Annotated in this window: 44 protein-coding genes (1 of these 44 cut by a window edge); 22 read left to right on the forward strand and 22 right to left on the reverse strand. The window is 72.1% G+C overall.

What is annotated here, in order from left to right:
- Positions 1-529 precede the first annotated feature (529 nt).
- From ACIP2X_RS24875 to ACIP2X_RS24885, 3 genes are all read left to right on the forward strand, one after another.
- Entirely contained in the window at positions 530-1,807 is a 1,278-nt protein-coding gene (locus ACIP2X_RS24875) for a sensor histidine kinase (protein ID WP_401676575.1), read from the forward strand.
- Entirely contained in the window at positions 1,792-2,445 is a 654-nt protein-coding gene (locus ACIP2X_RS24880) for a LuxR C-terminal-related transcriptional regulator (protein WP_401676576.1), read from the forward strand. The genes ACIP2X_RS24875 and ACIP2X_RS24880 overlap by 16 nt, the downstream gene beginning before the upstream one ends.
- A gap of 203 nt (positions 2,446-2,648) precedes the next feature.
- Complete coding sequence (locus ACIP2X_RS24885; RefSeq protein ID WP_401676577.1) at positions 2,649-4,235, forward strand: DUF1996 domain-containing protein; 1,587 nt, start codon at positions 2,649-2,651, stop codon at positions 4,233-4,235.
- Positions 4,236-4,315: 80 nt separating this feature from the next.
- Here ACIP2X_RS24885 and ACIP2X_RS24890 read toward each other — a convergent pair whose 3' ends face one another.
- Positions 4,316-4,750, reverse strand: a complete 435-nt coding sequence (locus ACIP2X_RS24890; RefSeq protein WP_401676578.1) for a hypothetical protein — start codon at positions 4,748-4,750, stop codon at positions 4,316-4,318.
- 163 nt (positions 4,751-4,913) lie between these two features.
- Here ACIP2X_RS24890 and ACIP2X_RS24895 point away from each other — a divergent pair, with 163 nt between their 5' ends.
- From ACIP2X_RS24895 to ACIP2X_RS24910, 4 genes are all read left to right on the forward strand, one after another.
- On the forward strand, positions 4,914-6,833 hold the full coding sequence (locus tag ACIP2X_RS24895) for a hypothetical protein (protein ID WP_401676579.1): 1,920 nt from the start codon (positions 4,914-4,916) through the stop codon (positions 6,831-6,833).
- A gap of 69 nt (positions 6,834-6,902) precedes the next feature.
- Complete coding sequence (locus ACIP2X_RS24900; protein ID WP_401676580.1) at positions 6,903-7,817, forward strand: metal-dependent hydrolase; 915 nt, start codon at positions 6,903-6,905, stop codon at positions 7,815-7,817.
- A complete protein-coding gene (locus ACIP2X_RS24905; RefSeq protein WP_401676581.1) occupies positions 7,817-8,857 on the forward strand; it encodes a PDR/VanB family oxidoreductase in 1,041 nt (346 codons plus the stop codon). Before ACIP2X_RS24900 ends, ACIP2X_RS24905 begins: the two co-directional genes overlap by 1 nt.
- Before the next feature lie 68 nt (positions 8,858-8,925).
- Positions 8,926-9,633: a TetR/AcrR family transcriptional regulator gene (locus ACIP2X_RS24910; RefSeq protein WP_401676582.1), complete on the forward strand. Its 708-nt coding sequence runs from the start codon at positions 8,926-8,928 to the stop codon at positions 9,631-9,633.
- Here the strand turns inward: ACIP2X_RS24910 and ACIP2X_RS24915 are convergent.
- The 11 genes from ACIP2X_RS24915 to ACIP2X_RS24965 all read right to left on the reverse strand — a co-directional run bounded on the left by ACIP2X_RS24915 (position 9,630) and on the right by ACIP2X_RS24965 (position 25,525).
- Positions 9,630-9,989 carry a 5-carboxymethyl-2-hydroxymuconate Delta-isomerase gene (locus ACIP2X_RS24915; RefSeq protein ID WP_401676583.1) on the reverse strand — a complete coding sequence of 120 codons (360 nt, stop codon included), beginning with the start codon at positions 9,987-9,989 and terminating at the stop codon, positions 9,630-9,632. The two genes, ACIP2X_RS24910 and ACIP2X_RS24915, sit on opposite strands and share 4 nt — an antisense overlap.
- 43 nt (positions 9,990-10,032) lie before the next feature.
- Complete coding sequence (gene pulA / locus ACIP2X_RS24920) at positions 10,033-15,432, reverse strand: pullulanase-type alpha-1,6-glucosidase (protein WP_401676584.1); 5,400 nt, start codon at positions 15,430-15,432, stop codon at positions 10,033-10,035.
- A 140-nt stretch (positions 15,433-15,572) separates the two neighbouring features.
- Complete coding sequence (locus ACIP2X_RS24925; protein ID WP_401676585.1) at positions 15,573-16,166, reverse strand: GNAT family N-acetyltransferase; 594 nt, start codon at positions 16,164-16,166, stop codon at positions 15,573-15,575.
- 28 nt (positions 16,167-16,194) lie between these two features.
- Positions 16,195-17,349: an oxygenase MpaB family protein gene (locus tag ACIP2X_RS24930; RefSeq protein ID WP_401676586.1), complete on the reverse strand. Its 1,155-nt coding sequence runs from the start codon at positions 17,347-17,349 to the stop codon at positions 16,195-16,197.
- A gap of 17 nt (positions 17,350-17,366) precedes the next feature.
- Positions 17,367-18,422, reverse strand: coding sequence for a polyprenyl synthetase family protein (locus ACIP2X_RS24935; protein ID WP_401676587.1), 1,056 nt, complete (start codon positions 18,420-18,422; stop codon positions 17,367-17,369).
- Positions 18,412-18,645, reverse strand: coding sequence for a polyprenyl synthetase (locus ACIP2X_RS24940; protein WP_401676588.1), 234 nt, complete (start codon positions 18,643-18,645; stop codon positions 18,412-18,414). The genes ACIP2X_RS24935 and ACIP2X_RS24940 overlap by 11 nt, the downstream gene beginning before the upstream one ends.
- A gap of 249 nt (positions 18,646-18,894) precedes the next feature.
- A complete protein-coding gene (locus ACIP2X_RS24945; protein WP_401676589.1) occupies positions 18,895-20,280 on the reverse strand; it encodes an alpha-amylase family protein in 1,386 nt (461 codons plus the stop codon).
- A 152-nt stretch (positions 20,281-20,432) separates the two neighbouring features.
- Entirely contained in the window at positions 20,433-22,115 is a 1,683-nt protein-coding gene (locus tag ACIP2X_RS24950) for a glycoside hydrolase family 13 protein (RefSeq protein ID WP_401676590.1), read from the reverse strand.
- A gap of 158 nt (positions 22,116-22,273) precedes the next feature.
- A complete protein-coding gene (locus ACIP2X_RS24955) occupies positions 22,274-23,182 on the reverse strand; it encodes a sugar ABC transporter permease (protein WP_401676591.1) in 909 nt (302 codons plus the stop codon).
- Between the two features lie 13 nt (positions 23,183-23,195).
- On the reverse strand, positions 23,196-24,146 hold the full coding sequence (locus ACIP2X_RS24960) for a carbohydrate ABC transporter permease (protein WP_401676592.1): 951 nt from the start codon (positions 24,144-24,146) through the stop codon (positions 23,196-23,198).
- A 110-nt stretch (positions 24,147-24,256) separates the two neighbouring features.
- The gene (locus ACIP2X_RS24965; RefSeq protein WP_401676593.1) at positions 24,257-25,525 is read right to left on the reverse strand and encodes an extracellular solute-binding protein; all 1,269 of its coding nucleotides are present in this window, start codon (positions 25,523-25,525) and stop codon (positions 24,257-24,259) included.
- Between the two features lie 380 nt (positions 25,526-25,905).
- On the opposite strand from ACIP2X_RS24965, the gene ACIP2X_RS24970 reads away from it, so the two are divergent.
- On the forward strand, positions 25,906-26,940 hold the full coding sequence (locus ACIP2X_RS24970) for a LacI family DNA-binding transcriptional regulator (RefSeq protein WP_401676594.1): 1,035 nt from the start codon (positions 25,906-25,908) through the stop codon (positions 26,938-26,940).
- A gap of 131 nt (positions 26,941-27,071) precedes the next feature.
- A complete protein-coding gene (locus tag ACIP2X_RS24975; protein WP_401676595.1) occupies positions 27,072-27,923 on the forward strand; it encodes a phosphatase PAP2 family protein in 852 nt (283 codons plus the stop codon).
- A gap of 31 nt (positions 27,924-27,954) precedes the next feature.
- Here the strand turns inward: ACIP2X_RS24975 and ACIP2X_RS24980 are convergent, their stop codons facing one another.
- Entirely contained in the window at positions 27,955-30,948 is a 2,994-nt protein-coding gene (locus tag ACIP2X_RS24980; protein ID WP_401676596.1) for a bifunctional [glutamine synthetase] adenylyltransferase/[glutamine synthetase]-adenylyl-L-tyrosine phosphorylase, read from the reverse strand.
- Positions 30,949-31,301: 353 nt separating this feature from the next.
- On the opposite strand from ACIP2X_RS24980, the gene ACIP2X_RS24985 reads away from it, so the two are divergent.
- On the forward strand, positions 31,302-31,751 hold the full coding sequence (locus ACIP2X_RS24985; RefSeq protein WP_401676597.1) for a VOC family protein: 450 nt from the start codon (positions 31,302-31,304) through the stop codon (positions 31,749-31,751).
- 82 nt (positions 31,752-31,833) lie between these two features.
- Here ACIP2X_RS24985 and panB read toward each other — a convergent pair whose 3' ends face one another.
- Positions 31,834-32,709, reverse strand: a complete 876-nt coding sequence (panB, locus tag ACIP2X_RS24990) for a 3-methyl-2-oxobutanoate hydroxymethyltransferase (protein ID WP_401676598.1) — start codon at positions 32,707-32,709, stop codon at positions 31,834-31,836.
- A gap of 225 nt (positions 32,710-32,934) precedes the next feature.
- Between panB and ACIP2X_RS24995 the strand changes: the two genes are divergently transcribed.
- The 4 genes from ACIP2X_RS24995 (at position 32,935) to ACIP2X_RS25010 (ending at position 37,913) form a co-directional block, all read left to right on the forward strand.
- A complete protein-coding gene (locus ACIP2X_RS24995; RefSeq protein WP_401676599.1) occupies positions 32,935-34,539 on the forward strand; it encodes an MFS transporter in 1,605 nt (534 codons plus the stop codon).
- Positions 34,540-34,674: 135 nt separating this feature from the next.
- Positions 34,675-35,307 (forward strand): TetR/AcrR family transcriptional regulator, encoded by a 633-nt coding sequence (locus ACIP2X_RS25000; protein WP_401676600.1) that lies wholly within the window; start codon positions 34,675-34,677, stop codon positions 35,305-35,307.
- 184 nt (positions 35,308-35,491) lie between these two features.
- Complete coding sequence (locus ACIP2X_RS25005) at positions 35,492-36,544, forward strand: endonuclease/exonuclease/phosphatase family protein (protein WP_401676601.1); 1,053 nt, start codon at positions 35,492-35,494, stop codon at positions 36,542-36,544.
- A gap of 154 nt (positions 36,545-36,698) precedes the next feature.
- Positions 36,699-37,913, forward strand: coding sequence for an MFS transporter (locus tag ACIP2X_RS25010; RefSeq protein WP_401676602.1), 1,215 nt, complete (start codon positions 36,699-36,701; stop codon positions 37,911-37,913).
- A gap of 399 nt (positions 37,914-38,312) precedes the next feature.
- Here ACIP2X_RS25010 and ACIP2X_RS25015 read toward each other — a convergent pair whose 3' ends face one another.
- The 3 genes from ACIP2X_RS25015 to ACIP2X_RS25025 all read right to left on the reverse strand — a co-directional run bounded on the left by ACIP2X_RS25015 (position 38,313) and on the right by ACIP2X_RS25025 (position 41,478).
- Complete coding sequence (locus ACIP2X_RS25015; protein WP_401676603.1) at positions 38,313-40,067, reverse strand: NAD+ synthase; 1,755 nt, start codon at positions 40,065-40,067, stop codon at positions 38,313-38,315.
- Between the two features lie 99 nt (positions 40,068-40,166).
- The gene (locus ACIP2X_RS25020) at positions 40,167-40,793 is read right to left on the reverse strand and encodes a DUF305 domain-containing protein (protein WP_401676604.1); all 627 of its coding nucleotides are present in this window, start codon (positions 40,791-40,793) and stop codon (positions 40,167-40,169) included.
- 22 nt (positions 40,794-40,815) lie between these two features.
- Positions 40,816-41,478, reverse strand: a complete 663-nt coding sequence (locus tag ACIP2X_RS25025) for a DUF3105 domain-containing protein (protein ID WP_401676605.1) — start codon at positions 41,476-41,478, stop codon at positions 40,816-40,818.
- A gap of 300 nt (positions 41,479-41,778) precedes the next feature.
- On the opposite strand from ACIP2X_RS25025, the gene ACIP2X_RS25030 reads away from it, so the two are divergent.
- The 3 genes from ACIP2X_RS25030 to ACIP2X_RS25040 all read left to right on the forward strand — a co-directional run bounded on the left by ACIP2X_RS25030 (position 41,779) and on the right by ACIP2X_RS25040 (position 45,176).
- Positions 41,779-43,140: a glutamine synthetase family protein gene (locus ACIP2X_RS25030; RefSeq protein WP_401676606.1), complete on the forward strand. Its 1,362-nt coding sequence runs from the start codon at positions 41,779-41,781 to the stop codon at positions 43,138-43,140.
- A gap of 183 nt (positions 43,141-43,323) precedes the next feature.
- Positions 43,324-44,343, forward strand: coding sequence for an ATP-binding cassette domain-containing protein (locus ACIP2X_RS25035; protein WP_401676607.1), 1,020 nt, complete (start codon positions 43,324-43,326; stop codon positions 44,341-44,343).
- Positions 44,340-45,176 carry an ABC transporter permease gene (locus ACIP2X_RS25040; RefSeq protein WP_401676608.1) on the forward strand — a complete coding sequence of 279 codons (837 nt, stop codon included), beginning with the start codon at positions 44,340-44,342 and terminating at the stop codon, positions 45,174-45,176. Before ACIP2X_RS25035 ends, ACIP2X_RS25040 begins: the two co-directional genes overlap by 4 nt.
- A gap of 20 nt (positions 45,177-45,196) precedes the next feature.
- On the opposite strand, the gene ACIP2X_RS25045 is transcribed toward ACIP2X_RS25040, so the two are convergent.
- Positions 45,197-49,558, reverse strand: coding sequence for a BTAD domain-containing putative transcriptional regulator (locus ACIP2X_RS25045; RefSeq protein WP_401676609.1), 4,362 nt, complete (start codon positions 49,556-49,558; stop codon positions 45,197-45,199).
- A 164-nt stretch (positions 49,559-49,722) separates the two neighbouring features.
- Between ACIP2X_RS25045 and ACIP2X_RS25050 the strand changes: the two genes are divergently transcribed.
- Positions 49,723-50,523 (forward strand): site-2 protease family protein, encoded by an 801-nt coding sequence (locus ACIP2X_RS25050; RefSeq protein WP_401676610.1) that lies wholly within the window; start codon positions 49,723-49,725, stop codon positions 50,521-50,523.
- Here the strand turns inward: ACIP2X_RS25050 and ACIP2X_RS25055 are convergent.
- The 3 genes from ACIP2X_RS25055 to ACIP2X_RS25065 all read right to left on the reverse strand — a co-directional run bounded on the left by ACIP2X_RS25055 (position 50,513) and on the right by ACIP2X_RS25065 (position 52,637).
- Entirely contained in the window at positions 50,513-50,725 is a 213-nt protein-coding gene (locus ACIP2X_RS25055; protein ID WP_401676611.1) for a hypothetical protein, read from the reverse strand. The two genes, ACIP2X_RS25050 and ACIP2X_RS25055, sit on opposite strands and share 11 nt — an antisense overlap.
- A gap of 77 nt (positions 50,726-50,802) precedes the next feature.
- Complete coding sequence (gene npdG / locus ACIP2X_RS25060; protein WP_401676612.1) at positions 50,803-51,525, reverse strand: NADPH-dependent F420 reductase; 723 nt, start codon at positions 51,523-51,525, stop codon at positions 50,803-50,805.
- A gap of 38 nt (positions 51,526-51,563) precedes the next feature.
- Complete coding sequence (locus tag ACIP2X_RS25065; RefSeq protein WP_401676613.1) at positions 51,564-52,637, reverse strand: exo-alpha-sialidase; 1,074 nt, start codon at positions 52,635-52,637, stop codon at positions 51,564-51,566.
- Between the two features lie 187 nt (positions 52,638-52,824).
- Here ACIP2X_RS25065 and ACIP2X_RS25070 point away from each other — a divergent pair, with 187 nt between their 5' ends.
- Positions 52,825-53,427 (forward strand): hypothetical protein, encoded by a 603-nt coding sequence (locus ACIP2X_RS25070; RefSeq protein WP_401676614.1) that lies wholly within the window; start codon positions 52,825-52,827, stop codon positions 53,425-53,427.
- Between the two features lie 112 nt (positions 53,428-53,539).
- Positions 53,540-54,847 (forward strand): MFS transporter, encoded by a 1,308-nt coding sequence (locus ACIP2X_RS25075; RefSeq protein WP_401676615.1) that lies wholly within the window; start codon positions 53,540-53,542, stop codon positions 54,845-54,847.
- Here the strand turns inward: ACIP2X_RS25075 and ACIP2X_RS25080 are convergent, their stop codons facing one another.
- Positions 54,848-55,081, reverse strand: a complete 234-nt coding sequence (locus ACIP2X_RS25080; RefSeq protein ID WP_401676616.1) for a hypothetical protein — start codon at positions 55,079-55,081, stop codon at positions 54,848-54,850.
- 59 nt (positions 55,082-55,140) lie between these two features.
- On the opposite strand from ACIP2X_RS25080, the gene map reads away from it, so the two are divergent.
- Together map and ACIP2X_RS25090 are read left to right on the forward strand one after the other, a co-directional pair.
- Positions 55,141-55,998: a type I methionyl aminopeptidase gene (map, locus tag ACIP2X_RS25085; RefSeq protein WP_401676617.1), complete on the forward strand. Its 858-nt coding sequence runs from the start codon at positions 55,141-55,143 to the stop codon at positions 55,996-55,998.
- A 169-nt stretch (positions 55,999-56,167) separates the two neighbouring features.
- Positions 56,168-56,764, forward strand: the 5' portion of a protein-coding gene (locus ACIP2X_RS25090; protein WP_401676618.1) for a heme oxygenase (biliverdin-producing). The gene runs 51 nt beyond the window's last position; the window shows 597 of its 648 coding nt (coding positions 1-597); the start codon lies at positions 56,168-56,170; the stop codon falls past the right edge of the window.

Below are 56,764 nucleotides of genomic sequence, written 5' to 3' on the forward strand. Positions count from 1 at the left end.
GGCGGCAGGCCGCGCAGGGGCATCCGCAGGCGCTCGGGCGGGTGGGACGGCGCCGAGCCACGGGCCACGTGGCGCCGGCGCGAAAGTGTGAGGGCGGCGCCGCGACAGAGGGGCTGCGGGTGCTCGGGCGGGGTGGGACGGCGCCCGGGGTACGGCGAGGCGGCAGGCCGCGCAGGGGCATCCGCAGGCGCTCGGGCGGGTGGGACGGCGCCGAGCCACGGGCCACGTGGCGCCGGCGCGAAAGTGTGAGGGCAGCGCCGCGACAGAGGGGTTGCGGGTGTCGGGCGGGGTGGGGCGGCGGCGGGCCGCGCAGGCAGGGGCGAAGGCTCCGCGCGTGCGGCGCGGCGGGGACGGGTCCGCGCTCGCTACGAGCAACCAGGTGGGGTGCGTAGCGACTGCCGGGCCGCGCAGGCGCTCGGGGGATGCGGAGATGTGGGGCGGGTGGGGGCGTGGGGTGTAGGTGGGTACACCCCCGGGGTGGGGGGCTCGGGCCAGTGACCGCTGGGAGCCGCTCCTCCAGACTGGCGTCATGACGATCGAGACCAGCGACATCCGCGGCGGCGGCAAGGCGACAGGGCGGGGCGGCACGGTCGTGCGGGCCGCGGTGCGCGGGCTGGCGCTGGCCCTCGTGGCCCTGCCGGGCGCGGTGCTCTGCCTCACCCTCTCCCTCGTGTCCATCGCGCTGATACCGATCGGCGTCGGCATCGTCACGACGCCGTGGGTCCTCACCGGCGTCCGGGCGTTCGCGAACTGGCGGCGGGTGCTGGCGGCCGAGTGGGGCGGCGTGCGCATCCCCCCGGCGTACCGGCCGCTGCCGAAGGACGCCAACCCGTGGGCGCGCACCTTCGGGATGCTGGGCGATCCGGCGACCTGGCGGGACCTGCGGTGGTTGCCGGTGGACATGACGGCGGGGTTCGTGACCGCCCTGCTGCCGGCGGTGCTGCTGCTCTATCCGCTGGAGGGCTTCGCCCTGGCGATCGGGCTGTGGCGGGTCTTCCCGGACGACTACTGGTACGGGTTCGTGCCGGTGACCGGCCAGGCCTCCGCGTTCGGCGCCGCGGCCCTCGGCGCCGTCCTGCTGCTGTTCGGGCATCACTTCACTCCCCGTCTGCTGGCCGCGCACTTCGCGCTCACCCGGGCCGTGCTCGGCTCCCCGCAGGGGGAACTGGCCGAGCGGGTGCGGGTGCTGACCGCAACCCGGCAGGTCGCGGTGGACACCTCGGCCGCCGAGCTGCGCCGTATCGAACGGGACCTGCACGACGGCGCGCAGGCCCGGCTGGTCGCCATGGGCATGGACCTGGGCACCGTGGAGATGCTGCTGGACAAGGACCCGGCGAAGGCGAGGGAACTGCTGGCCCAGGCCCGCCGGTCCTCCGCGGACGCCCTGGCGGAGCTGCGCGACCTGGTGCGCGGCATCCATCCCCCGGTGCTGGCCGAACGCGGACTCGGTGACGCGGTGCGGGCGCTGGCGCTGCGGCTGCCGGTCGCCAGCGAGGTGACGGTGGACCTGGACGGGCGGGCGCAGCCGCCGGTGGAGTCGGCGGCGTACTTCGCGGTGAGCGAGGTGCTCACCAACGCCGTCAAGCACGCCGACGCCGACCGGATCTGGCTCGACGTGCACCACGCCGACGGGATGCTGCGGATCGCGGTGACCGACAACGGCAGGGGCGGTGCCGCGATCGGGGCGGGTTCGGGACTGTCCGGGGTGGAGCAGCGGCTCGGTACATTCGACGGCGTCCTGGCCGTCAGCTCTCCGGAGGGCGGCCCCACCATGGTCACCCTGGAGATCCCGTGCGCGTTGTCCTAGCCGAAGACCTGTTCCTGCTGCGCGACGGGCTGGTCCGGCTGCTCGAGGCCTACGACTTCGAGATCGCGGCGGCCGTGGAGAGCGGGCCCGAGCTGGACCGGGCGCTGGCCGAGCTGAAGCCGGACGTGGCCGTGGTGGACGTACGGCTGCCGCCCACGCACACCGACGAGGGCCTGCAGTGCGCGCTGCGGGCCCGCCGGGCCAGGCCCGGGCTGCCGGTGCTGGTGCTCTCGCAGCACGTGGAGCAGCTGTACGCCCGCGAGTTGCTCGCCGACGGCAGCGGCGGGGTGGGCTATCTGCTGAAGGACCGGGTCTTCGACGCGGACCAGTTCGTGGACGCCGTACGACGGGTCGCCGCGGGCGGTACGGCGATGGACCCGCAGGTCATCCAGCAGTTGCTGGCCCGGCGGGCGGCCGACGACCGGCCGCTGGCCCGGCTGACGCCGCGCGAGCGGGAGGTGCTGGAGCTGATGGCGCAGGGCCGGTCCAACGCGGCGATCGCGGCCCATCTCGTGGTGACGGAGCGGGCGATCGCCAAGCACACCTCCAACATCTTCGCCAAACTGGGCCTGGAGGTGTCGGACGACGACAACCGCCGCGTGCTGGCGGTCCTCGCGTATCTCGACCACGGCCACTGACAGCGGAAGCACCTGTTCACCGGCCGTGGACACCCTGCAACTCCCGGTGTTCCAGAGGCTGTTGGTTTCACCGAGTCCTCACGAACTTCTCAACGATTTCCGGGACGGCTGAACACCCGTGGGACGCGCCGCGTATCTGAGGGAGCCGCTTCACTCCTGTCGGGCGCCTCGATGCTGCCCCGCAAGGAAGTCAGAGGAGTTCCATGGGACGCAACACACGCAAACGCCGTACGCCGCTGGCCACCAAGGCCATTGCCGCATCGGCGGCCCTAGCGCTCGGTGGGGGCGGGCTTGTCTGGGCCAATTTCTACGCCTCGGCGGACGAGGACAACGGCTGGTCGAACCGGACGACGGCGACCGCGGGCCAGGTGGCCACGATCGACTGCCCGGACGTCGGCCAGCAGATCTCCGAGGTGCCGGACCAGGCCCGTGGGGAGGTGGACGGCGAACTGGCGACGCTCGACCAGCAGATCACCGAGGCCTACCAGCGGCTCGCGGCCACGCGCGACGCGCAGGTGAGGGACGCGAGCTTCGTCCAGAACACCATCCTCGGCCCGCTCAAGGACCGGCGGCAGGTGATCATCGACCGCATCCAGCTGGAGATCAACCGGGCCGGCGGCAGCGCCCCCGAGCAGCTGGACGGCCTGTCCCCCTGCACCGGGAAGCCCGCCGAGACCACCGACGGCGAGCAGGACCAGAACGGCGACGGCCAGCAGGACGGCGACCAGAACGGCGACGGGCAGCAGGACGACGGCCAGCAGGGCGACGGGCAGCAGGACGGCGGCCAGCAGGACGGCGGGGACCAGAACCAGGGCGGCGACGGCCAGGAGGGCGACGGCGAGCAGGGCAACGGCGGCCAGGCCGGCAACGGCCCGGTGGCCGCGGACTTCCAGGACATCACCACCGTCCAGCCGAACACCCGCAACCTCCCCAACGGGCTCGCCGCGAACGGCAGGAGCGGTTCGCGGGGCAGCTTCACCACGAAGTGCGGCACCAACTCGAACGACAACCACAACACGGACAACGTGATCGTGGCGCCGGGCGTCACCAACGGCGCCCACCACCTGCACGACTACGTCGGCAACCAGAACAACGACGCGTTCGCGAGCGACGAGGACCTGGCTGCGGCCGACACCACCTGCCAGAACCAGGGCGACAGGTCGTCGTACTTCTGGCCGGTGCTGCGTCTGCAGGACGGTTCGCAGGACTTCGACCAGAACAACGCGGGCGGCGGCACCGAGGGCAACGTGGGCAAGATCCTGGAGCCCAAGGTCGCCCAGCTCAAGTTCGTCGGCAACAGGACAGGCCGGGTCGTCGCGATGCCGCGGGCCCTGCGCATCATCACCGGTGACGCCAAGGCCTTCGTCAACGGTCTCGCGAACGCCAACACCGCCTGGACCTGCACCGGGTTCGAGGACCGCCAGCTGACGGACAAGTACCCGCTGTGCCCCGACGGCAGCGACGTGGTGCGCCTGTCCAAGTTCCAGAGCTGCTGGGACGGCCAAAACATCGACAGCGCCAACCACCGCACGCACGTGGCGTTCGTCCAGGCCAACGGCGCCTGCCCGAACGGCTTCCAGGCGATCCCCCAGCTCCAGGTCCGACTGGTCTACGAGGTCCCGACCCCGACCGTCGAGAACGGGGTGGTGCAGAACCCCTTCGCGGTGGACACCTTCCCGGAGCAGCTGCACAAGCCGATCACCGACCACAACGACTTCATCAACTTCTTCTCGCAGCGGACGATGAACAAGATGGTCAACTGCATCAACAGTGGCCGCAAGTGCCAGTGACGCGCGGGTAGCACCAGTAGCACCAAGGGAGAACCGGCGGCGGGAATGTCCCGCCGCCGGTTCTTCGTGTGTGCGTCAGGTCAGTGACCGGTGTGCGTGGCCCCACCGGACTTCTCGTGCACGGAGTGGTCGGTGCCCTCCTCGATGTCTCCGCCGAGCGTGGACTGCAGCGCACGCACCACGGGGGTGTCGCCCACGGCGACCCACTTGCGGCCGACCAGGTAGTGACCGCCGTAGTCCTTGGCACCGTTGATCCACTCCCGCTGCCCCCGGTCCGTGGCGAAGGTCGCGAGGACGAACTTGCCGTCGGTGTTCTTGCAGATGGCCTGCCGGATCTCGTCCGCGTCGGTCTGCATGTTCGGCTCGCACCGCACCTCGGCGGCGAGATGCTCCAGGCTGCCGGTCGCCGTCTGCGGTACGGCCGCCTGGTCGCCGCCGCCGTCGGAGCCGCACCCCGCCAGTGCCAGCACGGCCACGGCGCCGCCCAGGGCGAGCATCGGTCGGGTCAGCCTCATCTGTTCCTCCGGTCGGTCGTGGAGCGGACGCGCCTGCGCCTCAGTTCGATACGGCTGCGGCGCGCGCCGTGCTCAATGCGCCCGCCCCGGCTGTTCGTCAACGCGCATCGCCCACTCACCCGTGTGGCGGTGACCAACGGTCGATTCGCTCGTTCTGCTGAACGTGCAGTCACAGGATGTCGCCCCTCGCCCCACGCCTTCCGCTTCCGACCCGGTCGTCGACGTCGAGCAGGCCGAGGCCGCTCTCGTCGAGCACTATCCGCGGCTGGTCCGTCTCGCCTACCTGGTGCTGCCGCCCGCCCTGGGCCGCAACCGGCGGGTGCTGACCTCGCACGCCCTCACCCAGCGCGCGCTGCCCCGCGGCCGCGCCGCGGCGTCGGTCATCCCGGCCCAGTCCACCGGTCGCGACGGCGATCCGGGCTATGCCTTCGTCCGGCTCCAGGTGCTGCGCACGGCACTGGAGGCGGGCCTGCCGCTGCGGCGCAAGGCGTGGCCCAAGCGGGCCCAGCTGCCGCCGCTGCTCCCCCAGGTGTGGGGCCTGCGGCTGTTCCCGCGCTCGGGCGGCGCCGACGAACTCGCGCTGGACCAGCACCTGTCCGCGCTCTCCGCGCCCGCCCGTGCCGCCTACGTGCTGCGCGGCCTGGAGCGGCTGCCCGACAGCGACGTCCACCACGTCCTGCGCACCGCGGGTGTGGACGACCCGGACGCCGCGCTCCAGGAGGCCGACGGCGTCCCCGTCCAGTACACGCTGCTCGACTCCCCCGAGTTCGATCCCTGCTCGCTCCAGGCCCGGCCCACCGATCTGATGCGCCGCCGCCAGCATCTGAAGGCCGCGCTCGCCGCCGCGGCGGCGGCCGCCGTGTGCGGGGCGCTGCTCGCACTGCCCGGCGACGGCTGGGGCCCGGACGGTGCGGCGGCCCCGCCGTACGCACAGAACCCGGCGGCGCAGGCCGCCCTGGAGCCCGACCGGCTGCTGAAGGTCTCCCCCGTCGCCTGGCGGTCCGCGAGCCGCACCGACTTCTCCGTCTGGCCCGCCCGGGGCGACCTCACCACCGACCGCACGCTGCTGCGCCGCGCCCTCGCCGTCTGGGCGCGCCCCGGTGAGACGGTCCAGGTCTCGGCGACCCCCGGCACCCCGTCCGGCGGACCGGCCGGCCCGCCGCAACTGCTGTACGCCGGACAGGTCGACAACGCCCGCGTGGTGATCTTCTACGACGGCCTGCGCATCGCCCGCTACGCCGAGCCGAAGGACGGCACGGCGGGCGCCGCCCTCGACTTCGCCCGTGCCGACGGCGCGAGCCGGGTGGAGTCGAGCGCGGTGGTGCTGAACCGGACCGACGGCAACGTCCGCTATCTGACGGCCCCGTGGGTCGCGAAGGCGGCCGAGCGCGACCTGATGAAGCCGGCCTCCGGTGCGATGGACCTCGCCGTCACGGAGGGCGTCACCGCGCCGCTGGCCAGCCCCGCCACCCAGTCCGGCACCTGCACCTCCTGGAACGTCCTCCAGGTCACCGACGACTCCGGCACGCGGCTGCTGACCGACCTCGGCGAACTGGTACCGGCCCGCCTCACCAACGGCCGTCCGGGCTCGCCGCACGACGCGGCGGGGGCCGAGGCGCTGCGCAGCTGGGCCCCGCTCGGCTGTTCGCTGGGCGGTCTGCGCGGGCAGGGGGTGCGGTCGGTGAACGCCTGGCAGTACGCCGAGCAGCCGCTGCCCGACGCGAGCGGCACGGCGGCGTGGGTGTGCACCCGCGGCGAGACCTGGCGCGGCGGCGGTGAGCGGGTGCTGGCGCAGTTCCACACGCCAGGCGGCACGTACGCGGCGGTCGCCGCCAAGGCGGAGGACGTCGCGGCGTGCGGGGCCCGCGATCCGCAGGTGCTGGCCGGGGTGCTGTGGAAGTCCGCGGCGGGTTCCTGGTACCTGCTGGCGGCGGGCAGCCGGGACACCGCGTCGATCAGCGCCACGGGCGGGGTGCGCCAGACCGCGCAGGGCAAGTTCCTTGCCGCGAAGGCGAAGCAGGGTGCCGAGGCGGAGCTGAAGGCGACCCTGACGGACGGGCGGACGGTCAGCGGCCTGCGCTAGCTGACACGGGTGTCAACAAGTCGCCGCAGAAGGGTTCCGCGGCGACTTACCCATCAGTACATTGACGCCATGTCCAACACCGAGGCGCGTACGCCCCGCCCCGTGGAGTCCGAGCGGATCCCGCTCAAGGCGCGGAAGGTGTCGTTCTCCTGGGAGGACACGCCGCTGCACTGGGTGCCGGGTGATCCGTTCACCACGCACACCATCAACGTGCTGCATCTGCTGCTGCCGGCCGGTGAGCGGTGGTTCGTCCACGTGTACCGGCAGGTGCTGCCGTACATACGCGACGACCGCCTGCGCGAGGACGTCATCGGGTTCATCGGGCAGGAGGCGATGCACTCCCAGGCCCATGACGAGGTGCTGCCGCACCTGAAGGGGCAGGGGCTCGACCCGACGCCGTACACCGCCCAGGTCGACTGGCTCTTCGAGAAGCTGCTCGGGGACCGCACGCTGCCGCCGGGGCGGGCGCGCCGGTGGTGGCTGATGGAGCGGGTCGCGCTGATCGCGGCGATCGAGCACTACACCGCCTTCCTCGGCGACTGGGTGCTGAACGCCGAGGAACTGGACCGGCGCGGCGCGGACCCGACCATGCTGGACCTGCTGCGCTGGCACGGCGCCGAGGAGGTCGAGCACCGGTCCGTCGCCTTCGACCTCTTCCTGCACGTCGACGGCGGCTACGCGCGCCGCGTGCGCACCTGGGCGACCGCCTTCTCCGCGCTGGTCTTCCTGTGGCAGCGCGGGACGCGCTTCTTCATGGAGAACGACCCGACGCTGCTCGACGGGAAGGCCTCGGTCAAGGACTTCCATGTGCGGGGCAGGCGGGGGTTGCTGCCGACGGCCGGGGACATGGCGCGCTCCGTCCCGCGCTATCTGAGCCGGCAGTACCACCCGTCGCAGGAGGGTTCCACCGAGCAGGCGGTCGCCTACCTCGCCTCCTCGCCCGCCGCCCGCGCCGCTCTCGCGGCCGGGAAGGAGGGCGCGTGATGCCGGGGCTGCGTACCGTGGCGGTCGTCGCGGGGACCGCGTTGCTGGCCCGGCGGGCGCTGCGGCGCCGTATCCGGACCTCGCCGCTGTGGCCGATGCCCGCCCTTCAGGAGCCGGTCTCCGGGCGGCCGCGGTCGCGGGCGCTGCGGCTCCTGGTCACCTCGCGGGAGACGATCGCCGAGGGCGTCGTGCAACTGCGGCTCGAAGGGCACGACTTGCCCCGCTGGGAGCCGGGGGCGCATCTGGACCTGGTGCTGCCGTCGGGGCTGGTGCGCCAGTACTCGCTGTGCGGGGATCCGGAGGACACCTCGTCGTACACCGTCGCCACCCGGCTGGTGCCCGGGGGGCGGGGCGGTTCGCGGGAGGTGCACGAGCAGGTGCGTCAGGGCATGGAGGTCGAGGTGCGCGGACCTCGCAACCGCTTCCCGCTGGTCGCCGCCGGCGCCTATGTCTTCGTCGCCGGGGGCATCGGGATCACGCCGGTCCTGCCGATGCTGCGGGCGCTGCCGCCGGGGGCGGAGTGGCGGTTGCTGTACGGCGGGCGGTCGCGCGCGTCGATGCCCTTCCTGGAGGAGGTCGAGAAGCTGGGCCCGGAGCGGGTGACCGTGGTGGCCGAGGACGAGGCGGGACTGCCCGACCTCGACGCCCTGTTCGCCGGTGTGCCCGAGGACGCCGCCGTGTACTGCTGCGGGCCCCAGGGGCTGATGGCCGCGGTCGAGGAACGGGTTCCCGGCGTCCGGCTGGAGCGGTTCGCGCCCGGGGCGCGGGCCGCCGGGAACGGTGCCTTCGAGGTCGAACTGAGGCGCAGCGGCCGGACGCTGACCGTGCCGGCCGGCAGCAGTGTGCTCGCCGCCGTGCGGGCCGAACTGCCGGACACCCTGTACTCCTGCGAGCAGGGTTTCTGCGGGACCTGCCGGCAGCGGGTGCTTCAGGGCGAGGTCGACCACCGGGACGAGTTGCTGACCGACGGGGAGCGGGGCGACTCGATGCTGATCTGTGTGTCGCGGGCACGAAGTGAGAGACTTGTGTTGGATATGTGAACGGTTCGGCAGGGCACCTGGATCAGTCCTGCCCGTTCGAGGCTGGATCCGATCGGTAAGGTGTCCGTATGTCTACCGGGGTTCGCCGCAGGATGGGTGTCGAGGAGCGGCGGCAGCAGTTGATCGGCGTCGCCCTCGAACTGTTCAGCCGCCGCTCTCCCGACGAGGTCTCCATCGACGAGATAGCGTCCGCCGCGGGCATCTCGCGCCCGCTGGTCTACCACTACTTCCCCGGAAAACTCAGCCTGTACGAGGCCGCGTTGCAGCGGGCGGCGGACGATCTGGCGGGGCGGTTCGTCGAACCGCACGAGGGTCCCCTCGGCGCCCGGCTGCGGCGGGTGATGCACCGCTTCTTCGACTTCGTGGACGACCACGGCCCCGGTTTCTCGGCGTTGATGCGCGGGGGCCCGGCGGTCGGCTCGTCGCGGACCAACGCGCTCGTCGACGCGGTACGGCAGGCGGCGTACGAGCAGATCATGTCGCACCTCGGTGTCACGGACCCGCCCGCGCGGCTGGAACTGGTCGTCCGCTCCTGGATCTCGCTGGCCGAGTCCACGGCCCTGATCTGGCTGGACGGCCGGCGCATCCCGCGCGAGGAACTGGAGTCCCAGCTCGTCAACGACTTCGCCGCGCTGGCCGCGGTGAGCGCGACCTACGACGAGGAGACGGCCAGCCTGATCCGCCAGGTGCTCAAGGACGAGCCGGCGGACGGCCCCTTCACCGACCTGGCGACCCGCCTGATCGCCCTGGCGTCCCAGGCACCGGACGCCGCCTAGGGCCTGTCGAAGGTGCGGTACGAGGGGGCGAGGTCGCGGACCTCGGCGGAGGCGTGGAGGGTGCGGCCCGGGCTCTGCCGCACATGCCGGCGCAGGAGGTCCAGCACGGTCTCGGTCAGCCGCGCCTTGGTGTCGTCGTCACGGCCGGCCAGCAGGCCGACCGTGACGTGCACGACCGCGTGCCCCTCGCTCTCGTCCCCGACCACGGTGTCCGCGGCCGGGCGGAACTGTGTCTTGCACGCCGGGAGCCTCGCCGCGGCGATCTCCACGACCGCGGTGTGCAGGGCGCGCGCGAAGGCGGGCCGGTCGAAGTCGTCCGCCAGGGTGGCGGAGTGGTCGACGGTGATCTGCGGCATGGGTGCTCCTGTTCTGGGTGGGACAGGAGCACCCTAGAGCCTGTCAGTGCGATCGGGTGAACACGGCGACCGTGCGGGCCGGTACGGCGAACGTGCCGCCGCCGGCCTCGTACGACGCCCCCTTGACCACCGCGTCGGCGCCCTTCGCCTGCACGGGGTGCAGCCGGTAGCCGCGCCCGGCGAGTTCGGCGACCCGCTGCTCCTGACGCTCGGGCGTCGCGTTGAACACGACGACCAGGTCGCCGAGGCGCATGGTGATCACGCCGGGTGTCTCACCGGTGCCGGACAGCGGGAAGGAGAGCTGCTCCTGCACCTGCCCGGCCGTGTCCAGGGAGAAGGCCCCCTCCGTCGTACGGATCCTCAGCAGGTCCCGGTACGCCGCCGAGGCCCCCTCGATCTGGGCGCACCCGACGCCGACCGAGCCCAGCAGCGGCTTCGCGTACGGCCACTTCGGCCCGTTGTCGGCGGCCGGCGGCAGCCCGCGCCCGAAGCCGTTGCCGTCGGCGCAGTTCCAGTGGATGGCGTTGAACCAGTCGCCGCTGTCGTAGGAGTTGCGGTCCAGCGACTTGGAGCGCAGCAGATCGGTGCCGGCCTGGGAGAGGGACGGGCCCTGCGACAGGGTGGCCGTGGCCATGGCGAGGACCTGCATCCGGGCACGGTCGGCGGCCCCGGTGCCGGCCGGCAGCTTGAAGGTCAGGGCGTCGAACAGGGATTCGTTGTCGTGGGCGTCCGCGTAGGCGAGGGCGTCGCCTGGAGCCGCCGCGTATCCGGCAGGCTGGCCGTTGTAGTCGACCTCGGAGCCCTTTACCTGCCTGCCGCCGGTGTCCGTGAAGCGGTACTCGGCGAGGTTTCCGGTGAGCCCCACCTTGATGAGGTCCTGGTAGTGCAGGAGGCGGGCCTTCTGCTCGGCCGTCGTGCCGCCCGCCGGCGAGCCGTTGGGCTCCGTCCAGAGGCCCGACGCGAAGCCCTGGACGCCGGGGTCCTCGTCGAAGGGGCCGCCGCCGCGGACGGCGTCACGGGCCCGGTCGGAGAAGGTGGCGATCCCGGTGCCGGCCATGTTCTTCTGCGTGGCCTGCTCGAAACGGGCGTCGTCGGCGATCTCGCCGAAGTTCCAGCCCTCGCCGTAGAGGATGATCTTCCTTCCGTCGACGCCGTCCTTCCGCAGGGTCAGCGCGTCGAGGGCCTTGCGGACGGCGAGGATGTTGGCCTTCGGGTGGTGGCCCATGAGGTCGAAGCGGAAGCCGTCCACCTTGTACTGCTTGGCCCAGGTGACGATCGAGTCGACGACGAGCTTGCCCATCATGGCGTTCTCGGGGGCGGTGTTGGCGCAGCAGGTGCTGTTCGCGACCGAGCCGTCCGCGAGGAGCCGCTGGTAGTAGCCGGGCACGATCCGGTCCAGGACCGAGGTGCGGGCCTGGCCACTGGCCGCCGTGTGGTTGTAGACGACGTCCATGACGACCCGCAGTCCGTCGTCGTTGAGGGCCTTGACCATCTTCCGGAACTCGACGGTACGGGCCGTGCCGTCCGGGTCGGTGGCGTAGGAGCCCTCAGGGACCGTGTAGTGGAAGGGGTCGTAGCCCCAGTTGTAGGCGTCCTTCGCGGCGACCGCCGCGACGCACTCCTGCTGCCGCTCGGAGTCCGCCGGGAACGAGGCGAGGTCGCAGCCGACGGTCGCCTGGTCCGCCTTCCTCTCGGGGATGGTGGCGATGTCGAAGGCGGGCAGGAGGTGGACGTAGGAGGTGCCGGACTCGGCCAGGCGGCGCAGGTGCTTGCTGCCGTCGCTCGACCTGTCGGCGAAGGCGAGATAGGTGCCGGGGTGCCGGGCCGTCCTGTCCTCGACGGAGAAGTCGCGGATGTGCAGCTCCTGGATCTGCGCGTCCTTCAGCGGCACGCCCGCGGGCTTGCGCAGCGACGTCCAGCCGTCGGGGGTCAGGGAGCGGTCGCCGAGGTCGACGAGCAGGCTGCGCTCGGAGTCGGCGGTGAGGGCCAGCGAGTAGGGGTCGGTGACCCTGTTCGTGACGATCTCGCGGACGCTGGGGGCCCAGACCTTCACGACGTAGCGGTAGGGCTTGTTCCTCCAGGACGCGGGGCCGGTGACGGACCAGACGCCGGTGGCGGCGTCGCGCCGCATCGGCTTGAGGGAGCCGTCCAGTTCGAGGGAGACGCTCTGGGCGGTGGGCGCCCAGACGGCCAGCGTGGGCCGGCCCTGGTGGAACGTCGGGCCGAGCGTCGCCTTCGTCGCGTCGAACAGGTCGTCGAGCACGCCGGCGATCTGGACGCCGGTGGCCGAGAGCACAGCGCCGTTGGCGGCACGCTGCGAGGCGACGAGCCGGCCGCGCAGGGCCTCACGGACCCGGTCGCGGTCCCGTGGGTCGACGGACCACGCCGTGTGGTCCTTCAGGTGGGGGAACTTCGCCTTCTGGGCGTCGGTGAGGGCGGTCCTGGACAGCCGGAGCCACTGCGCGTCGCCGGTGAGCGTGCCGTTCTCCACCTCGATCGCACCGTCGCGCGAGGCGAGCAGCTGGGTGGAGGCGGCCGCCTCGGAGCCGTTCCAGACGACGGTGTCCCGGTCGATCCAGATCGCCTTGGACGTCGTCAGGTCGAGCGCGGCGGCGCTGCCCGCCGGCTGCGGCAGCAGGTACTTCTCCTGGCCGCTCAAGAGCCACACCTCGTGGCCGTCGGACTTGAGGTCCAGCGCCTGGTCGGTGGGAAGGTCCTTCTCGTCGCCCTTGTGGAGGATGTAGCTGAGGCTGGTGGCACCCTCGGTGAGCGGTACCTCGAAGACCGCGCCATAGGAGTCAGTCTTCACCGGCATCAGGGGCTTCGACCAGTCGGTGGGCTGTGCGGCGCCCGTCCAGACGTGCAGCCCCCAGCCGTCGTAGGCGCCGTCGGCGCGGTGGTAGTGGAGCACGGCCTTGGACGTGTCCTCGGCCGGGTACTCCGGACGTTCCGTGCGGACGGTCTCCTCGCCCTGCTCGATCCAGACCTCGCCGGTCTTCGTCAGGTCGATCGTGCGGTCGGCGGCGACGTCCTTGTCGCCGTCCTCGTCGATGACGAGGAAGCCGAGGTGGGAGGCGCCGGGCTTGAGCTTGACGTAGGCGAAGGCGCCGTAGGCGTCGCGGCCGGTGAAGGGGTGGCTGTCCGGCCAGGTGGTCGACTCGCCGTCGGCGAGGTCGCCCCAGGCGTACAGGCCCCAGTCGGCGTAGTTCCCGTCGGGGCGGTGGTAGTGGACGATCGCGTGGTCGCGCGAGGTGGCGGTGGGGGGAGGCTCGGTGGCCGGGGTTCCGGTGGTGCTGTCCGCCGTGGCGCTCGCCGTGCGGCCCCTGGAGTCGACGACGACCGCCTTGTAGCGCAGGGCGGTGCCGGGCGCGACGTCCTTGCCTATGGTCTGGGTGACCTTGTAGGGGGCGTGGTCGGCGGAGCCGAGGGTGCGCCATGTGCCGTCGCCGGTCCGGGCGGCGAAGACGACGCGGTTGCGGGCGCCGCCGTCGACGTCCGCGGTGATCTCGACGGTGCCGGTGGCGCCGGGGGCCGGGGCGGCGAGGGTGATCGACGGCTCGGCGGCGGGGGCGGCGGGCGCGCCGGTCGCCTGGAGCACGACGGCCGCGCGGGCCGGCACGGTGACGGTGAGCTTCCCGTCGGCGGCGCTCTTCACGGAGGTCCTGGTGCCGTGGAGGGCGCGGAAGGTGGTGGCCGGGGTGTCGGTCGGGAAGGTGGCCGTCCTCGCCCCGTCGGCGTTGTTGAAGGCGACGACGTACTCCGTGCCGCGCTTGGCGTCCGTGCGGGAGACGGCGTAGACGCCGGGGCCGTCGGCCGCGTAGCGCTCGGTCTGGACGCCGTCGGCGAGGGCGGGATGGTCCTTGCGCAGTTTCGCGAGTGCGCTGATCTGCCGGTAGAGCGGTGCTCCGGTGTCGTAGGCGTCGTCGGCGTGCGTCCGGTCCGTGCCGAGCTGGTCGTCGTCGAGGTAGTCGGCGGTGGTGGAGGCGAACATGGTCTGGCGGGCGTCCTTGTCGCCGCCCGCGCCGGTGAAGCCCTGCTCGTCGCCGTAGTAGATCACCGGGTTGCCGCGGCTGAGGAACATCAGCTCGTTGGCGAGCCCGGCCTTCTGGACCAGCTCGGCGTCGGTCGCGTCCGGGTCGTCCTGTCTCAGGAACGTGCCGATGCGGCCCATGTCGTGGTTGCCGAGGAAGGTGACCTGCTCGTACGCGTTGGCCCTGCCGGACGTGTACTTGTAGTCGTCGGCGAAGACCGAGGCGAGCCGCTCGGCGCTGCCGCCCTGGGAGGCGTAGGCGCGGGCCGCGTCCTGGAAGGGGAAGTCGAGCGTGGAGTCGAGGCGGCCCTGGGTGACGTACGGCGAGGTCACCGACGTGTCGGCCGAGTAGACCTCGCCGAACATGAAGAAGTCGTCGCGTCCCCGCTGGGCGGCGTAGGAGTCGAGGGCGGTGGCCCACTGGGTCCAGAACTCCATGTCGACGTGCTTCACGGTGTCGATGCGGAAGCCGTCGATGTCGAAGTCGCGCACCCAGCGCCGGTAGATCCTCTCCATGCCCTCGACGACCTCGGGACGCTCGGTCCACAGGTCGTCCAGGCCCACGAAGTCGCCGTAGGTCGCGGACTCGCCGGCCCAGGTGGAGTCGCCGCGGTTGTGGTACATCGTCGGGTCGTTGAGCCAGGAGGGGACCTTGACGTTCCGCTTGGCCTCGGGGACGACGGGGGTGCGCGGGAAGGAGTCCCGGTCCACGGCCGGGAAGTCCCTTTTCCCGTCGGCGTGTTCGGCGTCGTCGAAGGGCTCGCCGTCCTCGGTGAGGTACGGGAAGGCGCCCTTGGAGAGGTAGTCGTAGGACTTCTGCTCGTTGTCGACGACGTCGGCGGTGTGGTTGGTGATGACGTCGAAGAAGACCTTCATGCCCTTGGCGTGGGCCTTGTCGATGAGGGTTTCGAGGTCCTCGTTGCTGCCGAAGTGCGGGTCGACCTGGGTGAAGTCGGTGATCCAGTAGCCGTGGTACCCGGCGGAGGCGTTCGCGCCCTCGCCCTGCACCGGCTGGTTCTTGAAGATCGGGGCGAGCCAGATGGCGGTGGTGCCGAGGCCCTTGATGTAGTCGAGCCTGCGGGTCAGTCCCTTGAGGTCGCCGCCCTGGTAGAAGCCCTTGTCGGTGGGGTCGTAGCCGGTCGCGAGGCGTGAACCGGTCAGTCCGCCGCGGTCGTTGCCCTTGTCCCCGTTGGCGAAACGGTCCGGCAGCACGAAGTAGAACTGCTCGCGGGTGAGGTCGTGCCGGGCGGGCTCGGCGGCGAGCCTCGCGTCCGACGGCGGTGGGGGCGGGGCGGCCGCCCGCGCGGCGAGGGGCTGGACGAGCGCGGCGGCGAGCGCGGCCACGGTGACGGCCGCGACCCGTCCGGCATGGGCGGTACGGCGCCTGCGGGGCGCCGGCCAACTCGATGTCACGAGGGTGAACTCCTTGCGATTGCGGCTCTCTTGGGTCCGACCCCTGCGCCGCGGCTCGGCATCGTCGCCGGGCGCCCGGCGCGACCGTACCGCCCACGAAAGGGTTGCAGCAAGAGTGTTGAAACGCTTAGCAAGAGGTTTCAGGGAGCCGTTGGGTCCGGCCGGCGCAGGTCCAGGCGCATGAGGACGCGGGGATGACCGGCCAGGACCGAGGTGGTGTCGGCGGCGTGGGTGAACCCGGCGCGGGCGAAGTTCGCCCGCAGGCCCGCGTACGCCATCGTCAGGTCGACCCGGGCGTCGCCGTTGTCGAGGGGGTAGGCCTCGACCGCCGGTGCGCCGTGGGCGCGGGCGAAGTCGACCGCGCCGGCCAGGAGGGCGTGCGTGATGCCCTGTCCGCGGTGGCCGGGGCGGACGCGGACGCACCACAGCGACCAGACCGGCAGGTCGTCCACGTGCGGGATCTTGCGGTTGCGGGCGAAGGACGTGTCCGCGCGGGGCGCGACGGCGGCCCAGCCGACCGGCTCGTCACCGTCGTACGCGAGCACGCCGGGCGGAAGGTCCGCACGGCACAGGCCGGCGACGTACTCGCCCCGCGCCGGTCCCCGCAGCTCTCTGTTGAGCCGGGAGGGGATGCGGTAGCTCAGGCACCAGCAGACGTCGGCGCCGGGCGACCTGGGGCCGAGCACGGCGGCGACGTCCTCGAAGACCGAGGCCGGGCGAACGTCGATGGCCATGACGTCACGATGTCATGGCCCCCCGCCGTCACGCGGGGGCCGGCGGGGTCCAGCGGTGGGTGCGGGGCACGGTGCCGGAGACCCCGTAGTCCTTCTTGAGCTGTTCGGGGATGGCGTAGTGCATGACCCGTCCGCGGGTGAGGGAGGACAGCTCCAGGACGGTGGTGAGATGGCCGAGGCGGTCCAGCGCCCAGGCGCCGAGCGGCGAGCGGTCCTCGATCGTCTCCAGGACGCCCAGCAGATGCGGCACGGCCCGCACGACGGTGTCCCACGGGGTGCGCGGCACCTGGAGCCAGTCGGCGCAGGTGTCGCCGACGAGGTGGCGGATCAGGGCGGAGACGACCGGGTCGAAGAGGGTGCCGGGCACGACCTCCTCGTAGAGGTCGATCAACTGCCGGGTCAGATGCGCGCCCTCCGCGGAGGGGCCCATGTGGCGGACCATGTACAGATCGAGGAACCGGCGGGCGTCCTCCAGGGTCCCCGGTACGGCGTCCTGGTCGACGCCGAGCATGGCACCGACCACACGCCAGGCGTAGTAGTAGGCCTCCGCCCCCTCCACCGACATGTGGATGCCGAGGCGGTGCAGGCTGTCCAGCACCAGCAGGGAGAAGAACATCTGCCCGCCGATCATGTCCTCCTGGCAGATCGGCGTGCCGAGCGCGCCGACGTCCCACCGGTCCTCGCGCACCAGGTGGTGGCGGATGGCGGCGTGCAGGAGACGGACCTTCTGCGCGGCGGGGATGAAGCGGCTGCCGGCCTCGAAGGCGCCGGGCTGCATCAGGTGAACGGTGAACTGGCCGGTCTCCGCCATCCGTTTGGACGGGTACTGGAGGCCGTGCGTGGCCGACAGCAGCCGCGCCACGTGCGGGACGACGTAGCAGGCGGGCATCGAGGCGAAGGACAGCGCGGTGGAGATGTGGACGTTGTTGTCGAGGAAGAACAGCCGGGCCTTCTCCATCTCCCCCCAGTCGACCCAGGAAGGCGGGGCACTCGTGGCCCGCAGGTAGTCCCGGGCGACGGTCGGCAGCCCGTCCGGCAGCGGGGCGCCGGCCGTGGAGACGAAGCGCATCAGGGTGTTGAACGTGCCCACCTCCCCGCGCTCGAAGAGCGTGGCGACGGTGGCGTCGGCCAGTTCGTCGCCGGCCCCCCGCAGGGCGTCCATCGATTCCTCGGTGCGGTTCATGGCGGACCTCCTGGGGTTCAGAACGGACGGACGGCGGCCGAGTGGGCCAGCTCGGTCAGGGCGGCGGCGGCGTGCGGTGGGACGTCCAGCGCGTCGAGGGCGCCGAGGGCCTCCTCGACCCGCGCGGCGATCATGCTCTCGACCCGGTCGGGGGCCTTCAGCCGGCGCATCACCTCACGCACGGCACGCAGACCGTCCTCGTCCAGGTCGCGCCGGCCCAGCAGGGTGCGCAGCCGTTCCCGGTCGGCGTCGTCGGCGAGACGCCAGGTCTCCGCGAGCAGCGCGGTGGGCCGGTGGCCGCGTACGTCGTCGGCGTCCGCCTTGCCGGTCCGTGCCGGGTCGCCGAACAGGCCCAGCAGGTCGTCCCGCAGCTGGAACGCCTCGCCCAGCGGCAGGCCGTAGGCGGAGCAGCCCTCGCGCAGCCGCCCGCCCGCACCGCCGAGCGTGCCGCCGATCAGCAGGGGCTGTTCGACGGTGTACTTGGCGGTCTTGTACCGGATCACCTTCAGGGACGCCGCGGTGTCCGGTTCGGCCCCGGTCCGCAGGATCTCCAGGCACTCCCCCGCGATCAGCTCCCTCGCCAGCACCGACCACAGCGGCCGGGCCCGCGCGAGGTACGCGGCGGGCAGGCCGCTGGTGGTGAACAGCTGGCCGGCCAGGCCCATCAGCAGATCCCCGACCAGCATCGCGAGCGACCTGGCCGCGGCGACGGCGCGGGGACGGCGGCGCACCGCGGCGCGCAGCGCGATGTGCGCGGTGGGCCGGCCGTGCCGCAGCGGGCTGTCGTCGATGAGGTCGTCGTGGACGACGGCGGCGGCGTGCACCAGTTCCATGGAGGCCGCCGCCCGCACCAGCGCGTCGCTGTCCGGCTGACCCGCCGCGCGCCAGCCCCAGTAGCAGAACGCCGCCCGCAGCCGCTTGCCGTCGGCGACCACCGCCTCCAACTGGTCGGCCACGGGGCCGAGGGCCGGATCGATCTCCGCGAACCGCCCGGCCTCCTGCGCGACGAACCGGTGCAGCACGCCGTCCACGCGGGCCTTGAACGCGGCCGGGTCCCACCGGTCAGACGTCATCGGCGGCCCGTCGCCGCAGTGCCCGCTGGGCCAGGATCTCCAGATGGGCCGGCGGTACCGCCGCGTAGCGGTCCAGCGCCAGGCGGCCGCGCGCCATGAGGTCGTCGCCGGCCTCGGTCGCGAGGTCGGCGGTGTCCGAGCGGCGCAGCAGGCCCCGTACGGTGCCGAAGGCGGCCCCCACCGTGCTCACCGCCAGATCGGCCAGCCCGGCCGCCACCAGCACGGCCCGCCGGTCGAGCCCCTCGAACGGTCCCGAGTCCTGTCGTGCCGAATCGTGTCGTACCGAATCGTGTCGTGCCGAATCCTGTCGTGCCGAATCCTGTCGTGCCGAGTCCCAGGTCATGCCTCTCCCCACCGGCAGGTACGGGCGGCGCCGGTCACGCGCCGCCCGTTTCAGCATCGCGGCCCGCCGGCCGGCGGGGAGAGGCACTTCACGACCTGGCTAAGGGCCGTTCGTCTGTGCGCATCGCGCTCAGCAACTCGACTTGCCCGCGTAAACCGCCAGCGCCGTGTTGCTCCCGAGGGTCGCGGTCAATTGGCCGGAACCGTTCACGGTCACCGTCGTGTTGTTCTGGACGTTGCAGTACGTCCCCGCCGCCAGCGACGTCTGGTACGTGCGGGTCAGCGAACCGGACTCGTGGTTGATCGCCACGAAACCCCTGCTGCCCCGGCCGAAGGCGATGGCGTCGCCGCCGTTGTCCCACCAGTTCGTCACGGACTGGCCCCGCGTGGCGTTGCGGAAGGCGACCATGCGCTGGATCTCCGGCCAGGCGTGCTGGCACTTCCAGCCGTTCTGCCAGCAGGCGTCGACCCGCCCGCCGTTCGGCGGTCCGGCGTCGTGGTCGGTGAACTCGTACCCGGAGTTGATGTCGGGCGCGCCGTAGGGCCAGGCCAGCATGAAGACGTTCGCGAGGGTGTAGTTGGCGTTGTCCTTGTAGCTGAGCGTGGAGCCGTTGCGCTCGGTGTCGTGGTTGTCGACGAAGACACCGGAGACGCCGCTGCTCATGTAGCCCCAGCCCTCGCCGTAGTTCCTCAGGTAGGCGAGGTTCTCGTTGTTGAAGACGCGCTTGAGGTCGTAGGCGTAGCGGAACTCCTGGACGTCGCCGTTGCCGGTGTACTCCGTGGGCTGGACCGCCTCGCCGCTGCCGAAGATGACCTCCTGCTTCCAGTGGACGGACGGATTGCTCAGCCGGGACTTGATGGCGGCCAGGTCGGCGCTCGGCATGTGCTTGGCGGCGTCGATACGGAAGCCGTCGACACCGAGGGAGAGCAGGTCGTTCAGGTAGCGGGCGAGCGCGGAGCGGACGTACTCCTCGCCCGTGTCCAGGTCGGCGAGGCCGACCAGTTCGCAGTGCTGGACGTTCCAGCGGTCCTGGTAGTTGGAGATCTGCCCGGTGCAGTCGTCGAAGTCGAAGGACGAGTACAGGCCGGGGTAGTTGTACTTGGTGTACGACGAGCCACCGGTGCCGGTGCCGTTGCCCGCCGCCATGTGGTTGACGACCGCGTCGACGACCACCTTGACGCCCGCCGCGTGGCAGGTGTTGACCATGTTCTGGAAGGCCGCGCGGTCGCCCAGCCGTCCGGCGATCTTGTAGCTGACCGGCTGGTACGAGGTCCACCACTGGGCGCCCTGTATGTGCTCGGCGGGCGGGGAGACCTGCACGTAGCCGTAGCCGGCGGGGCCGAGGGTGCTGGTGCACTCGCGGGCGACCGAGGCGAAGTTCCACTCGAACAGGACGGCGGTGACGTCCTTGGTGCCGGGCGGGGAGGCCTGCGCTTCAGTCGGGTGCATGACAAGGGTGGAGGCGGTGGCGGCGGCTGCGAGGGCGGCCGCCCAGGGAAGGGTTCTGCGTGCCATGTGGGGTTCCTTCACCGTTGAAGGCTCTTGCTGAAAACTTTCAACCATCTTGCGGTGACGGAGATGTTAAAGGCCCGCCGCCCGAAAGGGCAGCGGGCCGAACCAAGTGGGATGAAAAATCTTGCGAGGCGGTTTTCAGCCGCCCGCCGGCCTCAGGAGGACGTCGTCCACCACACCGTGGTGTCCGCCGGCACCTTCACCTCGCCCTGCGCCTCGTCCACCTCGCCGCTGGCCAGCAGCAGCCGGCCGTACGCCGGAGTCGTCACCGACTCCCCACCGGTGTTGGCGACGCACACGAACTCCCCGCGCCGGAAGGCGAGCACGCCCTCGGGCGCCTTGAGCCACTCCACCGCCTCCCCCGCGCCGAGGTCGGCCTGCGCACGGCGCGCGGCGAGCGCGGTCCGGTACAGCTCCAGCGTCGAACCGGCCACCCCCTCCTGCGCCGCCACGCTCAGCTCGCCCCACTCGCGCGGCTGCGGCAGCCAGCTGCCCCCGCTGCCGAAGCCGTACGACGAACCGGTGCGCGTCCACGGGATCGGGACCCGGCAGCCGTCGCGGAACCCGTCCTGCCCCGCGCCGCGGAAGTACGCCGGGTCCTGGCGCACCTCGTCCGGCAGGTCCACGACGTCCGGGAGACCGAGCTCCTCGCCCTGGTAGATGTACGCCGAGCCGGGCAGCGCGAGCATCAGCAGCGTGGCCGCCCGGGCCCGCCGCAGCCCCAGGTCGCGGTCGCCCGCCCGGCGGATCTGGGTGCCGAGGCCGGGCGGGTTGGCGAAGCGGGTGGCGTGCCGGGTGACGTCGTGGTTGGACAGCACCCAGGTGGCCGGGGCGCCGACGGGGCGCATCGCCTCCAGGGTGCGGTCGATGACCTGACGCAGTTCCGCGGCGTCCCAGTCCGTGCTGAGGTACTGGAAGTTGAAGGCCTGGTGCAGCTCGTCGGGGCGGACGTAGTGCGCGGTGCGCTCGACGGTCGGCGTCCAGGCCTCGGCGACGAAGATCCGCTCTCCGGCGTACTCGTCGAGGACCAGGCGCCACTGGCGGTAGATCTCGTGCACCCCGTCCTGGTCGAAGAACGGCATGACATCGTTGCCCAGCAGTTTCAGCTGGTCGTGGTCGCCGAGGTCGGGCAGGCCGTCCGCCTTGACCAGGCCGTGCGCCACGTCGATGCGGAAGCCGTCCACGCCCATGTCGAGCCAGAAGCGCAGGATGGAGCGGAACTCGTCGCCGACCGCCGGGTGGTCCCAGTTGAAGTCGGGCTGCTCGGGCGCGAACAGGTGCAGGTACCACTCGCCGGGTGTGCCGTCCGGCTCGGTCAGCCGCGTCCAGGCCGGACCGCCGAAGATGGACTCCCAGTCGTTGGGCGGCAGTTCGCCGTTCTTCCCCTTGCCGGGGCGGAAGTGGTAGCGCTCGCGCAGCGGGGAGCCGGGGCCCTCCGAGACGGCGCGCCGGAACCACTCGTGCTGGTCGGAGGAGTGGTTGGGCACCAGGTCGACGATGATGCGCAGGCCCAGCTCGTGCGCGTCGCGGATCAGCGCGTCGGCGTCCAGGAGGTTGCCGAACATGGGATCGACGGCGCGGTAGTCGGCGACGTCGTATCCGGCGTCGGCCTGCGGGGAGGCGTAGAAGGGACTCAGCCATACGGCGTCCACGCCGAGGTCGCGCAGATACGGGAGGCGGGAGCGTACGCCTTCCAGGTCACCCATGCCGTCGCCGTTGCTGTCGGCGAAGCTGCGCGGATAGACCTGGTAGATCACCGCGTCCCGCCACCAGTCGCGGCGCTTGGCGACGGTGGCGACGGCGGAGTTCGGTGCCGGGTCGGCAGTGTGCTGGCTCATGGCGTCCTTGATGTGTAACCGACGTGAGGTCATGGAGGCGTGGGTGGGGCGGGGGGCCGGGAGGGTGACGAGGCGGCCGCGGTGCCGGCGGGGTCGGAGGGGCACCGCGGCCGCCACCCGCGCCGTGCAGGGCGCGGGGGTCTCGGGTGACGGGCGCGTCAGCCCTTCGTGCCACCGGCGGTGAGACCGGTCACCAGGTTCTTCTGCACGAGGTAGAAGAACGCCGAGACCGGTATCGCGACCAGTACGGCGGTGGCGGCCATCAGGTTGCGCTGGGCGTCGTGCTCGCTGACGAAGCTCTGCAGACCGACCGCGAACGTGTACTTCTCGTCGTCCAGCAGGAACGTGGTGGCGAAGGCGACCTCGCCGAACGCGGTGATGAAGCTGTAGAACGCGGCCACCGCGAGGCCCGGCCGGGCGAGCGGCAGGATCAGCCGCAGGAAGGTGCCGAACGGGGACAGCCCGTCGACCCGTCCCGCCTCGTCGATCTCGAAGGGGATGGTGTCGAAGTACCCCTTGAGCAGCCAGGCGCAGTACGGCACGGCGGTCGAGCAGTAGACGAGGATCAGGCCGAGGTAGGTGTCGATGAGCTGGAGCTCCGACAGGATCTGGTACATCGGCACGATCAGCACGGCGATCGGGAACATCTGGGTGACCAGCAGCACCCACATGAACTTCCGGTAGCCGGGGAAGCGCATCCGGGACACCGCGTAGCCGGTGGTGGCGGCGATGATCACGCCGATGCACGTGGTGCCCAGCGAGACGACCAGCGAGCTCTTCAGCCAGTCGAAGAAGTTCGTCTCCGTCAGCACGAAGGAGTAGTTGTCGAAGGTCATCTTCCCCCAGATGCGCCCGGGGTGCAGATAGTCGTCCTTGTCCGGGCCGAGGGAGAGATAGACCAGCCAGGCGATCGGGAACAGCGCGATCAGGCTGGCGAGGGTCAGGATGCCGTGCGAGGCAAGGGTCCCGAGGAGGCCGAGCTCGCCGCGTCGGCGCGTCGGGCGCGCCGGGGCGGGAGCGGGTGCCTGGTCCGCGTCGGCGGAGGTGTGGACGGTCGTGGTGCTCATGGGGACTCCTGCCTCAGATCGCGAGCTGCTGGTCGTTGCGGTTCAGCCAGCGGCGGTAGACGGAGGTGAAGACGATCAGGATGGCCAGCAGCAGGATGCCGTAGGCGGCGGACTGTGCGAAGTCGCGTGGCTGCTGTCCGAAGCCCAGGTAGTACGCCCAGGTGACGAGGATCTGGGCATCCGGCGCAGTGGTGCCGAACAACAGGAAGATCACCGCGAACTGGTTGAAGGTCCAGATCACACCGAGCAGCACGACGGTGGAGCTGACCGAGCGCAGGCCCGGCAGGGTGACGTAGCGGAAGCGCTGCCAGGCGCTCGCGCCGTCCATCTCCGCGGCCTCGTAGAGCGTGGTGTCGATGGACTGCAGGCCGCCGAGGAGCGAGACCATCATGAACGGCACACCGCACCAGGTGTTCACCATGATCGCGGCGAACCGCTGCCAGAAGGTGTCCTCCAGCCACAGCGGGGCCGGCAGGTGCAGGAATTCCAGCGCGGAGTTGATGATGCCGCCGTCGGCGAGCATGAAGCGCCAGCCGAAGACGGTGACGAAGGTGGGCACGGCCCAGGGCAGGACCATGATCAGCCGGTAGAAGGTGCGGCCGCGCAGCTTCTGGTTGAGCAGCAGGGCGAGGCCCAGGCCGATCGAGAAGTGCAGCCCGACGCAGGTCGCCGTCCAGACGATCGTCCAGATGAAGTGCGACCAGAAGCGGTCGTAGGCGGTCTCACCCCACAGGATGTCCGCGTAGTTGTCGAAGCCGATGAACTTGTAGGTGGCCTCGATCTCGTTGACGCCGATCGTGCGCGCCGTGTTGAGGCTGTTGGCGTCCGTGAGCGTCAGGTAGAGACCGTACGCCAGCGGATACAGCACCAGGACGCCGAGCACGACGACCACGGGGGCGATCATCGCGTAGGCGTACCAGTGCTTCTGGTAGCTGCGCCTCAGGCGCTGGACGGCGACTGTCATGGTTCGACAACCTTCGTATGGGTCTGCGGATCAAGGGGCATGACGCACAGGCCGGTGGCCGCCGGGTCCGTCCCCCCCTGGGGCAGGCGGACCCGGCGGCCACGCGGTCGTCACTTGGCGAAGTCCGGCACCAGCTTGGCGATCGCGGTCTCGGCGTTGCTCAGCCCCTCGTCCAGGGACTCCTTGCCGCCGGCGACCTTGGGCAGCTCCGTGTCCAGCGGGCCCCACAGCGAGCTGTACTCGGGCAGCGCCGGGCGCGGCTGGGCGGCGGCGAGGACGCCCTGGTAGCCGGCGATGCCCGGGTCGGCCTTGACCTCGGCGGTGTAGGCGTCGTCGCGGGTGGGCAGCGTGGAGTTCTTCAGGGCGATGGTCTCCTGCGCCTTCGCCGAGGTCATGAAGTTGACGAACTTCAGCGCGGCCTTCTGGTGGGCCTCGTCGGAGCCGGCGTACACGGAGAGGTTGTGGCCGCCGGTCGGGGCGCCCGCCTTGCCGGTGGAGCCGGCCGGGACGGTGGCGATGCCCAGGTTCTGCTTGTCCTTGAACGCGGAGCCCTTGTAGAAGTTCGTGATCTCCCAGGGGCCCTGGATGATCGCGGCGACCTTGCCGTTGACGAACGCGTCCTGGATGTGGGCGTAGGCGTCGGCGGTGGTGTCGGCCTTGTGCAGGCCCTTGCCCTCGAAGAGGCCCAGCCAGGTCTCGTACGCCTTCTGCGCCTCGGGCGACTTGACCGTGATCTTCTTGGCCTCGGCGTCGACGGTGTCGGTGCCCTCGCCGTAGAGGAAGGACTGGGCGTAGTAGGCCTGGGTCGAGCCCCAGTAGCCGTCCACTCCGGTCTTCGTCTTGATGGTGGCGGCGGCCTTCTTCAGGTCGTCCCAGGTCTTGGGGGCCTCGACGCCGGCCTCGGCGAAGAGCTCCTTGTTGTAGACCAGCGCGAGCGTGTCCGTGGTGAAGGGCACGCCGTAGGTCTTGCCCTCGAACTTGGCCTGCTCGATCAGGCTGGACTGGAACTTGTCCTGCTCGGCGAGGGCGTCCGTGCCGTCCAGCGGCAGGAAGTAGCCCTTCTTGGCGAAGGCGGGCGTCCAGCCGACCTCGGAGCGCAGGATGTCCGGGGCGCCCTTGGAGCCGGCGGCCGTGTCGAACTTGTTCTGCGCCTGGTCGAAGGGCACGTTGACGTACTTGACCTTGATGTCCTTGTTGGCGGCCTCGAACTCCTTGACCAAGGCCTGGTACGTCGGTGCCTCGTTGGTGGCGTTGGAGGTGTCCCACCAGGTGATGGTGACCGGGCCGTCGGCCGAGTCGCCGCTGTCGTCTCCGCCGCAGGCCGTCGCCGCGAGGGCGAGGGACGCCACCAGCGCGGTGGCCGCTATGCCACGCCGCATGAGTTCTCCTTGAGGGTGAAAGCCCGTGTTACCAGGGGTGGTCCCGTCCACCGCCCCTGTCGACTTACCGACTGCGCCGTTGCCGCCGCCGGGCGACCGTGAACGTAACAGCGATGTAAGCGTTGCGAAAGACCTTGCAGAAAAAAAGTGCAAGGCATCACTGAAGTTATCCGCGCGTGACCTGCGGTCGACCGCCGTGAGACCGTTGTTCTACGGGGTTGAGCGGGCACGGACCGTGTTGTGCAAGACTCTGCAAGCTCTTGCCATCCGTTTCACGAAGGGACGCCATGCCGCAGCAACCGCCAGCGCGCCGGTCAACCGCCCGTACCCGGCGTCCGATTGGTGTGCAAGGCGACATACGGCCGGTACAGTCCAGTGCCGTGACCACACGGCTTGCCGACATCGCTGCTCAGGCGGGGGTGAGCGAAGCGACGGTCAGCCGCGTCCTCAACGGGAAGCCCGGCGTCGCCTCGACCACCCGCCAGTCCGTGCTGGCCGCACTCGACGTGCTCGGCTACGAGCGCCCGGTACGGCTGCGCCAGCGCAGCGCGGGTCTGGTCGGCCTGATCACCCCGGAGCTGGAGAACCCGATATTCCCGGCCCTGGCGCAGGTCATCGGTCAGGCGCTGACCCGGCAGGGCTACACCCCGGTGCTGGCCACCCAGACCCCCGGCGGCTCCACCGAGGACGAGCTGACCGAGATGCTGGTCGACCGCGGTGTGGCCGGCATCATCTACGTCTCGGGCCTGCACGCCGACACCACCGCCGACATGCAGCGCTACGAGCAGCTGCGCGCGCAGGGCGTGCCCTTCGTCCTGGTGGACGGCTTCTCCCCGAAGGTGCAGGCGCCCTTCATCTCCCCCGACGACCGGGCGGCGATGACCCTGGCGGTCACCCACCTCGTCTCCCTCGGCCACACCCGGATAGGCCTGGCCCTCGGCCCGAAACGGTTCGTCCCCGTGCAGCGCAAGATCGAGGGCTTCGTCCGGGCGATGCAGGACCAGCTCGGACTGAGCCCGCAGACCGTCGAGACGGAGCTCGTCCAGCACTCGCTGTACACCCTGGAGGGCGGCCAGGCCGCCGCCACCGCGCTCATCGCCCGCGACTGCACGGCGGTGGTGTGCGCCAGCGACATGATGGCCCTCGGGGCCATACGCGCGGCCCGCCAGCAGGGCCTGGAGGTCCCGACGGACGTCTCGGTCGTGGGCTTCGACGACTCCCCGCTGATCGCCTTCACCGACCCGCCGCTCACCACCGTCCGCAAGCCGGTGCCGGCCATGGGCCAGGCGGCGGTGCGTACGTTGCTGGAGGAGATCGGCGGGACGCCCGCGCCGCACAGCGAGTTCGTGTTCATGCCGGAGCTGGTGGTGCGCGGTTCCACCGCTTCGGCCCCTGGGGAACGGAATCGTCCCTAGGTCGGAGAACCCTCCGCCGCGTCCGGTACGCGGGGACGAGAAGGACGCCTCCCGCAGCCGTAGAACGTGCGTGCTGAACCCCACCAGGGGATGATCGGACGGGCATGGCTTTTCTGGCAGACTCTGTGCCCATGGGTGAGACGACCGTGACGACACCGGAAGGCCGCGAAGAGGCCGTTCCGCACCCCGTCGCGGACGACACGGGGGCGGGTTTCCTGCGCCGGCTGCGGACTCCGCGCCGGCCTCGGCTGTGGTTCGAGATCCTGTTGATCGCGGTGAGTTACTGGACCTACTCCCTGATCCGCAACGCGGTTCCGGAGCAGAAGGCCGAGGCGCTGCGCAACGCGGACTGGATCTGGAAGGCCGAGCAGCAGCTGGGCGTCGCCGTCGAGCAGTCGGTCAACCACGCCGTGAACTCGGTGACTTGGCTGATCGTCGGCATGAACTACTACTACGCGACACTGCACTTCGTCGTCACCCTGGGTGTCCTCGTGTGGCTCTACCGTGGCCATCCCGGGCGTTACGCGGCGACCCGGATGGTGCTCTTCGCCACCACCGGTGTGGCGCTGGTCGGTTACTACCTGTATCCGCTCGCCCCGCCCCGGCTGATGAACGGCGGCCACTTCATCGACACGGTCATGATCCATCAGACGTGGGGGTCCATGGCCTCCGGCGACCTGAAGAGCATGTCCAACCAGTACGCCGCGATGCCGTCCATGCACATCGGCTGGTCCCTGTGGTGCGGCCTGACGATCTTCGCGCTGGCGACCGTGCCCTGGGTCCGGGTCCTCGGTCTGCTCTACCCCACGCTCACCCTGGTCGTCATCGTCGCGACCGCCAACCACTTCTGGCTGGACGCGGTCGGCGGCATGCTCTGCCTCACCTTCGGCTACGGCGTGGCACGCGCGTGGTACGGCAAGCTGCCGCACGCGCTGCCCCGGGTGGCCGCGCAGAGCAGGCTTCTGGTCCCGAGGCAGGCGTAGGGCGCGCGGCCGACGGCCCCGCGTCCGGCCCCTACCCCTCGTAGAACAGCGAGTCCACGACGGTCCTGGCCCGTCGGGCCGTTCGCCGGTACGCGTCGAGCATGTCGCCCACGTGGCCCGGCCCGTAGCCCAGGTAGCGCCCCACCGCCGCCAGCTCCCGCGTGTGCGACGGGAAGGTGTCCCCGGCGCGGCCGCGCACCAGCATCACGGCGTTGCGCACCCGCGTCGCGAGCACCCACGCCTCGTCCAGGGTCGCGGCGTCCTCCGCGGAGATCAGCCCGGCCTCCCGCGCCGCGCGCAGCGCCTCACGGGTGCGGGTGGTGCGCAGTCCCGGCACCTCGTAACCGTGCCGCAACTGCATCAGCTGCACGGTCCACTCCACGTCGGACAGCCCGCCCGGACCGATCTTGGTGTGCAGCTTGGGGTCGGCGCCCCGGGGCAGCCGCTCGGACTCCATACGTGCCTTCAGCCGGCGGATCTCGCGTACGGCCTCGTCCCCGAGCCCCTGCTCCGGGTAGCGCAGCGGATCGATCAGCGAGACGAAGCGGCGGCCCAGGTCCTCGTCGCCGGCCACCGGTTCGGCGCGGAGCAGCGCCTGCGACTCCCAGACCAGGGACCAGCGGCGGTAGTAGGCCTCGTACGACTTCAGGGTGCGCACCAGCGGTCCGGACTTGCCCTCCGGGCGCAGGTCGGCGTCGATCAGCAGCGGCGGGTCGGTGCTCGGCCGCTGGAGCAGCCGGCGCATCTCGGAGACGACCCGGTTCGCGGCGTCGGACGCCTCGCGCTCGTCGGCGCCCTCCTGGGGCTCGTGCACGAACAGCACGTCCGCGTCGGAGCCGTAGCCCAGCTCGTGCCCGCCGAACCGGCCCATTCCGATCATGGTGAAGCGGGTCGGCAGGGTGTCGCCCCAGCCGTCGCGCACCACCGCCCGCAAGGTGCCCGCCAGGGTCGCCGCCGTCAGGTCGGACACGGCCCCGCCGACCAGGTCCACCAGCGCGCCCTGGTCGGCGCCGACGGGGTGGGCCTCGGTGCCGTAGGAGCCGACGATGTCCGTGGCGGCCGTGCGGAACAGCTCCCGGCGGCGTACGCCACGCGCCGCCGCGACCGCCTGCTCGGCGCCGTCGGCGCGGCCGACCGCCGCGAGGACCTCCTGCTCCAGATGGGCGCGGGGGCGGGGTTCGAGTCCTCCCCCGTCGCCGTCGCCCAGCAGGGCCACGGCCTCCGGGGCGCGCATCAGCAGGTCGGGGGCGAGCCGCCCGGCGGACAGCACACGGGCGAGGTTCTCGGCGGCCGCGCCCTCGTCGCGCAGCAGCCGCAGGTACCAGGGGGTCTTGCCCAACGCGTCGGAGACGTTGCGGAAGTTGAGCAGCCCGGCGTCGGGGTCGGCGGAGTCCGCGAACCAGCCGAGGAGGACCGGCAGCAGGGTCCGCTGGATCGCCGCCTTGCGGCTGACGCCGGAGGCGAGCGCCTCCAGATGCCGCAGCGCCGCGGCGGGGTCGGCGTACCCGAGCGCGACGAGTCGTTCACGTGCCGCCTCGGCACTCAACCGGGTTTCCCCAGGGGCGAGTTGGGCGACAGCGTCGAGCAGCGGCCGGTAGAAGAGCTTCTCGTGCAGCCGGCGGACGACGGCGGCGTGCCGCTTCCACTCGCGGTTCAGCTCGGCCACCGGATCGGCGCGCAGGCCCAGGGAGCGGCCGAGGCGCCGCTGGTCGGCCTCGGCCTCGGGGACGAGGTGGGTGCGGCGCAGCCGGAAGAGCTGGATGCGGTGCTCCATGGAGCGCAGGAACCGGTACGCCTCCTCCAGCTGGGTGGCGTCGGCGCGCCCGACGTACCCGCCCGCGGCCAGCGACCGCAGCGCCTCGAGGGTGGAACCGCTGTGCAGCGAGGCGTCCGCCCGCCCGTGCACCAACTGAAGGAGCTGCACGGCGAACTCGACGTCGCGCAGGCCGCCCGGGCCGAGCTTCAGTTCGCGGTCGACCTCGGCGACCGGGATGTTCTCCACCACCCGGCGCCGCATCTTCTGCACGTCGGCGACGAAGTTCTCCCGCTCGGCGGCGTGCCACACGAGGGGGCCGAGGGCGGCGACGTACTCCTCGCCGAGGGCGAGGTCGCCGGCGACCGGCCGGGCCTTGAGCAGGGCCTGGAACTCCCAGGTCTTGGCCCAGCGCTGGTAGTAGGCGACGTGGCTGCTGAGCGTGCGCACCAGCGGACCGTTTCTGCCCTCGGGGCGGAGGTTGGCGTCGACGGGCCAGATGGAGCCCTCGACGGTGGTCTCCGAGCAGATCCGCATCATGTGCGAGGCGAGCCGGGTGGCGGCCTGGAGCGCCTTGCCCTCGTCGGCGCCCTCGACGCCCTCCGCGACGAAGATGACGTCCACGTCCGAGACGTAGTTCAGCTCGTGGCCGCCGCACTTGCCCATCGCGATCACCGCGAGCCGGCACATCCCGGCGTCGCCGGGCGCGTCGGCGCAGGCCAGGGCGAGGGCGCGGCGCAGGGTCGCGGTGGCGAGGTCGGCGAGCTCGGCCGCGGTCTCCTCGATGTCGATGGTGCCGCACACGTCGCGGGCGGCGATGGAGAGCAGGCAGCGCCGGTAGGCGACGCGCAGCGCCACCGGGTCGGCCGCCTCGGCGAGCCCGCGCTCGAACTCCGCGACGCCTCGGTGCAGGTCCCGCGGCTCGTAGGTGACCAGCGCCTGCCAGTCACCGACGTGCCGGGCCAGGTGCTCGGCGAGGGCGGCGGAGGCGCCGAGGACCCCGAGGAGCCGGTCGCGCAACGGCTTGGAGGCGGTGAGGGTGTCGAGGAGTTCACGGCGCGCGGTGGGGTCGGGCTGCGCCTCCAGCAGCCGCACCATGCCGTCCAGCGCGAGGTCGGGGTCGGCGGTGGCGCCCAGCGCCTCCAGCAGCACCGGATCGTCGCGGACGGCGCCGAGCCCGGCCTCCTCCAGCAGGCGCTCGGCACCCGACGGGTCGGTGAAGCCGTGCCGCAGCAGCCGCGTGAAGGTACTGCTTCTGCGCCCCGGCGTCATCCTTCGCCCTCCCGTCCGGATCAGCGTGGTACGAGCCGAGCCTAACCGGCCCGCCGGTGACAGGCGCCGACGAGACCGACGGACGACCCGGGAGCTGTTCGGGATCTCGGCGGTCCGTCCGGACGGGCGTGCGCGTGTGCTGGTGGCCGGGGGCGAGGCCGTGCGGGTGACGGACGAGGGGCGGCTGCGCGAACTCGCGGCGGCCCGGGAGGCCACGTACGGCGCGCTCCGGCACTTCGAGGTGCGCGACGGCTGCCTTTTTGTCTTTTCGGTGGCGCCGCGTACGGATTTCGGCTTCGGTGAGGGTGAGCCGTTCAGCCAGACGCGTTGGCGATCGACCTGGAGGAGCACAGATGGACTTCACACTCGAAGTGATCCCGCTGCCGGTGAGCGACATCGACCGGGCCCGGGACTTCTACCGGGACAAGGTCGGCTTCCATGTCGACATCGACCAGGAGGTCATGCCGGGCATGCGGATCGTCCAGCTCACCCCTCCCGGATCCGGCTGCTCGATCGCCCTGGGCGAGAGCATCTGGGACATGACGCAGGCCGAGACGAAGCCCGAACCCGGCTCCTACCAGGGCCTGCAGCTCTGTGTCGCCGACATCAAGGCGGCCCGCGCGGAACTGGTCGAGCGGGGCCTCGAGGTCTCCGAGCCCGTCCAGTACGCCCCCGACGACGGCGCCACGTTCATGTACTTCAAGGACCCCGACGGCAACGGCTGGTCGGTCCAGGAGTACCGCAGGCGCGCCACGGCCCCGCTGCACCAGGTCCTGCGCGACGCGGCGAGCGGTCAGGGCTGACGCGGCGCCGGCCGCGCGGCCGCAAAGACGGCAGCCCGCCGACGGGGGATGATCGGCGGGCTGCCCTCGGTGCGGCGGTGGCTCAGTGGACGGAGTGCTCCTCCAGCGGGAACGACCCGCCGACGACGTCCTCGGCGAACGCCTTCGCCGCGTTCCCCATCACCGCGCGCAGGTCGGCGTACTGCTTCACGAACTTCGGCACCCGCCCGGCGGTCAGGCCCAGCATGTCGGTCCACACCAGCACCTGGGCGTCGGTCTCCGCGCCCGCGCCGATCCCGACCGTCGGGATCTGCAGCGTGCGCGTCACCTCGGCGGCCAGCTCCGCCGGCACCAGCTCCAGCACCACCGCGAACGCCCCCGCGTCCTGCACGGCCTTGGCGTCCCGCAGCAGTTGCTGCGCCGCTTCCTCGCCGCGCCCCTGCACCCGGTAGCCCATGGCGTTGACGGACTGCGGGGTGAGGCCGATGTGGGCCATGACCGGGATGCCGGAGTCGACCAGCAGGCGGATCTGCTCGTGCGAGCGCTCACCGCCCTCCAGCTTCACGGCCTGCACGCCGGCCTCCTTCACCAGCCGGGTGGCCGAGCGCAGCGCCTGCACCGGACCCTCCTGGTAGGAACCGAACGGCAGGTCGCCGACGATCAGGGGGCGGGTGGTGCCCCGGACGACCGCGGCGGAGAGCATGGTCATCTCGTCGAGGGTGACGGGCACGGTGGTCTCGTACCCGAGGTGGCAGTTGCCCGCCGAGTCACCGACGAGGATCACCGGGATGCCGGCCTCGTCGAAGACGGACGCGGTCATCGCGTCGTAGGCGGTGAGCATGGGCCACTTCTCGCCGCGCTCCTTGGCGAGGGCGATGTCACGAACCGTGATGCGGCGGGTGCCCTTCCCTCCGTACAGCGCCTTGCTGCCGTCGGAGGACTTCTGCGGTGCGCTCTGGGCAGCCGAGAGCTGCGTCATGGCAACGGCTCCTTACGTCATCTCGAGGCGCCCTGACGGCGTCCCCGGACCGGTTCCATGGTGGCACCTCGTGCCAGGGAGGGCTAGGGGGGCTTCGTCACGCGGGGTGTCACGCGCGGCCGGCACGCGGGCCGGCCGGTTCGGGACGTAAGGATCGCGCCAGAGGGAGGTAAAGACTTTACGATACGGTACCGTCTCGTATCGTAATTCCCTAGGCTCGCGGACATGACTGCTTCCGCCGTTCCCGGCACCCGCGTCCCGGAAGCGGTGCACCGGCGCCGCTGGGCCATACTCGGCGTGCTCATGCTGAGCCTGCTGATCGTGGTGCTCGACAACTCGATCCTCAACGTCGCCGTCAAGACGATCTCGACCCCCGCGCCGACCGGACTGGGCGCCACCCAGAGCGAGCTGGAGTGGGCGATCAACGCCTACACCCTCGTCTTCGCGGGCCTGCTGTTCAGCGCCGGACTGCTCGGCGACCGGCTGGGCCGCAAGAAGATCCTGCTCGGCGGGCTCGTGATGTTCGGCATCGGCTCCGCGCTCGCCGCCTTCTCCGGCTCGCCCGGGGAACTCATCGCCTTCCGCGCGGTGATGGGCTTCGGTGCCGCCTTCGTCATGCCGGCCACCCTCGCCGTCCTCATGAACGTCTTCGAACGGGACGAGCAGCCGAAGGCGATCGGCATCTGGGCGGGCGGCGTCGGCCTCGCCATCGCCATCGGCCCGATCACCGGCGGCATCCTGCTCGACCACTTCTGGTGGGGCTCGGTCTTCCTGGTCAACGTGCCGATCGTGATCCTCGCCGTCGGCCTGATGCTGTGGCTCGTCCCCGACTCCCGGGACCCCAGCCCCGGCCGGATCGATCCCGTCGGCGTGACCCTGTCCGTCGTCGGCCTGGTCCTGCTGGTCTACGGCATCATCAAGGGCGGCCAGCTGGCCGACTTCACGGACCCGCTGGTGCTGGCGGCCATCGTGTCGGGGCTCGCCGCGCTGACCGCGTTCGTGCTCTTCGAGAAGCGCAGCGACCACCCCTCCATCGACATCGGCTACTTCCGCAACAAGGTGTTCTCGGCCGCGATCGCCGTCATCGCGCTGGTCTTCTTCGCGCTGATGGGCGTGACGTTCTTCGCCGTCTTCTACACCCAGAGCGTGCGCGGCTACTCGCCGCTGGAGACCGGCCTGCTGATGCTGCCCCTGGCCGCCGCCCAGATGATCTTCGCCCCGCGGGCCCGGCTGGTCGTCGACCGCTTCGGCAACAGGGCGACGACCACCGGCGGCATGCTGGTCATCGCGGCGATGCTCGGCGCGTTCGCCACGCTGGACGAGAACACGCCCATCTGGATCCTGGAGGTCGTCTTCTTCCTCATGGGGGCCGGCATGGCGCACATCATGACCCCGACCAGCGTCGTCATCATGCAGGCCCTGCCCCGCGAGAAGGCCGGCTCCGCCTCCGCCCTCAGCAACACCTTCCGCCAGGTCGGCGGCGCCCTCGGCATCGCGGTCCTCGGCTCGGTCCTCTCCACCGCCTACCGCACCTCGATCGACCAGCACCTGGCCGCCCTGCCCCCGGCGGCACGCCACACGGCGGGCGAGTCGATCGAGGCGACCCTGGCGGCCGCCTCCCACCTGGGCCCCCGGGGCGCCTCCCTGATCACCCCCGCCCACCAGGCCTTCCTCGACGCCATGCACGTCACGGCGCTGTGCGGGGCGGGAGTGGCGCTGGTGGGCGCGGCGGTGGTGGCCGCGTTCCTGCCGGGCAGGACCCCCGGCGCGCCGAAGGACACCCCCCGGGTTCCCCAGCAGGCCCGCGCGGGGGCGGACGGGACGGCCTGACCCCGTCGTCGTCGTGATCCCGTGTGCCCCCGTCGCCCCGCGCAACGCCCCGGCACCAGCGGCGACGCCGGACGGCGTCCGGCGCCGCCGCGGACCCGGGACAATCAGCGCAACGCACGGAAAGGACGCCGCCCAGTGAACTCCCTCGCCGCAAGCCACCCCTCGCCCGAGGTCCCCGTCCGGGGCCGTCCCCGCAGCGAGGCCGTGGAACGCGCCATCATCGACGGCACGATGAGACTCCTGGAGGAGGGCGTCCCGCTGGCCGAGCTGTCCATCGAGCGCATCGCGCGGACCGCGGGCGTCGGCAAGGCGACCATCTACCGCCGCTGGCGCGGCAAGGAGGAACTCCTCGTCGACGTCGTCCGCTCCGTCGAGCCCGCCGATCCCGAACTGCCCGGCACCTCCCTGCGCGACGACCTCGTCGTGCTCCTCGAAGCGCTGCGGCGGCGCGGCCTGGCCAACCGCACCTCGGCGATCCTGCACAACGCGCACGCGCAGATGAAGACCAGCCCCCGCATCTGGAACGCGTACCACAACGCCGTCATCGCCCCCCGCCGCCGACTCGGCCTCGAAGTGCTGCGGCGCGGACAGCAGGAGGGCGAACTCCGCGCCGACATCGACCTGGAGCTCGCCCACGACATCGTCCTCGGCCCCATGCTGGTGCGCTCGTTGCTGCACCCCGACGCCGAACTCCCCGAAGGCCTCGCGGAACAGCTGGTCGACACCCTGCTCGAAGGACTACGGCCCGTCAGCTCCCCCACCGGGTGACCCGAATGTGCGCGTTTCGTCACAGAGGCCGCGCACGGCCCCCGAAAACGGAACCCGGGGCGCGGACTTGTTCGTCCTAAGTGCCCGTACGGCCGTCATGTGACGGCAGGATCGGAGCCGGACATCCCCTAGGGTCTTGTGCACGGGGGACGACGGTGTGCACGGCAGGTAGCGAGGCGACGGTATGGCGCAGCAGGCGTACGTGACGGAGACGACGAGCGGCGACTCGGAACCCGAACGCCCGGGCACTCGGCTTCGGCGCGTGGCGGACCGTGTGACCGGCGGCTGGCGCGGCGACCCCGGCATCTGGCGACGCGGTCTCGTCGTGGCCGGGGTCGCGGTGCTCCTCGCCGGTGTGATGGTGGGCCACGCGTACATCCCGAACAGCGTGGGCAACCTCGGCAGTCTCACGGAGACGTTCCTGCCCTGGATCGGCCTGTTCGTGCCGGTGCTGCTCCTGCTGGCGCTGGTCCGCAGGTCGGTCGTCGCGCTGATCGCGGTACTGGTCCCGGCGACCGTCTGGCTCAACCTCTTCGGCGGGCTGCTCACCGACAAGGCCGGCACCGGCGGCGACCTCACCGTCGCCACCCACAACGTCAACGCCGACAACGCCGATCCCTCCGGCACCGCCCGCGACGTCGCCGCGTCCGGCGCGGACGTGGTGGCGCTGGAGGAGCTGACCGCCTCGGCCGTGCCGACGTACGAGGCGGCGATGGCGTCGACGTACCGGTACCACTCGGTGCAGGGCACGGTCGGGCTGTGGAGCAAGTACCCGCTGGCCGACGTCAGGCCCGTGGACATCAAGCTCGGCTGGATCCGCGCCATGCGGGCCACGGTGTCCGCGCCCGGCGGGCAGCTCGCCGTCTACGTCGCCCACCTGCCCTCGGTGCGGGTGAAGCTGGAGGCCGGGTTCACGGCCCGGCAGCGCGACACCAGTGTCGACGCGCTCGGCGAGGCCATCTCCCACGAGCGGGTGAGCCGGGTGGTGCTGCTCGGCGACCTCAACGGCACGATGAACGACCGCGCGCTCAACGCCGTGACCGCCCAGATGCGCTCCACGCAGGGCGCGGCGGGCAGCGGCTTCGGCTTCAGCTGGCCGGCGTCGTTCCCCATGGCGCGGATCGACCAGATCATGGTCAAGGGCGTCGAGCCGATGAGTTCGTGGACCCTGCCGCAGACCGGCAGCGACCATCTGCCCATCGCGGCACGGGTGCGGATGGGCGCGTCGGGGAACTGAGCGGACGCGTCCGGGAACTGCGCGGTGTGGGCGGGCTCACGCTGTGGGCGAGGTCACCGCAACCCGGCCTTAACCTGCTGGAATACTGGGCCTGAGAGTATTTGTTCCGACAGTGAACATATGGTGTACGGAACTCCGCTCTGAAAGGCCCGTCATGCCCCTGGCCCTGCTCGCCCTCGCCGTGGGCGCCTTCGGCATAGGTACGACCGAGTTCGTGATGATGGGGCTCCTGCCCGATGTCGCGGACGACCTGAACATCTCGATCCCCTCCGCCGGCCACCTGGTCTCCGCGTACGCGCTGGGCGTCGTCATCGGCGCCCCGCTGCTCGCCGCGGTCACCGCCCGGATGTCCCGGCGCACCGTGCTGATCGGCCTGATGGTCCTGTTCGTCGTGGGCAACGCCCTGTCGGCGTTCGCCCCGGACCACCACTGGCTGCTGGCCGCCCGCTTCCTCAGCGGTCTGCCGCACGGCGCCTTCTTCGGCGTCGGCGCCGTCGTGGCGACCGGGATGGTCGCCCCCGAGCGCAAGGCCCGCTCGGTCTCGCTGATGTTCCTCGGCCTGACGGTCGCCAACGTCGCCGGGGTCCCGGTCGCCACCCTCGTGGGGCAGCACCTCGGCTGGCGGGCGACCTTCCTCGGCGTCAGCGTGATCGGGCTGGCGGCGATCGCCTCGCTGGCGGTGCTGATCCCGCACGACCACACGCCCGCCTCCGTCGGCGGCCTGCGCGGCGAACTGGCCGCGCTGCGGTCGGTGCCGGTGTGGCTCGCGCTCGGCACGACGATCGCCGGCTTCGGCGCGCTGTTCGCCGCCTACAGCTACATCACGCCGATGCTCACCGACTCCGCGGGGTACGCCGGGACCAGCGTGACGCTGCTGCTGGCGCTGTTCGGCGTGGGGGCGACGATCGGCAACCTGCTGGGCGGCCGGCTCGCCGACCACGCGATGCGGGGCACCCTCTTCGGCGGCCTCACCTCGCTGGTCGTGGTGCTCGCCGCCTTCCCGGCGCTGATGTCCGCCCAGTGGAGCGCGGCGCTCGCCGTGGTCCTGCTCGGTACGGCGGCCTTCGTCACCGGCTCGCCGTTGCAGCTGATGGTCATGGAGAAGGCGTCGACGGCGCCGTCCCTGGCCTCCTCCGCCAACCAGGCCGCCTTCAACCTGGCCAACGCCGGCGGCGCCTGGATCGGCGGCCTGGCCCTCGCGGCGGGCTTCGGCACGACGTCGCCGGCGACGGCGGGCGCGGCGCTGGCGGTGCTGGGACTCGCGGTGGCGGCCGTGGCCTACGCGGTCGACCGCCGCGGCCCGGCCACCGGCCGTGAACGCCTGGTGGCCTCCCACGTCCCCGAACCCACGGAGGCTCTGCACCACTGAAGGGGGCACGACTGCGGATGGGTACGGCTCGCGCGCCGACCGTCAGGCCCCAGCGTCCCGGCCCTGGGCCATGAACGCGGCGCAACCATCACCCCCCAGGGGCGCGGGGAACTGCGCGACCAGCCACCACCCCACCCGCACCCGAACCCCCAGCGCTCCGGACCCGAGCCACACACCCGACGCCACCCCCACGCCCCCAGGGGCGCGGGGAACCGCGCGACCAGCCACCACCCCACCCGCACCCGAACCCCCAGCGCTCCGGACCCGAGCCACACACCCGACGCCACCCTCACGCCCCCAGGGGCGCGGGGAACCGCGCGACCAGCCACCACCCCACCCGCACCCGGCCACGCACCGCACACCCCCCGCCCCGCCCCGCAGGCGAGCGCAGCGCCCCCGCTACATCGTCTCGCGCCACCCATTGGTGATCGGCAGCCGCCGGTCCTTGCCGAAGCCCTTCGGCGAGATCTTCGTCCCCGGCGGATACTGCCGCCGCTTGTACTCGGCCGTGTCCACCATCCGCAGCGTCTTCGCCACGAGCTCCGGATCGAACCCGGCCGCCACGATCACGTCGGCCCCCTCGTCCCGGTCCACGTAGCGCTCCAGGATCGCGTCCAGGACGGGATAGTCCGGCAGGGAGTCCGTGTCGACCTGCCCCGGCCGCAGCTCCGCGCTCGGCGGCTTGCTGATGGAGTTCTCCGGGATCGGCGGCGTCTCGCCCTGCTCCTGCGCCGCCACGTTGCGCCATCGGGCCAGCCGGAACACCGACGTCTTGTAGACGTCCTTGATCGGCCCGTACGCGCCCACCGAGTCGCCGTACAGCGTCGAGTACCCCACCGCCAGCTCCGACTTGTTGCCGGGCGCCAGCACGATGTGGCCCTCCTGGTTGGAGACGGCCATCAGCAGCGTCCCGCGCAGCCGGGACTGGAGGTTCTCCTCCGCCAGCCCGGTCAGCCCCAGCGACCCCATGTACGCGTCGAACATCGGCTCGATCGCGACGGTGCGGAAGTTCAGCCCCGTACGCCGCGCCAGCTCCGCCGCGTCCCCCCGGGAGTGCTCGGAGGAGTACTTCGACGGCATGGACACGCCGTACACGTTCTCCGGCCCCACCGCGTCGCAGGCGATCGCCGCCACCAGCGCCGAGTCGATACCGCCGGACAGTCCGATGAGCACCGACCGGAAGCCGTTCTTGCGCACATACGCCCGCAGGCCCGTGACCAGCGCCGCGTACACCTCCGCGTCGTCGTCGAGGCGCTCGGCGTAGTCGCCCGTCCGCTCCGGCTCGTAGGCCGGCAGCGGCTCCTCGGACAGCACCAGCCGCTCGATGCGCAGCCCGTCGTCCACCACGCCGACCGGGGCCTCGGGGTCGGCGGCCGGCAGGTCGAGGTCCAGGACCAGGCACTCCTCCGCGAACTGCGGCGCCCGCGCCACGACCTCGCCGTCCCGGTCGACCACGATCGAGTCGCCGTCGAACACCAGCTCGTCCTGCCCGCCGATCATGGCGAGGTAGGCGGTGGTGCAGCCGGCCTCCTGGGCGCGCTTGCGGACCAGTTCCAGCCGGGTGTCGTCCTTGTCGCGCTCGTAGGGCGAGGCGTTGACCGACAGCAGCAGCCCGGCCCGCGCCGAACGCGCCGCCGGCACCCGGCCGCCGTCCTGCCAGAGGTCCTCGCAGATGGCCAGCGCCACGTCGACTCCGTGCACCCGCACGACCGGCATGGTGTCGCCGGGCACGAAGTAGCGGAACTCGTCGAAGACGCCGTAGTTCGGCAGGTGGTGCTTGGCGAAGGTGAGCGCCACCTCGCCGCCGTACAGCACCGCCGCGGCGTTCTGCGGGGCCCCGGCCGGCTGGCCGTACCTCGGCTGCGCGCGCTCGCTGCGGTCGAGGTAGCCGACGACCACCGGCAGGTTCCCGAGGCCCTCCTCGGCCAGCCGGGCCGCGAGCGAGCGCAGGGCCGCGCGGGAGGCCTCGACGAAGGACGAGCGCAGGGCGAGGTCCTCGACGGGGTAGCCGGTCAGCACCATCTCCGGGAACGCCACGAGGTGCGCTCCGCGCTCGGCGCACTGCCGGGTCCGGGCGAGGATCGTCTCCGCGTTCCCGGCGATGTCGCCGACGCGCGAGTCGATCTGGTTCAGGGCGAGACGTAGTTGAGGCACGTGGCCAGTGTAATCGTCAGAGCGACGCGATGGGGGGTCGCGGGGGTGTGGGCCGCCCCACGCGACGCCGGGACCCCGGCAGCCGGGGGCGGCCCCGGACTACCGTCGGGGCGCCGCGCCCCGTTCCCTCAGCATGTCCGCCATCAGCCCGATCTCCGACTGCTGCCCCTCGACCATCCCCTGGGCGAGCCGCTTCTCCACGTCCACCGAGCACTTGTCCACGCAGCCCTCGGCCATGTGGATACCGCCCTTGTGATGGTCCGTCATGAGCTGGAGGTAGAAGACCTCGGCCTGTCTGCCGTCCAGCCTGCCGAGCCGCTCCATCTCGGTGCGGGTCGCCATCCCCGGCATCAGGGCGCCGTCCTCGCCGGAGGCCATCCCGCCCATGCCCATCCAGTCCATCGGCTCCGGCGACACCTTCGGCAGCTCCCACAGGTCCAGCCAGCCCAGCAGCATGCCGCGCTGGTTGGCCTGCGTCTGCGCGATGTCGTACGCGAGCCGCCGCACCTCCTCGTCCTCGGTGCGGTCCCGCACGATGTACGACATCTCCACGGCCTGCTGGTGGTGCACCGCCATGTCACGCGCGAAGCCGGCGTCCGCGGAGTCGGCCGCGGGCGTGCCCGCCCCGGAGCCGCCGTCCTGGGCGACCGCGTACGTGATCCCGCCGACCGCGACCAGCAGCGCCGCCGCGGCCCCCGCGATCCATCCGGCCTGCGCGTGCCTCACGTCTGCCGCCTCACTGCCGCCGTCACTTCGCGCGCCCGCCCGTGCAGGCGGCGCCCGGCTCGGGGGTCTGCTTGCCCTGGACGTAGGTCTGGAGGAACTTGTCGACGTCGGCGTCGTCCGCGCCGGTCACCGTGCGCTGGTGGCCCCACGCCGACAGCATGATCGGGGCCTGCTGTCCTTCGAGGGGGCTCATCAGCGTGTACGGCGTCTGCTTCACCTTCGCCGCCAGCGCGTCCACGTCGGCCTTGTCGGCCTTGCTCGTGTACGTCACCCAGACCGCGCCGTGCTCCAGCGAGTGCACGGCGTTCTCGTTGGGGATCTCGTCGGTGTAGACGTCGCCGTTGCAGTTCATCCACACCTGGTTGTGGTCGCCGCCGACCGGGGGCTTCATCGGGTAGGTCACGCTCTTGGTGACGTGGTTCTGGGTCAGCTTGCCCTGCCACGTCTGCACGCCGTCCGCGCCGGCGACGAACTTGCCGGGGTTCTTGGAGTCCCCGGCGGTGTCGGAGTCGTCCGACTGCGACTGGAGCAGCACCACACCGCCGACGACCAGACCGACGACGACGACCACGCTGGCCGCGATGGTGAGGATCCGGCTGCGACGCTCGCGGGCACGCTCCGCGCGCCGCATCTCCTCTATGCGCGCCTTGCGCGAGGCACTGCTCTTGTTCTTGGCGGAACCCATGGGGCTGGCCCTTCTGGGAAGCGGAGGACGGACGGTGCGCTGATCGTAGTGCGCGCGGACGGCGATCTCGTAGGGAGGGCACAGAAATGGCCGGGCATTACGGATGCCGGGCCGAGCAGGCAAGATGGGCTCATGCGCCGTACACCTGCCGTACCGCGGGCGTTCGGGGCCGGGTCGGCCGGGCGATCAAGGTGCGCAACGCGCACGAAACGCTGTTGTGGTGGGATGCTCAGGTGCCCGACCGTTCCGCGCGCGGACGGGACACGGACCGCCTGACCAGCAAGGATGGGGAATCGGAAGATGGACAAGCAGCAGGAGTTCGTGCTCCGGACCTTGGAGGAGCGCGACATCCGGTTCGTACGCCTGTGGTTCACGGACGTGCTGGGCTTCCTGAAGTCCGTGGCCGTGGCCCCGGCCGAGCTGGAGCAGGCCTTCGACGAGGGGATCGGCTTCGACGGCTCCGCGATCGAGGGCTTCGCCCGGGTCTACGAGTCCGACATGATCGCCAAGCCCGATCCGTCCACCTTCCAGGTCCTGCCGTGGCGCGCGGAGACGCCGGGCACGGCCCGGATGTTCTGCGACATCCTGATGCCGGACGGCTCGCCCTCCTTCGCCGATCCCCGCTACGTCCTCAAGCGGGCCCTCGCGCGCGCCTCGGACCTGGGCTTCACCTTCTACACCCACCCCGAGATCGAGTTCTTCCTGCTGAAGAACAAGCCGGTCGACGGCACGGTGCCCACCCCCGCCGACAACTCCGGCTACTTCGACCACACCCCGACCAACGTCGGCATGGACTTCCGGCGCCAGGCGATCACCATGCTGGAGTCGATGGGCATCTCGGTCGAGTTCTCCCACCACGAGGGGGGTCCCGGCCAGCAGGAGATCGACCTGCGGTACGCCGACGCGCTGTCCACCGCGGACAACGTGATGACCTTCCGCCTGGTCATGAAGCAGGTGGCGCTGGAGCAGAACCTCCAGGCGACGTTCATGCCGAAGCCGTTCTCCGAGCACCCCGGCTCGGGGATGCACACCCACCTGTCGCTGTTCGAGGGTGACCGGAACGCGTTCTACGAGTCCGGCGCCGAGTTCCAGTTGTCCAAGGTGGGCCGCTCCTTCATCGCCGGGCTGCTGCGGCACGCCGGCGAGATCTCGGCGGTCACCAACCAGTGGGTGAACTCGTACAAGCGCATCTGGGGCGGCTCGGAGCGGACCGCCGGCGCGGGCGGCGAGGCCCCGTCGTACATCTGCTGGGGCCACAACAACCGCTCCGCGCTGGTCCGCGTCCCGATGTACAAGCCGGGCAAGACGGGCTCGGCGCGCGTCGAGGTCCGGTCGCTGGACTCCGGGGCGAATCCTTACCTCTCCTACGCCGTGCTGCTGGCCGCCGGCCTCAAGGGCATCGAGGAGGGCTACGAGCTGCCGCCGGGCGCCGAGGACGACGTCTGGGCGCTGTCGGACGCGGAGCGGCGCGCGATGGGCATCGAGCCGCTGCCCCAGAACCTGGGCGAGGCCCTGTCCCTGATGGAGCGCAGCGACCTGGTCGCCGAGACCCTGGGCGAGCACGTGTTCGACTTCTTCCTCCGCAACAAGCGCGCCGAATGGCACGAGTACCGCTCCGAGGTCACCGCCTTCGAGCTGCGGAAGAGCCTGCCGGTGCTGTAGCCGTACGCACCGGACGGAGGGGGCCGACGGTCGCGGACCGCCGGCCCCTCTCCCTGTCCCCACGCCCGCCGGCCCGCCTCCGGTGCGGCTCGAAGACCACGCCGGGCGGGTGTCGGCTGTTCGTCGGTCCGCTGTCGGCCGGCTGTCGGTCGTTTGTCGGTGGCGGCTGCGAAGGTCTGCGGTATGACACGAATCGACAAGAAACCCAGCAGCGCGGCCGTGACCGTGCGGGGGCTGGTCAAGCACTACGGCGAGACCAGGGCGCTGGACGGTGTCGACCTGGAGGTGCGTGAGGGCACCGTGATGGGGGTGCTGGGGCCGAACGGCGCCGGCAAGACGACCCTGGTGCGGATCCTGTCCACGCTGCTGGCGCCCGACGCCGGCCAGGCCACCGTCGCCGGCTACGACGTGGTGCGCCAGCCCCGGCAGCTGCGCCGGGTGATCGGCCTCACCGGGCAGTACGCCTCGGTCGACGAGAAGCTCCCCGGGTGGGAGAACCTGTACATGATCGGGCGCCTGCTGGACCTGCCCCGCAAGGAGGCCCGCTCCCGCGCCGACGAGCTGCTGGAGCGGTTCTCGCTGACGGACGCGGCCAAGCGGCCGGCGTCGACGTACTCCGGGGGCATGCGCAGGCGGCTCGACCTGGCCGCGTCGATGATCGGCCGGCCGACCGTGCTCTTCCTCGACGAGCCCACCACCGGCCTCGACCCGCGCACCCGCAACGAGGTGTGGGACGAGGTGAAGGCCATGGTCGGCGACGGTGTCACCGTCCTGCTGACCACGCAGTACATGGAGGAGGCCGAGCAGCTGGCCTCCGAGCTGACCGTCGTGGACCGCGGGAAGGTCATCGCGAACGGCCGGATCGAGGAGCTGAAGGCCAAGGTCGGCGGGCGGACGCTGCGGGTGCGGCCGGCCGACCCGGCGCAGCTGCGGCCACTGGCCCACACGCTGGACGAGCTGGGCATCACCGGGCTGGCCACGACGACCGTGGACCCCGAGGGCGGCACCGTGCTGGTGCCGATCCTCAGCGACGAGCAGCTGACCGCCGTGGTCGGCGCCGTCACGGCGCGCGGCATCACGCTCGCCGGCATCAGCACCGAACTGCCCAGCCTCGACGAGGTGTTCCTGTCCCTCACCGGCCACCGCGCCAGTGCCCCGCAGGACACCGTGCCCACCGACGACCGCGAGGAGGTCGCCGTATGAGCGCCGCCACCGCCGCCCCCGACACCACGGCCGGACCCGGCCTCAAGGACGACGCCCGGATCACGCTGCGCGGGCATGTGCGGCACACCGGGGCCCTGATCCGCCGCAACCTGCTGTGGATCCGGCAGGACCCCGAGTCGATGTTCGACGCGCTGCTGATGCCGGTCGTGTTCACCCTGCTGTTCGTCTACGTCTTCGGCGGCTCGATCGGGCAGGCCCTGGGCGGCGGGCAGGACGGGTACGTGCAGTACGTGATCCCCGGCATGATCGCGATGATGAGCATGACGCTCTCGCAGGGCGTCGGCACCGGCTTCAGCCAGGACTTCAACTCCGGCGTCATGGACCGCTTCCGGTCCCTGCCGATCGGGCGCGGCTCGGTGCTGTTCGCGAAGATCTCGGTCGAGCTGGTCCGGATGCTGTTCGCGACGACCGTCCTGATGATCGTCGCCGTCCTGGTCGGGTTCGACATCACCAACTGGCTCGGACTGTTCGCGGCCGTCGGACTGTCCACGGCGTTCGCGTCGTCGATCATGTGGGTGTTCCTGACCCTGGGCGTGATCCTGAAGAACGCGCAGTCCGTGCAGGCGATGGGCTTCCTGGTGCTCTTCCCGCTCCAGTTCGGCTCGTCGATCTTCGCGCCGACGGCGTCGATGCCGGGCTGGCTCCAGGCGTTCACCGACTACAACCCGCTGTCCACGCTCGCGGACGCGGCCCGCGGTCTGATGGTGGGCGGCCCGGTCGCGCACGACCTTTGGGTGACCCTGGGCTGGTCGGCGGCGATCACGGCGGTGATGGCGCCGGTCGCGATCCACAAGTTCAAGACGAAGAACTGAACCCGTCGCACCCCGACCGTTCACACCAGGGCGGCCGCCTCCTGCGGGGAGAGGCCGCCGCCCTCGGCGTACGCGGCCGTGAACCGCGCGGCCGACAGGGCACTGCGTACGGCTTCCGTGGCGCGCTCACGTGACCCGCGCTCCAGGGAGGAGCACAGATAACCCGGAGGCAGCAGCGCGTCGGCGGCGCCCAGGCAGCGGGCGGCGTCCTCGGCGTGCCGTCCGCCGTCGCAGCCGACCAGCGCCAGCGCGGCCACGAACAGGTACGAGGAGACCAGCTGCGGGGCCATCGCCTTCGACAGCGGGTCGTCGGCCTGGGCGAGGGCGCGCCTGATCTTCTCCCGGGCCGCCTCGTAGTGGCCGTCGGCGGCCTCCACCCAGGCCTCCTGGCCGAGGATGAAGGCGTCGAAGACGACGAAGTGCGCGATGACGAACTCCTCGCGCAGCATCCGCAGATGCTCGCGGGCCTCGGCGGTCCGGCCGGTGATGCTGAGCCACCCGGAGAGGATGAGCCGGCCGAACGGCATCGCCTCGCTGTGCGCCCCCTCGCCCGCGGCGAGCACCTCGCGCACCAGCCGCTCGCCCCGCTCGGTCTCGCCCGCCTCCAGCAGCGCGCTGCCCAGGCGGGCGGAGAGGATCGCGTGCTGGGCGCGGGCGCCGAGCCGCTGGGCGTGCTCCCTGGCGGCCTCGTAGTCGGCGGCGGCCTCCAGGTGGCGCCCCTTGCGTTCGAGGCTCTCGGCCCGCGCGGACAGTGCCTCGGCGCTGCCCCAGGAGTCGCCGAGCCGCTCGTAGATCGCCAGCGACTCGTCGGCGTCCCGGCCGGCTTCGGTCGCCCGGTCGGGACGGTTGGCGAGGACGTTGGCGCGCAGTTGCAGGCTGGCGGCCAGTTCCCAGTCGAAGCCGGGGGTGGCGCGGCAGGTGTCGACGGCGGCGTCGATGAGCGCGGACAGCCGGGCCATGTCGCCGGTCAGCATCACGGCGTAGAAGGACAGCATGCCGGGGCTGCGGCAGGTCTGCGGCAGCCCCGGTGCGTAGACCTCGGCGATGGTGCGCAGCTTGCGCTGGGCCTCGGGGGTCTGCCAGGCGTCCAGTTCGGTGTCCATGCAGGCGAGATGCCCGAGGTGCACCCCGCGCCGGGCCTCCGCCAGCACCTCGCCGGTCATCGGGGGCGGTGCGGCGGTGCAGGGCTCCGTTACCGGGGCGGCCACGGCGGCCGGTTCGGCGAAGGGGTCGGGGCCGAGGTCCATGACCGCGCGGCACCAGGTGCGGGCCTCGATGCGCAGATCGCGCATCTGCCAGTACCAGACCAGCGACAGCACCAGGCACAGCGCCTCCTGCTCGTCGCGTTCGGCGACGGCGTGCCGCAGCGCCGTGCGCAGGTTCTCGTACTCGCGCTCCAGCCGCTCGACGGCGGCGAGCTGGCCGGAGCGGCGCAGCAACGGGTCGGTGGTGCGGGCGAGTTCGCGGTAGTGCGTCAGATGGGCGCGCTCGGTGGCGCGGCGCCGGCCGGCCTCGTCCAGGCGTTCGCCCGCGTACTCGGCGACGGTCTCCAGGAGCCGGTAGCGCATCTCGCCGTCGGCGGACGGGGTGGCGACGACGAGCGACTTGTCGACGAGGGAGCCGAGCGCGTCCAGGGCGGCGGGCCCGCACACGGCCTCGGCGGCGTCGAGGTCGCAGCCGCCGGCGAAGACGGACAGGCGGCGCAGCACCTCGCGTTCGTCCTCGTCGAGAAGGTCCCAGGACCAGTCGACCACGGCCCGCAGGGTCTGCTGGCGGGGCAGCACGGTGCGGCTGCCGGAGGTGAGCAGGCGGAAGCGGTCGTCGAGCCGGTCGGCGATCTGCCGCGGGGTGAGCATCCGCAGCCGGGCGGCGGCGAGCTCGATGCCGAGGGGCAGGCCGTCGAGGCGGCGGCAGATCTCGGCGCAGGCCTCGGGGTCGTCGTCGACGCGGAAGCCGGGGCGGGCGGCGGCGCCGCGGTCGGCGAGCAGCCGCAGGGCGTACGGCTCGGGCAGCGGCTCCACGGGCCGCAGCACCTCTCCCGGCACCCCGAGGGGTTCCCGGCTGGTGGCGAGGACGGTGAGGTGCGGGCAGCGCGCCAGCAGTTCCTCCGCCAGCCGGGCGGCGGCGTCCACGACGTGCTCGCAGTTGTCGAGGACGAGCAGCATGCGGCGCCGGGCGCAGTGCTCGACGAGACGGGCGACGGGGTCGTCGTGCCGGTCGGCGACGGCGACGCGGAACTCCTCGGCGCCGGCGCCGTGCAGCACGGTCTCGCGCGCGCCGATCGCGGTCAGTACGGCCTCGGGGACGGCGGCGGGGTCGTCGACCGGCGCGAGCTCGGCCAGCCAGACGCCGTCGGGGGCCGTCTCCCGGACGTTCTCGGCGGCCTCCTGCGACAGCCGGGTCTTTCCCGCCCCGCCCGGACCCAGCAGCGTCACGAGCCGGGCGGAGGCAAGGTCGCCGCGGATGAGGTCGATGTCGTCGCCCCGCCCGACGAACGAGGTGAGCCGGGCCCGCAGATTGCCCGGGGGCGGGGTACGCCCGTCCCCAACAGCCACACCCGCTACGTCGCCCGCCGCCCGGCGGTGCCCCGGGGCGACGGCGCCCGGCGCGGGGGCCGGCTGGGCGGCGTCGGACACGGGGGCCGTCGGGGTGGCGGAGGCGGGGGCGGACGGGACAGCGCCGGACACGGGGGCCCAGGGGGCCGACGGGTCCGGACCGGGCACGGCCGTCGCGGCGGAGGCGCCCGTAGCTGGGCGCGGGAGTGTCCCACCGGGCGTGGGAGCCGGCCTGTGAGGCGACGGGGCAGCGCCCGTCGCGGGGGCTGCTGCGGAGGCCGACCGGGCGTGGCCGGGCGCAGGGTCGTGCGAGCCGTCGGCGGGGACCCTGTCCGACGGGGCCGCACCAGGCACAGCGGCCGGCCGACCGGCATCGGAGGGCACGGCGCCAGGCCAAGCCGTGCCGGACGCCGGGACCTCGCGGCCGGCTTCGGGGACGGAGGCCGGGCGGTCGCCGCCGGACACCCGGGCGGGGTGGTCACTGCCGGGTACGGGGGCCGGGTGGTCACTGCCGGGGACGGAGGCCGAGTGGTCGCCGCCGGACACCCGGGCCGGATGGTCACTGCCGGACACGGGGGCCGAGTGGCTGCCGCCGGACACGCCGGTCCAGTCGTCACCGCCGGACACGGGGGCCGGACGGCCACCGCCCGACACGGGAGCCGCGTGGTCGCCGCCGGACACGGGAGCCGAGTAATTGCCACCGGACACGCCGGCCGAGTCGTCACCGCCGGACACGGGGGCCGGACGGCCACCGCCCGACACGGGAGCCGCGTGGTCGCCGCCGGACACGGGAGCCGAGTAATTGCCGCCGGACACGCCGGCCGAGTCGTCGCCGCCGGACACGCCGGCCGAGTGGTCGCCGCCGGACACCCGGGCCGCGTGGTCGCCGCCCGACACCCGGGCCGGACGGCCACCGTCCGACACGGGAGCCGCGTGGTCGCCGCCCGACACTCCCGCCCAGTCGCCACCGCCGGCCCAGCCGTCGCCGCCGGACGTGCGGGCCCGGTCGTCGGCGCCGGTGCCACGCGTCGGGGTCGTGGCGTGGGTGCGGGCCGCGGCCGGTGTCGGGGGCGTGGGGAAGGCCGCGGCGCGCGGGGGCGCCGGGTTGAGCAGGTCGGCGTGGAGGGCGCGCAGCTCCGGTCCCGGGTCGGCGCCCAGCCGGTCGGCGAGCACGCGTCGTACGTCCTCGTACGCGGCCAGTGCCTCGGCGGTGCGGCCCGCGTCACGCAGGGCGCGCAGGCGCAGGGCCTGGAGGGGTTCGTCGAGGGGGTGGTTCCCGCACAGGGCGGTCAGCTCGGGCAGCACCTGCTCGGCGTGGCCGAGGGCGAGGGCGGCGGCGAGCCGGGCCCGCCGGGCGTCGAGCCGCCGGGCGGACCAGCGGGCCGCCTCGACCGTGCGGTCGGGCAGGTCGGCGAGGGCGGGGCCGTGCCACAGGGCGAGGGCGTCGTCGAGGAGGACGGCGGCCTTGGCGGGGTCCCCGTCGGCCAGCGCCCGCGCACCCTCGTCGGCGAGCCGCTCGAACCGGTGCAGGTCGACGTCGTCGGGCGCGGCGGCGAGCCGGTACCCGCCGTCGGCCGAGGCGACGGCCTGCGCGCCCAGCGCCCGCCGGAGCCGTCCGACGAGCGCCTGGAGGGCCCCGGCCGCGTCGGCGGGCGGATCGCCGTCCCACACCTCGTCCACGAGCAGCCCCGCGGGCACGGCGCGTCCGGCCCGCAGCGCCAGCACGGTGAGCAGCGCACGCAGGCGCGCCCCGCCGATCGAGAGGACCGAACCGTCGGGGCGAACCGCCTGTGTGGTGCCGAGGATGCGATAGCGCACGGAACCCATTGTCACTGCTCCGGCCAAGGCACCGCCTCCAGGTTTACGCGGGCATGAACCGCGCGTGCCCGATCCGGGAGCCCCGGCGGAACCTCCCACCGCCCGGTGACGTCCCCGCGGCCCCACCGGTACGGTCGACCCGGCACCCCCCGACTCGTCCCAGGAGCCCTCCCATGACCACCGCCGCCTCCCGTCGCGCCGAACGGCGGATCAGCCCCGTGTTCCTGGGGATCCTGGCCGTGACGGCGGTGACCGGGTGGGCCACCTGGACCGGGTTCGCGGCCCAGCCCGGCGTCGCCGTGTTCCTGTTCGTGACCGGCGCCTGGGTCGTGTCGCTGTGTCTGCACGAGTACGCGCACGCCCGGACCGCGCTGCACGGCGGGGACATCTCGGTGGGCGCGAAGGGCTACCTCACGCTCAACCCGCTGAAGTACACGCACGCGCTGCTCAGCATCGTGCTGCCCGTGCTGTTCGTGATCATGGGCGGGATCGGTCTGCCCGGCGGGGCCGTCTTCATCGAGCGGGGGCGGATCCGGGGCCGCTGGAAGCACAGCCTGATCTCGGCGGCCGGACCGCTGACGAACGTGCTCTTCGCGCTCGTGTGCACGGCGCCGTTCTGGCTGGACGCGCTCGACGGGGTGCCGCGGGACTTCCGTCACGCGCTGGCGTTCCTCGCGCTGCTCCAGGTGACGGCCGCGATCCTGAACTTCCTGCCGGTGCCGGGCCTGGACGGCTACGGCGTGGTCGAGCCCTGGCTGTCGTACCAGGTCCGCCGGCAGGTGGAGCCGTTCGCGCCGTTCGGTCTGCTCTTCGTCTTCGCGCTGCTGTGGATCCCGGCGCTGAACGGCGCGTTCTTCGACCTCGTAGACGCGCTGCTGCGGGGCCTCGGCGTCGGCGAACCGGACACCTACTGCGGCTACGAGCTGTACCGCTTCTGGCTCGGCACGAACGACTACTGCTCGGTCAGCCCGTGACCGAGTCGCCCCGGGCCGCCTTGCCGCGCTTCAGGTAGTACCAGGCCATGTTCGACGACAGGCCCGCCAGCAGCACCCACACGATGCCCAGCCAACTGCCCTGCGCGAAGGAGATGACGGCCGCGGCGGCCGCGAGCAGGCAGACGGCGAGGGCGTAGAGGGCGAGGCGCCGGGCCGGGCCGGTCGGGGACGTGGGGGGCATGGCGGTCGGCTCCTGTCGGGGGACACTGCTGGTCGGTGCCGCGGTGCGCGGGCTGCCCACCAGTGTCCCCCATGGGGTCATACGTCCGTGACGCGCAGGCCCGCGTGGGCCTTGTAGCGGCGGTTCACCGAGATCAGGTTGGCGACCAGCGACTCGACCTGGTGGGCGTTGCGCAGCCGGCCGGCGAAGATGCCGCGCATGCCGGGGATGCGGCCGGCCAGCGCCTGCACGATCTCCACGTCCGCCCGCTCCTCGCCGAGGACCATGACGTCGGTGTCGATCTCCTCGATCGCGGGGTCCTGGAGCAGCACGGCGGACAGGTGGTGGAAGGCGGCGGCGACCCGGGAGTCCGGCAGCAGGGCGGCGGCCTGCTGCGCGGCGCTGCCCTCCTCCGGCTTGAGGGCGTAGGCGCCCTGCTTGTCGAAGCCGAGCGGGTTGACGCAGTCGACTACGAGCTTGCCCGCCAGTTCCTCGCGCAGCGCCTCGAGCGTCTTGCCGTGGCCCTCCCACGGCACGGCGACGATCACGACGTCGCTGCGCCGGGCGCACTCGGCGTTGTCCGCGCCCTCGACGCCGTGCCCCAGTTCCCCGGCGGCGGCCTCGGCGCGCTCGGCGGCGCGTGAGCCGATGATCACCTTCTGGCCCGCCCGGGCGAGCCGGTAGGCGAGGCCCTTGCCCTGCGGCCCGGTCCCGCCGAGCACACCGACGACCAGCCCGGAGACGTCGGGCAGGTCCCAGGGGTCCTTGGCGGGGGCCTTCGCGGGCTGCTTCTCAGCAGCGGCACTGTCCGTAGAGGTCATGGACCTGACTCTACGTCCGCCCCCGCCGCCCGGCGGGCTCAGGTGAGACGCGTCACGGGCAGCCGCCGGAAGGTGATCCGTTCGTACGCCCCGAAGTCCCCTGTCTCGTACAGGAGTCCGACCGTGTCGTCGTCGACGCGGACCAGGTCGGAGTAGGCGGCGGGGAGTCCGTCGATCGTGTGGGCCTCGCGCCAGGTGGTGCCGTGGTCGGTGGAGGCGCGGACGGTCATCAGGCCGCGGCCGCCGGGGAAGGCGGGGCCGGAGAACAGCAGCACGTCGGGCTCGCCGAGGTGCAGCAGACCGGCCTGGCAGACGGGGCCGGCGAGGCCCGCCTGCGGGCGGAAGGGCCGTCGCAGCGTCCGGCCGCCGTCCTCGGAGTGGGCGTCGGCGCGGTTGCCGGGGGACGGCGAGTCGTTGCGGGTGTTGAAGTAGACGCGGCCGTCCGGGAGTTCGGCGGCGGTGGTCTCGTTGGCGTTGATGTAGCCGCGGGTGTCCTGCTCCAGGTAGCCCAGGTACCAGCTCTCGCCGCGGTCGTCGCTGAGCAGGCAGTGGCCGCTGTTGTACTTCGCCTCGTCGCCGACGTCGGTCCCGGTGGGCGGGAGGGTGTGGTTCCCGGGGACGACGACCCGTCCGGTGCCGAGCTGGATGCCGTGGCCGGGGGTGGTGGCGTACCAGCGCCAGCCGGGCTGCTTGACCTGCTCGGTGATCTCCCTGGGCGCCGACCATGTCAGGCCGTCGTCGTCGCTGTGCTGGACCCACACCCTGCGGCCGTCGGCCTCGCTCACCTCGCCGCGCAGGATGAGGTGTTCGGAGGCGGACGCGGCGGAGCGGACGTGGACGAGCAGGACGCGGCCGGTGTCCAGGACCACGGGGGCGGGGTTGCCCGCGAGGTCGGCGCCGTGGTCGGCGGCGACCTGGAGGGGGCCCCAGGTGCGGCCGCCGTCGGTGGAGCGCTTCAGCACGATGTCGATGCGGCCCCAGTCCTTCGCGGAGTCGGCCCTGCCCTCGCAGAAGGCGAGGAGCGTGCCTTCGCGGGTGCGGACGACGGCCGGGATCCGGTAACTGGCGTACCCCTCCTGACCGGCGCGGAAGGGGACGGTGGGTGCGGACATGGATCGCTCTCCCTCTGCTTCGCCTTGCTTCGGCCCGGTACGGGCGGTGCGCTTCGCCCTACTGGTTCCCCGTTCGCCCCTGCGGTGATCTCCCGTTCGGGGTGGTGTCGGGGCGCCGTGCCCAACCTGGGCGAATTCGCGGTGAACTCAGGGCCAAGGGTGGCCGGTTACGGCAGGATGCCGTGCCATGGACGCCGTACGGGTCGCGCTGCTGCGCGAAGTGCTCGCCGGGACCGAGTGGTTGGGGGCCACGCGCAGGTTCGCCGGAGTGCTGCGGGGCTCCGTGGTGTCGCACGGGGGTGGCCTGCTGCTGGTGGGCACGCGGGAGTACGAGCCGTGGCATCTGGCGGCCCACCTCGTGGACGAGGCGGCCTGGTCCGGCACACCGGAGCTGGCGCCGACGCTGGTACGGCACGACGCGCGCCCCTCGGACCCGGCGCACCTGGCGGTCGGGCTGGGCCGGATCGAGGCGGCCCGGCGGGGTGAGACGCTGCTCGTGGTGTCGCCGCAGCTGCCCTGCGGTTCCTTGCTGGAGCGGGTGCACGACGCGCGGCGGGCCGGGGCGACGGTGCTCGCGCTGGGCGCCGCCGAGGGGGACCTCGCGACGATGGCGCACGACGCGCTGGCCGTCGGGGCGCGCTCGGAGCTGGACCTGGACACGGTGCAGCACCTGGTGAGCGCGGCGGCGGGCGAGAACGCGCTCCCGGCGGCCCGCGGCCGGCGCCGGCTCCGGGACCGCCTCTCCCGCCTGGCCGACGAACTGACGTCGCCGCCCCCGCCCCGCTGGTGACCCACCCCCGGCCGGCATCCGCGTCACCGTCCGTGCCGTGCCGTCGGCGTCGTGCCGTCCGGGTCGAAAAGCGATTGCCTCAGGTGCCCGGGTCGTCCGAGCATGGCCTCTCGTGACCGATGACGCCCCACCCCCGCCCCCGGCCGGCCTGCGCGCCCTGCTGCCCGATCTCGCGCCGTGGCGGTCCTCCCCGGACTTCCGCAGGCTGTGGGTCGCCGGTCTGATCACGAACTTCGGCAGCTTCCTGACCTTCGTGGCGCTGCCGGTGCAGATCAAGGAGCTCACCGGGTCGGCCGCGGCCGTGGGCGCCATCGGAGCGGTCGAACTGGTGCCGCTCGTCGTGTTCGGGCTGTACGGCGGCGCGCTCGCCGACGCCTTGGACAAGCGGAAGCTGATCCTGTGGACGGAGGCCGGGCTCGGCCTGCTGAGCGCGGCGCTGCTGGCGAACGCGCTGCTGCCTGACCCGGCCATCTGGCCGCTGTACGTGGTCGCCGCCCTGTCCTCCGCGCTGGCCGCGGTGCAGCGGCCCGCGCTGGACGCGCTGACGCCCCGGATCGTGGCCCACGAGCACCTGCCGGCCGCCGCCTCGCTCAACGCGCTGCGCTGGCAGGTCGGCGGCATCGCGGGCCCGGCGCTGGCCGGGGTCGTGGTGGCGTACGCCGGGCTGGGCTGGGCCTACGCGCTGGACCTGGCGACCTTCGCCGTCTCGGTGGTGCTGGCGGTCGGACTCGCCGCCTCCCCCGCGTCCCACGAGGCCGCGAAGCCCTCCTGGTCGTCGATCGCGGAGGGCGCCCGCTACGCGTGGAGCCGCAAGGAACTGCTCGGCACGTACACGATCGACCTCGCGGCGATGTTCCTGGCGATGCCGCTGGCCGTGCTGCCGTTCCTCGCGGACGAGCTGCGCGCCGAGTGGTCGCTGGGGCTGATGTACGCGGCGATCCCGGCCGGCTCCCTGCTGGTGAGCCTGACCAGCGGCTGGACGTCACGGGTGCACCGGCACGGGCGCATGGTGGTGCTGGCGGCGGCCGGCTGGGGACTCGCCATGGCCGCCGCCGGCATCGCCGGGAACGTGTGGCTGGTGCTGCTGTGCCTGGCGCTCGGCGGCGCCTTCGACATGGTCAGCGGCATCTTCCGGGCGGCGATGTGGAACCAGACGATCCCGGACGAGCTGCGCGGCCGGCTGGCCGGCATCGAGCTGCTGTCGTACTCGGTGGGACCGCAGCTCGGCCAGGTCCGCGCGGGCGGCATGGCCGCGTGGGCCGGGGTGCGGGCGTCGGTGTGGTCCGGCGGGCTGCTGTGCGCGGGCGCGGTGGGGCTGCTGGCCCTGTGCCTGCCGAAGCTGATGACGTACGACGTGCGGACGAACGAGCACGCGACGCGGCTGCGCGACCTGCGCGCAGCCGCGTCGACGCGGGCCTGATCAGTCCTCGTCGCGCTCCCCGCGCCCCGCGGTGTCGTGCCACCGCGGGTCGTTCTCCCATTCGAGGTTCCGTTCGCGGGCCGTCTCCATCGCGTGCTCGGCCTCCGCACGGCTGGTGTAGGGGCCGAAACGGTCCTTGTTGGGGCACTCGGGCCCCTCCTCGACCTTCTTGTGCTCCAGGCAGTAGTACCACTCGCCCGGTTTGCCGACGGTGCGCTTCTTGAACAGGGCCATGACCGGCTCCTTTCGCCAGGGGACATGGTCTCGTATGCCCGCTGGTTAGACTCGCTGGCATGTCTGGCCAGTCACTGCTCGTACCAGGGGAGCTGTCTCCCACCCGTTCCGTGCCCGGAAACATCCGGCGGCCCGAGTACGTCGGCCGGCCCGCGCCGACGCCGTACACCGGTCCGGAGGTGCAGACGCCGCAGACCGTCGAGGCGATGCGGGTCGCGGGGCGGATCGCCGCGCGGGCGATGGCCGAGGCCGCGAAGGCGATCGCGCCGGGAGTGACGACGGACGAGCTGGACCGGGTCGCGCACGAGTTCCTGTGCGACCACGGCGCCTACCCCTCCACGCTCGGCTACCGGGGCTTCCCGAAGTCCCTGTGCACCTCCGTCAACGAGGTGATCTGCCACGGCATCCCCGACTCGACGGTCCTGCGGGACGGCGACATCGTCAACCTGGACGTGACCGCGTACATCGGCGGGGTGCACGGCGACAACAACGCCACCTACCTGGTCGGCGACGTGGACGAGGAGAGCCGGCTGCTGGTCGAGCGCACCCGGGAGTCGCTGAACCGGGCGATCAAGGCGGTCCGGCCGGGCCGGCAGATCAACGTCATCGGGCGGGTCATCGAGTCGTACGCCAAGCGCTTCGGTTACGGCGTGGTCCGCGACTTCACCGGACACGGCATCAACTCGTCGTTCCACTCGGGCCTGATCGTCCCGCACTACGACGCCCCGCACGCGACCACGGTGATGCGGCCCGGCATGACCTTCACCATCGAGCCGATGCTGACGCTCGGGACGCACGAGTACGACATGTGGGACGACGGCTGGACGGTGGTCACGAAGGACCGCAGGCGCACGGCGCAGTTCGAGCACACGCTGGTCGTGACGGAGTCCGGCGCGGAGATCCTCACGCTGCCGTAGCGACCGCTGCCGCAGCGGCCGCTCCCGCGCGGGCCCGCCCTCTTGCGAGGGCGGGCCTTTTTTCGTGCGCGGCCGGGTGTGCGGCCGGTGAGGAGCAGGGGTAGAAAGTTACCGACAGGATGTCGGAAAGTCGTTGACTTAGGTAAGCCTAACCATAGAAACTGGCCTCATGGACTCCTTCTCGACCCTCATCCGCACCGCTTCCCACGAGCAGCACGTGGAGGCGGAGACCTCGACGTTCATGAGTGATCTGCTGGGCGGCCGGCTGGGGGTGGACGCGTACGCGCGCTACACCGAGCAACTGTGGTTCGTGTACGAGGCACTGGAGGCCGGCGCGGACCGGCTGGCCCCGGATCCGGTGGCGGGCCCCTTCATCCAGCCGGGGCTGTTCCGGCTGCCCGCCCTGGAGCGGGACCTCGCCCATCTGCGCGGCGCGGACTGGCGGGCGACGCTCACCGCCCTGCCCGCCACCCGGACCTACGCGGACCGGGTCGCGCGGTGCGCGCGCGAGTGGCCCGCCGGGTACGTGGCCCACCACTACACCCGCTACCTCGGCGACCTGTCCGGCGGTCAGATCATCCGCGACAAGGCCGAGCGGACATGGGGCTTCGCGAAGAAGGGCGACGGCGTCCGCTTCTACGTCTTCGAGGAGATCGGCAACCCGGCGGCGTTCAAGCGGGGTTACCGCGAACTGCTGGACGCGATCGACGCGGACGAACTGGAGCAGCAGCGGATCGTGGCCGAGTGCAAGAGGGCGTTCGCGCTG

It is taken from the genome of Streptomyces sp. NPDC089424 (assembly GCF_044749345.1).
In the GTDB taxonomy this organism is placed as follows: Bacteria; Actinomycetota; Actinomycetes; order Streptomycetales; family Streptomycetaceae; genus Streptomyces.

Coding starts and splice junctions, on each gene's coding strand:
- ACIP2X_RS24875 (WP_401676575.1), top strand. CDS start 530: ATGACGATCGAGACCAGCGACATCCGCGGCGGCGGCAAGGCGACAGGG.
- ACIP2X_RS24885 (WP_401676577.1), top strand. CDS start 2,649: ATGGGACGCAACACACGCAAACGCCGTACGCCGCTGGCCACCAAGGCC.
- ACIP2X_RS24890 (WP_401676578.1), bottom strand. CDS start 4,750: ATGAGGCTGACCCGACCGATGCTCGCCCTGGGCGGCGCCGTGGCCGTG.
- ACIP2X_RS24900 (WP_401676580.1), top strand. CDS start 6,903: ATGTCCAACACCGAGGCGCGTACGCCCCGCCCCGTGGAGTCCGAGCGG.
- ACIP2X_RS24905 (WP_401676581.1), top strand. CDS start 7,817: ATGCCGGGGCTGCGTACCGTGGCGGTCGTCGCGGGGACCGCGTTGCTG.
- ACIP2X_RS24910 (WP_401676582.1), top strand. CDS start 8,926: ATGTCTACCGGGGTTCGCCGCAGGATGGGTGTCGAGGAGCGGCGGCAG.
- ACIP2X_RS24915 (WP_401676583.1), bottom strand. CDS start 9,989: ATGCCGCAGATCACCGTCGACCACTCCGCCACCCTGGCGGACGACTTC.
- ACIP2X_RS24925 (WP_401676585.1), bottom strand. CDS start 16,166: ATGGCCATCGACGTTCGCCCGGCCTCGGTCTTCGAGGACGTCGCCGCC.
- ACIP2X_RS24930 (WP_401676586.1), bottom strand. CDS start 17,349: ATGAACCGCACCGAGGAATCGATGGACGCCCTGCGGGGGGCCGGCGAC.
- ACIP2X_RS24935 (WP_401676587.1), bottom strand. CDS start 18,422: ATGACGTCTGACCGGTGGGACCCGGCCGCGTTCAAGGCCCGCGTGGAC.
- ACIP2X_RS24945 (WP_401676589.1), bottom strand. CDS start 20,280: ATGGCACGCAGAACCCTTCCCTGGGCGGCCGCCCTCGCAGCCGCCGCC.
- ACIP2X_RS24950 (WP_401676590.1), bottom strand. CDS start 22,115: ATGAGCCAGCACACTGCCGACCCGGCACCGAACTCCGCCGTCGCCACC.
- ACIP2X_RS24955 (WP_401676591.1), bottom strand. CDS start 23,182: ATGAGCACCACGACCGTCCACACCTCCGCCGACGCGGACCAGGCACCC.
- ACIP2X_RS24960 (WP_401676592.1), bottom strand. CDS start 24,146: ATGACAGTCGCCGTCCAGCGCCTGAGGCGCAGCTACCAGAAGCACTGG.
- ACIP2X_RS24965 (WP_401676593.1), bottom strand. CDS start 25,525: ATGCGGCGTGGCATAGCGGCCACCGCGCTGGTGGCGTCCCTCGCCCTC.
- ACIP2X_RS24975 (WP_401676595.1), top strand. CDS start 27,072: ATGGGTGAGACGACCGTGACGACACCGGAAGGCCGCGAAGAGGCCGTT.
- ACIP2X_RS24980 (WP_401676596.1), bottom strand. CDS start 30,948: ATGACGCCGGGGCGCAGAAGCAGTACCTTCACGCGGCTGCTGCGGCAC.
- ACIP2X_RS24985 (WP_401676597.1), top strand. CDS start 31,302: ATGGACTTCACACTCGAAGTGATCCCGCTGCCGGTGAGCGACATCGAC.
- panB (WP_401676598.1), bottom strand. CDS start 32,709: ATGACGCAGCTCTCGGCTGCCCAGAGCGCACCGCAGAAGTCCTCCGAC.
- ACIP2X_RS24995 (WP_401676599.1), top strand. CDS start 32,935: ATGACTGCTTCCGCCGTTCCCGGCACCCGCGTCCCGGAAGCGGTGCAC.
- ACIP2X_RS25005 (WP_401676601.1), top strand. CDS start 35,492: ATGGCGCAGCAGGCGTACGTGACGGAGACGACGAGCGGCGACTCGGAA.
- ACIP2X_RS25010 (WP_401676602.1), top strand. CDS start 36,699: ATGCCCCTGGCCCTGCTCGCCCTCGCCGTGGGCGCCTTCGGCATAGGT.
- ACIP2X_RS25025 (WP_401676605.1), bottom strand. CDS start 41,478: ATGGGTTCCGCCAAGAACAAGAGCAGTGCCTCGCGCAAGGCGCGCATA.
- ACIP2X_RS25030 (WP_401676606.1), top strand. CDS start 41,779: ATGGACAAGCAGCAGGAGTTCGTGCTCCGGACCTTGGAGGAGCGCGAC.
- ACIP2X_RS25035 (WP_401676607.1), top strand. CDS start 43,324: ATGACACGAATCGACAAGAAACCCAGCAGCGCGGCCGTGACCGTGCGG.
- ACIP2X_RS25040 (WP_401676608.1), top strand. CDS start 44,340: ATGAGCGCCGCCACCGCCGCCCCCGACACCACGGCCGGACCCGGCCTC.
- ACIP2X_RS25045 (WP_401676609.1), bottom strand. CDS start 49,558: ATGGGTTCCGTGCGCTATCGCATCCTCGGCACCACACAGGCGGTTCGC.
- ACIP2X_RS25050 (WP_401676610.1), top strand. CDS start 49,723: ATGACCACCGCCGCCTCCCGTCGCGCCGAACGGCGGATCAGCCCCGTG.
- ACIP2X_RS25055 (WP_401676611.1), bottom strand. CDS start 50,725: ATGCCCCCCACGTCCCCGACCGGCCCGGCCCGGCGCCTCGCCCTCTAC.
- npdG (WP_401676612.1), bottom strand. CDS start 51,525: ATGACCTCTACGGACAGTGCCGCTGCTGAGAAGCAGCCCGCGAAGGCC.
- ACIP2X_RS25065 (WP_401676613.1), bottom strand. CDS start 52,637: ATGTCCGCACCCACCGTCCCCTTCCGCGCCGGTCAGGAGGGGTACGCC.
- ACIP2X_RS25070 (WP_401676614.1), top strand. CDS start 52,825: ATGGACGCCGTACGGGTCGCGCTGCTGCGCGAAGTGCTCGCCGGGACC.
- ACIP2X_RS25080 (WP_401676616.1), bottom strand. CDS start 55,081: ATGGCCCTGTTCAAGAAGCGCACCGTCGGCAAACCGGGCGAGTGGTAC.
- map (WP_401676617.1), top strand. CDS start 55,141: ATGTCTGGCCAGTCACTGCTCGTACCAGGGGAGCTGTCTCCCACCCGT.